This window comes from Bremerella cremea (assembly GCF_039541315.1).
Classification (GTDB): domain Bacteria; phylum Planctomycetota; class Planctomycetia; order Pirellulales; family Pirellulaceae; genus Bremerella; species Bremerella cremea.
Window position 1 is genome coordinate 805,655 of the sequence record NZ_BAABFZ010000003.1, and the last position, 57,671, is coordinate 863,325.

The following is a 57,671-nucleotide window of genomic DNA, read 5'->3' on the forward strand; positions in this document are numbered from 1 at the left end:
CTGATCGGTCTGCCCCTTCTTGGTCATCACGGCGATACCCACGCAGCCGGCACCAATGATCAGCAGCGGTAATGTCGGCAGCCCCGAGAACACTAGCAGTCCCAGGAAACAGCCTGCGACGCTTAAGGCTTCGGGGCGCGAGAACAGCTGACGGATGAATTCGACAGGCAGGTTCGATTCTTCCGTGCTACGAGTCACCAGCAAACCGGCAGCCAACGAGATCAGAAACGCAGGCACCTGGCTTACCAGACCGTCACCGATCGTCAGCTTGGTGTAGACCTGCGCCGCCTCGAAGACTTCCATGCCGGAAGTTACGCCGATGATCAGACCACCGATGATATTGATCAGCGTGATCACGATACCAGCGATGGCATCACCACGGACGAACTTACTAGCACCGTCCATTGCCCCGAAGAAGTCGGCCTGCTGCGTGATTTCGGCTCGACGCTGCTGGGCCTCGATTTCGTCGATGATGCCCGCGTTGAGATCGGCATCGATCGCCATCTGACGACCCGGCATACCATCCAACGCAAAGCGGGCGGCGACTTCACTAATACGGGTCGCACCTTTCGTGATCACCAGAAACTGGATGAGCACGATGATAATAAAGATGATGATCCCGACTTCGACCCGGTCGCCGGCGACAAACTCGCCAAAGCTTTGGATCACCCCGCCGGCGGCATCCATCCCTTCGGAAGCGGCCCCGGTCAAAATCAAACGGGTGGTCGCAACGTTCAAAACGAGCCGAGCCAACGTGGTGGCCAGCAGTAGCGACGGGAAAATATTGAACTCAAGCGGGGTCTTCACGTAGATCGTCGTGAGCAGAATGATGACCCCCGCCGTGATGTTGGCGGTCAGCAATAAGTTCATCAACCATGCCGGCAATGGCATCAAAATCACCAGCACGCTGGTGATGATACCAATCGGTAAGATGAGGTCCTTGAGTCTGCTGAGACTTAAATCCACGACGATTTGCGATTATTTTTGAGGATTGTGTCAAGTTTTCTGCGGCCCGATCCGACATCGAGCGTGGCGAAGATTACTGAAACCCACTTTGGGTGTCTAGATCGATCAATTGAGTGGAAGTCGTTGCTCTCAGACGAGTTATCCACGGGCTCACCTGCTAGCAATTCCGTGCCTACCTAGCGGCGGTTAGCCCGTGGATGCTGCCCCGTCGACGAAGATCGCCCGGGCAAGCCGGCTACTGGCAGCGGCATTCACCGTGATTTCCGGGCGCAATCGTGATGCTCGCCAGCACTCCCCATGAGGGGAGCTTCGCTAGTCGATCCGGCGATTTTGACGTAAACTTCGGTTCCTAAAGACTTAATTCACGCCGCCATCAGGATAACGAGCGACTTGAACGCTACATCTTCCGCTGCCGATTCCAAGGGCCGATCCGACGCTACCGCCGGTGGCAAGAAGCCCAAAGCCAATAGCTATCCCTGGTACAGTCCACGGGTTTGGCATGGTATGCGGTTTGGTACCTGGTCGAAGCTGGTACTCCAGAATCAATGCAAGATCCATCCGTTCAAGCTTGGCCTGGCAGCCACAGCGACGCTGTTTTCGATCAATAACAGCCTCAGCTATCAGCTTCAGAACCTGATCTTCGGCAAGAAGATCCGCGAGGCGAAGATTGAAGCCCCGATCTTTATCCTGGGACATTGGCGAAGCGGCACCACGCTGCTGCACGAATTGATGTCTTCCGACGATCGCTACGCGACCCCGAGCACCATCCAGTGCTTCGCTCCTTGCTTGTTCCTGAATTACGGGCCGATCATTCAGAAGTACTTCAGCTTCTTCATGCCCCGTAATCGCCCGATGGACAACATGACCATGGGGTGGGACAAACCGCAGGAAGATGAATTCGCCGTGCTGAACCTGGGTAAGATGTCGCCTTACATTCGCATGGCCTTCCCCAACAACGCGAAGCCTGACCCGGACTTCCTCGATCTGGCCGCAGTGCCAGAGAAGGACCGCGAAGAATGGCTCGACACGCTCGACTTGTTCATGCGGATGGTGATCGTTCAGGAAAAGAAGCCTTTGATCCTGAAGTCTCCTACCCATACCGGCCGTATTGGCGAGCTTGCCCAGCGTTACCCAGACGCCAAGTTTATCCATATTGCCCGCGATCCGTACGACGTCTTCGCGTCGACGGTCCGTTTGTGGAACACGATGGACGAAGTTCAATCGTTCCAGTTCTCCAAAGATGACTACCGCGAGTATGTCTTCGATTGCTTCGAGCGGATGTATGCCGCCTACGATCGGGGCCTGGCAACCGTCCCGCAGGATCGTGTCTGCCAGATTCGTTACGAAGATCTGGTCGCCGACCCGATGGCCGTGATCGGCAAGATCTATGGCGAACTAGGGCTCGATGGCCTCGACAAGGTCGAACCAGGCGTCCGGGCCTACGCCGAGCGTACCAAAGACTTCCGCCGCAACCGTCACACCATGGACGATGCGACCCGCCAAGAGATCCAGCGACGATGGCGAGGTTACTTCGAAGCGAACGGATATCCGCTCGACGACGCGTAGCGGAAAATCCGACTTGGGGGAAACAGCCTATTTTCGCTAGAATAGCAAGTCACCGATCGATTACGTTTACCCCGCAAACGCCGAGTTGGGACGGGAAAGGACGCCCGGATGCATTTGCTGTTCGATATTCTGTACGCCGCCCATGCCAATGGGACGCACCACAAGCTGGCCATGGATGCTTTGAACCATCTGACCAGCGATCAGGCCGATCGGCGCCGCAATATCTTCTTGAAGCACCACGAGGCTTACCTTCGCGGATCGAAAGATCCGGATAAGAAGTTCAAAGACTTCCGCAATCACGTTTTGCACGTCTCGCAAAACTATTGGGGTGGCGCAGAGAAAGCCGCCCGCAAATGGTACGACACGTTGGTCGAATCGATTCGCAGTGGTAACTGGTGCGAAGTCGCTTATAACGCTGGCGTGCTTTCTCATTATTACTCGGACCCGATCATGCCGTTTCATACCGCGCAGTCGGAAGCGGAGAACAACATTCACCGGGCTGCCGAATGGAGCATTAGTTGCTCTTACGATCGGCTTCGAGCCACGGCCGAGCTACGCGGGTTGCCGGCCGTTCGCGTTCCGAGCGGTTCCGACTGGCTCGAGACGATGGTCCGCGATGGGGCCGAGAAATCGCACAAGCACTACCAGACGCTGATCGACCACTACAACTTCAAACTTGGTCGTCGCAATCCACCGCGCGGGCTCGATGTCGTTTGTCGCGATTTGGTTGCCGAGCTTCTGGGGCATGCGATCGCTGGCATCGCCAAGATTTTGACGCGAGCCTTCGAGGAAGCCGCCACCGAACCGCCTGCCGTTTTTCTAGTCGTGGAAACGGTCTTCGCGACGCTCGAGATGCCGATCCAGTGGGTTACCAACCGCATGGAGAACTCCGAGCAAGCCGAAGAAGTCAAACGGATGTTCCGCGAGTACCAGAAGTGCGGCAAAGTCGAAAAGTATCTGCCAGAAGATGTCCGAACCGTTCGAGACGAACTGTTTGAAGACATGAATCCCGATAAGGTCGCCGAGCAAGCAGGCACACCGCTATACGAAGTGCCGCAGCTCCCGGAAGTCAGCCTTTCGAGCTTGCGACTGGCTGGGACGCCGAAGGCCGCATCGATTAAACCTGCGGTTCCCAAGCCAAAGCCCAAACCAAAGGTCGAAGAAGAACCTGCCCCGCCACGCATTTCGATTCCTTTGCCCTCGGTGGAAGAAGAACCGCCTAAGGTCGAGCCGAAATCGGTCGCTGCCGAGAAGAAGCCAGCCGCTGAAAAGCCTCGCCACGCGCCGCCTCACGAAGAGACCGCAGAGCGAAAAGATGAGTTTCACCCAACGAAGGGCGTAACTATTCGCCCGAAGCTAAAGAGCGACGAACCGGACGAAGAAGAGTTGCCGGTCCACTCCGATCCTCGGCCCGCCAAACGCAACCGAATCAATCTCCGCGTGTCGGAACCCGAGCTCGACGAAGACGAATCGGCGGAAGCTCCTCAGCCGGAACCATCGCGGCCAATTCCGAAACCTGCCGCCAAGCCAACGCCCCAAGCATCGGAGACAGTTCGAGCTGATCGAGCGGTTCAAGAGAAGAAGCCGGTCGAAGATTCGACGCTGAAGTTTTACCTCAACTGGGAAGACGACGTCGTCGATGCCCCTTCCATCGGCAACAAGACCGCCAAGCGTTTGACTGCGGTTGGCATCCGCACGGTGGCTCAACTGATTGCCGCCGACCCTAAAGCGGTCGCTCCCAAGCTGAAGGCCAAACACATCACGCCGAAGTTGTTCGCCCAGTGGCAAGCCCAAGCCGAGCTGGCCTATCGCATCCCGATGCTTCGCGGACACGACGCTCAACTTCTGACTGCGTGCGGTTACGAAACGCCGGAAGATGTCGCCAGGGCTTCGGCGAAACAGTTGCTGAACGAAGTCACGCAGTTCGCCGAAACGAACGAAGGACAGCGGATCATCCGCAGTAGCGATCCGCCTGACCTGGCCGAGGTTACGAATTGGATTGCGTGGGCGAAGAAAGCTCGTCGCTCGCAAGCAGCGTAAAGAAGCAGGCTGTTCGCTTACGCTGCCCTGCCCCGATCTCGGTCGGCTTGTTCCAGATCGGCCATCGTCGGCAGTTGCTTGCCTTGCAGTTCATAGACATAACGCAACACTTCCGCGACGGCCGCGTAGCGATCGGCCGGCACCGGATGCCCAATCTCGGCTTCTTGATAAAGTGCTCGGGCAAGTTCTTTGCGTTCCACGACCGGAATGTTGTTTTCGAGAGCAAGACGTCGGATTCGCTGAGCGACACTCCCTGCCCCTTTGGCCACGACCACGGGCGCCGACATTTCATAAGGGTCGTACTTCAGTGCGATCGCCAACTCCGTGGGATTGGTCACCACGACATCCGCTTTCGGGATATCGCTTGCCATGCGGCTCATGGCCAACTGACGGGCTACCTGGCGACGGCGAGCGACCACTTGTGGATCCCCCTGCATCGATTTGATTTCTTCGCGAATCTCTTCCTTGGTCATCATCAAGTCTTGTTCTTGCTTCCAGACCTGGTAGCCGTAGTCGAGAATCGCCAGAATCACTAGCGCAATCGCAATCTTCATCGAGGTCCATAGCGCAGTATCCAGCAGGTAGCTGGCCACCTCAATCGTGCTCATCGCCGACAGACCAAGGATCGTTTCCATCTCGAAGTACAGCGTCACGCAGGCCACTACCGAAACAATGATCACCTTGCCGATGCCGAAGAGCAGCTTCATCAGGTTCGTTAGCGAGAACATTCGCTGGACACCGGACGCCGGATTGATGCGGCTCCAGTCGAAGCCGAGTTTATTTGGCAGAAACAACACGCCTGATTGCATCATGTTGATCGCGATGGCCGCGATGAACAAAATGACCAGCATCGGCACCATAACCATCGACATCCGCCAGATTGCGGTCGCCATGTGGTTGGTCGCCCACAACTCGGAAGGATTCAAGGGTGGGACGGTTCCCAGTTCGTCGCGGGTAAACTGCCCCAGGAAGTCGACGATATCGCGTCCGAGATACATGAGCGATCCCAGGGCAACCGCCAGCATTACCGCCGAGATCAGATCCTGACTCTTCGGTATTTGCCCCTTCTCGCGCGCTTGATCGCGCCGGTGCTGGGTTGCTTCTTCTGTTTTTTCCTGGTCCGACATGGCCTAGTTTTTCGCTGCCTCGACGGACCTATGAAACATCGATCGAATATTATCGACCGTCGGCTCGACTGAACCCTGGAAGACCCACACGACGCTACCAATAGTCAGCATGACGAATGCCATTAGCAGCATAGTGTTCATGCTGAAACCAACCGCCATCAGATTCAATTGCGGAAGTGTTCGACTGATCACGCCCATCACCAACACACCGACCAGCAGCGCGACAGTTCCCGGGGCCGCAGCTTGAACGCCCAGCATTAGTGAGTTCGCCAATGTTTCGCGGATGACATGCACCAGCTGTACATCAACGGCGGCAATCCCTGGGGGAATTTCGGTGAAGGTGCCCAGCAGCGCGGACATCAAAAAGCGATGTCCACCGATCACCAGGAACACGGCCAAAACGACCAGGTCGAAAATAATCGCCAGCATCGGCACGTTGTCGTCGAACGCTGGATTGAAGACATCGGCAATCGATAAACCACCGATCTGTCCCAACAATTGGCCGGTCATCTGCACGCCGGCAAACAGAATTTTGATTCCCAGTCCGAGCGACAAACCGATCAACAGTTCGCCGACCATAATTAGAAGCAGGTTCGCCGCGTTGCCTGGCTCGGGGAAGTCATAGTCCCAGAAGACTGGCGTCAGCATCAGCGAGATGGCGACCGCCAGGAACGATTTGATTTGGATCGGAGCATAGCTCGCTCCCAGCACCGGCGCCGTTGCCACCAGGCCACCAACTCGCGTCACGATTGCCGCGAAGATCAGCAGTTGTTCCAGGCTCGGTTCCAGATACCGGAGCAATTCCATGTCACGCCCCCTTCAGCCTGCGACTAACCACCCGCGATTCGATCGGGGATGTGACTGAACAATTCAATGCTGTAGCTCGCCAACTTCTGAAAGAGCCAGGGCAAGGTGAATGCCAGGGTGACCGCCATCGCCAGGATCTTCGGGACGAACGAAACCGTTTGGTCCTGGACCTGGGTCAAGGCCTGCAGAAAGCCGATCAGCAGACCAACCACCATGCCGACAATCAGCACCGGGGCACCAATGATCAGGCACATGGTCATTGCCTGACGGGTAAGATCGATTGTCGTTTGCGCATCCATGCGGCGAGGCTTTCGTTAAAGGGTGGGGGCAAAGCTTTGCATTAACATGCCGACAATCAGCGTCCAGCCATCGACCAGCACGAACAGCAAGATTTTGAACGGCAACGAGATCATCACCGGCGGCAACATCATCATCCCCATCGAGATCGTCACGCTGGCGATCACAATGTCGAGAATCAAAAATGGCAGGTAGATCTGAAAGCCAATCAGGAAGGCAGTCTTCAATTCACTCAGCATGAAGGCAGGCACAAGCGCCTGCAGCGGAACGTCGTCGTACGACTTTGGTTCGCCGATTTCTTCGCGAGTTTTCTTCGGCAGGAACTCGAAGAACATCCAGACATCGTCGCTGTTACCGGCGATATCGATCTGCTTCGACATGAAGCGGCGAATCGGCAGGACACCCCGTTCCCAAGCTTCGTCAGGCCCTGGGGCACCGGTCACCGGGTCGTCCTCCGCGAACAGTTTGAATGGCTGTCCGGTGGCAGGATTAATTTCCTGACGCGTGTAAGGACCGATCGCTTCGTGGTAAACCTCTTGCCAGTACGGATGCATGACCATGAACGTCATGAACATTGCCAGCGCCGTAATCACCTGGCTTGGCGGCAACTGCTGCGTGCCGATTGCTTGTCGCAAAAGCCCCAGCACGATCGTGATGCGAATGAAGCTGGTCGTCATGATCAGCAGCGCCGGAGCGATACTGATCACGGTCAACAGCACCATGATTTGAATCGTGCTGGAAAGTCCTTCAGGACTGGTCCAATGCTCTGGTCCCGCTTTGACGAAGTCGCTCAGGTCTTCGACTTCTTTCTGCACCGGACGATCGAGCGGCGACTCGATCAGCATGTCGGGGATCGACGTGCCATTCTGAGCCAGCGCGATCGAGTCGAGCGAAAGTGTTCCCAGCAGAGCAATGGCGATCAGCAGCAAGGTTCGCATCGTTAAGCCTCCAGGAATCCGCGAGTTGGCTTGTGTCCCATCTGCGTCAACACTTCCTGAAAGGTCGCCGTCATGCTGCCCGGCGAGTCTTGACGAATGATCGTCAACAGGCGTTCGACTTCGGTTGGGTCGGTGATCTCGGTCAGCGTTTCGACACTGCTGGAAGTGACACACAGCAGCAGCAGTTTCTGACCCACGCGAACGAGTTCAAGCTGCTGCTTGCCGCTGAGCTGGCTCTTACCGAGGACTTGCAGAATCTCTTTGGAAAGCCGGGTTGAGCCGGGCTTCATGTTCTTCTTACCAACCCAGGCAAACACCAGAAACAAGCCAACCACCACGAACAAACTGGCCGCGATGCTGGCGGTTTGATTGCCTTTGAAATTGAATGATGGCAACGACATCGATTCCGCAGGTGTGTCGTTTCGCTTTGGCAATGGCAACGGCTCGCCGGGCTGAGGGAGTTCTGCCGCCACTGGTTGAGCATTGCCGGCCTGCTCGGGAGGAAGCTGCTCGACATGCAGGGCCTGAGCCAAAGGAGGAAACTCGGCCGGCATCTGTTGCTGCTGCTCGCGAATCTGAAGAGGTCGATTCGGCGGTACCTGCGAGCCGGCATAGTCGTTCCCCACGACCATGTTCGACCAGGTCAACGACACCAACAAAGCCAGACACCCGCCCAGGATTCCGTTCCGCATGAAAATCTTCCCGATATTCCTCAAGTCGCCGCAGCGATCAGGCCGAAAAAGATAGTGGGGAGTTAGCTTCCTGCCGCCTCCCATCACCCGCTCGAAAACGAGGGGTGTGGCATCTTAGGAACTGGGGCGACTTGGCTCAAGACGAATCCGAGAGACTGGCTGGCCGATCCTGCTAGCAAATTGCGGTCGTCACTTAGACCACCGCGTCTCCGACAATCAGTTCGGTAATACGAACACAGAAGTTGTCGTTGAGAATCAACACTTCGCCACGGGCAATCAGACGCCCATTCACGAAGACATCGACCGGGTCGCCTGCCAGCTTATCGAGCGGCACGACCGAGCCCTTTTTCATCTGCAGCACTTCCTGCAGGTGCATTTCAGCCTGGCCCAGTTCGATCTTCACTTCCAGTTCGACGTCGCGAACCAGATCGAGGGTGGCCTTATCGGTGCTCGCAGGAGAGCCGCCAAAGTCTCGTAATGTAAACGGAGCGATTCCGGCTGGCAGGTTTTCGTTGGGAGAGCTGAGAGAAGCCAGGGCAGCTTCGGCCTGGTTCAGCAGGTATTCCATATCGGAAGGACCATCGCCACTAGCCGCGGAAGCTGCCGGTGCAGCCGGACGCGCGGCGGCAGGCGCCGCCTGGGGCGATGCTGCTGGCTTCGGAGGTCCGGAAGATCCTGGCTGCTGGAACAAGGCTTCGATCTCGCTTTGATCAAGAGATTCGAGCTCTTCCTTGGGCTGGGGCGGAGGAGCACTGGCACTCGATTCAGCCCCTTGGGCCTGACGAAGCAGTTCTTCAATCTCGTCCTGTCCCATTTGATCGTCAGTCATCGGATTCCATTCCAGATGATAATGTCGCGGTCGGCGTCTTATTGCTCGACGAAAGAAAACTCACTGAAAACAATGGAATGAACCATTGGTTTTCCGAGGATGTTGTTGGTTTTCTCTAAAATCTTACGCTTGAGCAACCCCAAACTTGGATCGGTCAATTCGCCTTCGTCGCTACTGCGGACGGTGACGATCACCTGTTCGCGGAAGCGGTTCTTGTTCTTTTCCATCGCAGCCTCGAAGTCGGACTGGTCGCTGGCACGGATGGTAGCATACAGATGGAAGTCGATTCGCATGGTCGACTCGCTCAACGGACGATAGGCCGTAATGCCAAACGGATCGCCCAGATCGATCTCGACGGTCTCTTCATTCGGAGCCAATGGCTTCGGTTCGTCGACGTTCTCTTCCCCTTCCGCCTCGGCTACCTGGGCTTGCATTTCTGCGGCCCGAATCACGTCCTGCGGACTAGGGATTACGATGTACGCGACGGCACATTCAAGGATCACCAGAACCAGGATGCCCCCCAGAATTTGCAATTTCGCTTTCATGGGTGGGCCCTTTTTTGCATCCTGAGGTACCGGACTTGTCGCTGAATCGGACATGATTTCCGCTTATTGGAAGGTCACTTCTTACTACGCTTCCTAAACGTAGCATGCGAAAATGTGCGCGTCCGACGCTATTTTCCAGTTGCCTCGATTGGCGGAGCCCGGCGATTGGCCTGCTCTTGGGCGGTGCCGACCAGGTCGTCAATGACCTCGTCCAACAGGAAGACCTCGACCCGTGGATTCTGCTTGAGCAGCAGCGGATCGGTCCCGATGTGGAAGGGTTCGTTTTTGCCCGAAACCGCGACACGAATACGTCGTTCGTCGATCCCTAACGAGATCAGGAACTCCTTTACCTTCACGCAGCGTGCGTAAGCCAGGTCCCAATGCGATTTGAAGGGACTGTCTTTCGGCAATGGCTTGAGCGAGGTATGGCCGCGGATTTCGATCTTCTGCGGTTTCCCACCAAACTCGAGACCTTGGGCCTGAAGCGCTTCTTTGGCGGCGTCGGTCAGCTTGTCGCTGTCTTCATCGAAGTAGACAACCGTTCCAATCGCGGTTTTCGATCCGGGCCGGATAATCCGAACCTGCGGACTATCCCCAACTGGAGCTTTCACTTTGTCGCCACCAGCGTGCGTTGAGAATCGCTTGGCACGTCCCATGGTGGCCAGCTTGGCAAGATTCGAGTTACGTGGCTTCGCGTTGCCGGCGATCACGCTTTCCATCGAACTATCATGCCCGAACTGACGTCGAAACGATTCGACGAGGGCCTGGTATTGTTCGTCCTTTTTAATCTCGCTCATCGAGACGAGCATGATAAAGAAGGTCAGCAGCAGCGACATCATATCGCCGAAGGTCACGACCCACTCGGGAATCCCTGCGTCTCCTTCGTCATCATCCACGGCACAGCCCCTTTATTTATCGGCGTCCATCTTGGCGCGAACTGACGGCGGCAGGAACGTGCGTAGCTTCTGTTCGATCACGCGTGGGTTCTCGCCCGACTGAATCGACATGATGCCTCGGATCACGATTTCCATGCCCAGCAGCTCCTGCTTGTTGAGGAAGCCAAGCTTTTCCGAGAATGGCAGAAAGAGCACGTTCGACACGACCGCTCCATATAGCGTCGTGAGCAACGCCACGGCCATACCGGAACCAATCGAGCTCGGATCGCTCATATTACCGAGCATAATGATCAGACCAAGCAGCGTTCCGATCATCCCGTACGCTGGAGCGAAACGTCCCATCTGGTCCGAGACAGCCTTGGCATCACGGTGACGGGTCGACACGGCGTCCATTTCGGTTCGCATGATATCTTCAATAGCATCCGGCCGCGTACCGTCGACTGCCATTTGAATTCCGGTGATGATAAACGGGTTATCAATCTCGCCAATGCGATTTTCCAGGGCCAGAAGACCATCACGACGGGCAGTTTCTGCCAGGCTGACGATCTGCTTGATCAATGCGCCGTAGTCGACCGCTTTGTTCAGAAAGACCACCTTGATGGTCATCGGCATCGCAAGCATCGACTTCAGCGGAAAGGCGATCAGACACGCCGCAAGTGCCCCGCCGCACACCACCAAAAGCGATGGCACGTCGATGAACGCCATGAGCGAAGAACCTGGTGCAATCAAGATCGCGACCAAGATCAGCCCAAAGGCAGCCAGCAGTCCGACGACGGATGCGATATCCATAACGTTTTGTTCTAAGTTTCCCCGGAATTGGGCCTGGTTATACCAGGAGGCAACAGATTTTTGCGTTGGTGGTACTCAATTACACGATCCACCACAACGTCAGTTCCCTCGCGGACAACAATTCGGTCCCCGTTCACCAGGGTGATGAACGTGTCGGGGCTGGCCTCGATGTAGCGGATCAGCTCCGCATTCAAGACGAAAGGTTCGCCCGCAAGGTGGGTCAACTTGATCATCGCAAACCGCTCCCGTTCGAAGCACCGAACACCTAGTGCACCTCTGGTGCGCACTAGGCGTTCAAACTTAGGTCAGATTTAGTGCCGTGCTAGCGTTTTATCGACGCAGGTTCAGAAGTTCGTCAAACAACTGCTGAGCCGTGGTGATAACTCGAGAGCTACCACGATATTGCGTCGACGCCAGGATCAGATCGATCAGGTTACCGCCGATATCGGTGTTGCTCAGTTCGACCGCACCAGCGATCACATCACCCAGGCCATCCGCCCCCGGATCGCCGGTGACTGGCAAACCGGAGTTCACGCCGGTGGCAAACAGGTTTTCACCACGTTGTTCCAAACCGGCCGGGTTACCAAAGCGAGCCAACTGCAACATACCAAGGTCGCGGTCGACACCGTTCGAGAACACACCGCGGATCACACCATCTTCGCCAATGATAAAGCTGTTGAGGGTACCCGTCCCCGAACCATCCTGTCGCGAAGCGTTGAGGGTAGGTTCGTCCTGGGCCAGGCCCGACAACTGCGTGAAGTCGAGGTCGAATTCCAATGGCGACTGCGAAGGAACGTCGCGACGCTGAATGGTAACCGTGTTGTTATCGGTTCCGACGAAGTTACCATCACCGTCGAAGTAGATCAGGCCGGTACCAACCGCAATCTGGGCTTCACCAATGTCGCCGGTGTCCATGGCGGCGTCGTTGTCCGGCGAGTCGGCAAACCAGCGATACACCGTATTGGTACCATCTCGATGCTCCAGCACGGCGGTCACACGAACATTAACGGGGATACCCAGCGTGTCGTAAACCACGAAGTCGGAAACCGTGCTTTGACCGACCGCCTCTTGCACGGTACCGAAGTTGAGGTTCGGGTTCTGAAGCACGCCGCTGTTGTTGTCCAGCGTGAACGATGACAGTTTGATATCAACGCCATTGTCGACACCGTTGTTCGAGACGATTCGGATGCGACCATCCTGGATCGAAAGCCCCTGGGTCAGGGCAGTCGATTCACCAGGGATGTCGTTTTCGGAACCAGGAATCGGATTGGCGTTACCATTGACCGATGGCTGAATACCTGTCGATGCCCGAATGAATTCGAGCAGTTCCTGCACGATCGTCGTGTCGGTGATCGTGAACGTCTGATCATCCAATTTGCGTTCGCCTTTGTAGCCAGTGAAGCTCAGCTCACCCACTTCAAAGACGCTCTCAAAGTTCAAACCATCACGTTTGACGACGTCGACCAGCAAGGTATTGGAGTCGATCTTCGGGCCATCGAGGTCGATCGTCTTGTTGCCGGTGATCGACAAGTCCGAGATTTCAGAGTCGGCCTTGGTGTCGATGTAGTCTTCGCCAGGATCGAGTTCATCGACCAGGTAGAACGACGACGAGTCGGTGGAAAGGTTACGATAGATGCGAACCTTATCGTAAGCCGGAAAACCACCTTCGGCTGGCGGGGTTGGCGGAATCGGCAAGTTGGAAAGCTCGATTCGACCGTTCACCACGTTTTGTGGCCCCAGGGCCAACGATGGTCGGCTTTCTTCTTCACCCGATCGAGCGAAGGTGACCAGGTACGTGTAGTTACCATTGATGGTCTGGGCATCAAGCTGGTTGGTCGACAGCACCGTCGTACCATCGTCGATGTAACCACCGGCAGCGGTCGCCATGTCAACGGTGTCCAACTCGTAAAAGTCCGCTCCACCTGGCTGCGTGCGGTAGATACGAACCGAATCGTAGTCGGCACTGGTTGGAATATTGTCCAGCAGAATCGAGTAACCGTTGCCATCGGCCGGAGCGCCCGACACGGTCACGGTGTGCGAGTTCGACGGAGCAGTTTCGTTGCCGTCGGAATCGAGGTAAGTGTAGCGGTACTGATACACGTCGCCGCCATCGAGCATACCGTCGACACCGGTTCCACCGATCATCGAAGCGGACAACTGCGTAGCGGTCGGAGCGGCGGCCGTATCTTCAACGGCGGCGCCCATGGCGAACGAGTTCGCCAGATAGTAGGTCGCACCGCCGTCATTACTGCGGTACATGTTCAACTGCGAGAAAGAACTCGACTGCGGAGGATCGGTGAAGGTCACCGTATTGTCGTTAGCCGAGGCATTCCCATCTGCCAACGCGACGGCGTAGTCTGCCGAAGCCAACGTTTCACCCGACAGCCCGACGTTCGAGAACGTGAAGCGATAGTTGAAGTTACCATCGGGAACGTTACCACCGGCACCTTCGGTCTGCGCATCAGTCGTAGTCGCAACGCCTGGGGTCACGGCAGATGCCGAGGTGGTCGCGGCAATACTCGGCTGCGCGGAGACACCGACCGACGAGGAGGTCGTATCTGGTCGCGGCACGGCCGAATTACCGAGAATGGCACTTTCAATCACCTGAGCTTGCGTTGCCAGGTCGCCCGTTGCGGTTAACGTACCTTCGAGGTAAACGTTCTCGGTCGCCTTGGCCACACTCTTCGCACCCAGCGGAATGGTCAGAGGCACCAACTGGGTGCGTTGGATTTGGAAGCTTTCATCGATACCGAAACCAAGTACGCGTTGGCCGGTGATCGTCACCAGTTCATTCTGCGAGTTAGTCTTGAAGATACCGTTACGGGTATACAGCGTTTCGCCGTTGCCACCTTCGACAATGAAGAAACCGTCGCCCTGGATCGCCAGGTCGGAAGGGCTGTTACTGACTTCGATCGTACCCTGAGTGAAGTTCGGGGTGATTTCGGCGACCTTCGTACCCAGACCGGTCTGACGTGGGTTGGTACCACCGTTTGAAGAAGTCGGCTTCGACCCCAAGCTTTGGGTCTGCAGGAACTGCGTCGCAAACCGAGCTTCCGACGCCTTGAAGCCGACCGTTTGCGAGTTGGCCAGGTTATTGCCGGTAACGTCGATCTGCGTTTCCGCGGCGGTCATCCCTGTCAAAGCGGTCGATAGTGCCGATGCCAGACCCATGGATAAACTCCTTCAAAGATATTAAGCGTACTCCAGATCCCTGGAGCGCGTGGTTGTTTTAGGAAGTGACTTCTTCTGTTTCGTCGCTACTGGAATCGTCGCTGCTGTCGGTATCGGTTTCATCCGTTCCGGTACCGGTGCCAGTCGAATCGGTTCCGTCAACGTCGGTATCGCTGACGTTCGCCGGAAGAATCGTGAAGATGTCGTCCATGTTCACGTCGACCGTCTGGTCACCGGTGTTCACCTTTAAGGTCAACTGCCGGGTTCCATCATCATTCGGAGCCAGTTGCACGCTTTGTACCACGCCAAACAAAACGTACCCGTCATCGGTCAGGGCTTGGACCTGTTTGCCAATCAGCCCACTAGCCGTCGAGATACCCTGGCTCTGCTGCATCGACTCCAACGACTCGCGAAGTTGATCGGTCGCTCCGATCTCACGAATCTGACTGATTTGCTGCAGCATCTCCGAGTTCTCCATCGGATCGAGCGGATCCTGATTTTGAAGTTCGGTGACCATCAGTTGCAGAAAGTGGTCCATCGACAGCTCACGAAGATCTGTCGGTTGCTTCGCACTGCTGCTCGTAGTATTGGTCGACGTACTGGAATCGACTCTTGACATGATTCACTCACTTCATCGTGAAATGCGGACAATTTGCGATGCGTTTACGTATGTCTTTCTGCCAACGCACATCAAATGGTGATGTTCAAATTTCGACTATCGCGCTCGGCTTCTTTGTTAACCGTTTCGGTCGCTGTCGGAGTCGCTTCTTCGCTATCCGATTGGTTCAGCGACGAACCTGTTTTTGTGCGCTGATTTCCTTGTTCTGACGATTGATCGGCCATGTTTGAGGCGGCTCCATCTTGTGGCGTTTGCTGCCCCATCAGCTCTACCTCGAACTGCTGAACGTTGATGTTCGACTCGGCCAATCGCTCGCGAAGCTGCGGCAGATTGTCGAGTAACACCTGACGCGTCGATGCGTTCTCGGCTTCGATCTTGGCGATCATGTTGCCATCTTCGACCTTGATCTCGACCTTGAGTTGCCCTAGCTCCGAAGGATTCAATCGAATCTTGATCGACTGACCAGGTGGCGTCGATTCGACGGCCCTGGCAACGCGGTTTATCAATCGAATTTGCTGACGTGAATCGAGCTGCGTCAATGGCTTTCCTTCGGTGGTCTTTTGCAGCGTTCCCCGCTGCATCCCGCGTTGCAGCAGCGAGGTTATATTGTTCACGCTGCTAGTAGTATTGGACGTGCTGCCGCCTGGCGTTGTTGTCGTTCCCGCCGCGGCGGAAGCTGCCGCTGCTGCGGCAACCGCTTCGCTTGCTTCGCTGCTGGCGGTTACCGTCGAAGTGGTCTCGGCGGCGACATCTGCGGGTGCCTTCGCTACGTCAACTTTCGCATCCGGCTTGTCGGTTCGGCGTTGTACCGAACGAGACTCGTTGTCTCGGGACGAATCGTGCCCGCTCGCTTCTTCACCCGAAGTGGTTTCGATCTCAGGCGTGCTGGCGTCATCGGTTTGTTCGGCGGTCAGCTCATCGCCGTTCGTTCCATCCGCGCTGGCAACGGTCTCGTGATCAGCCTGTGATTCGTCGGTCGCGTCGACTTCAGGAGTGATCTGCTCAGCTTGCTCGCCTGCTTCAGTCTCTTCCTTGCCATCACCCTTCTGAGCGACAACATCGGCATCGGTTCCCAGGCCCTCCTGGTCCGCGTCCGTCGCTGCCTCCGCAATCGCACTAGTATCGAGCGGTTGATCGGTTTCGATGTTGCCGGCGTTGGCCTGTGATGTCTTCTGCTGGTTCACTTCGACGGCCCCGCCCTGCTCTGCGGCGGTATCCGCTTCGTCTCCCTCAGCAGCGGCCAAGGTATCCGGCGCGGCGAGAATCTGTTCTTGTTGACCGGCAGCAGCCGCCGTTTCAAGCGCGGCTTGATCCGGGTTGTCGGTTTCTTCTTCGGTGGAACCCTTCTCCGAGAATTCCGCTACGGCAGCAACCTTGTCCGCATCGATCGAGTCATCCGCTGGCTGACTGCTGTCGGATACATCGTTCCGGGCTGCTTCAACCGGAACGGCACTCGCTGCTTCTTCGTAGTGATCGTCGTGCAGGCTGGGATCGTCGGTAACCGCCGTGTAGGGTTCGTCGGCGACACCGGCTGAACCGTTGGGAGCCACGGCCGGGTCGAAGATGTTATTGCCCTTCCCCGACAGCGACTGCGAGGTCTTCATGATTAAGTCGAAGAAGGCCATCGGATCGGCAGCCGAAGCTTGCTGATTGCGCGAATTCCCCGCCCAGTTGGAGGTGGAATTGATCGAACTCGATGATGAGGTTTCCATCTGTTTCCTCGTTATTTGGACGGCGGCGCGAACTGCTGAAGCTGATCGCGAGCGTCTCCCAAAATGTCCGTATCCGGCATGCCCCGGCGAATCTCGTCGAGAATATCGGCCAGCTTCTGCTGCTCTTCCTCGCTGCGGAACTCGCCCATAATCTTCTTACGCTTGTCGGTCGACATCGCTTTGACGATCTTCACCACGTCGGTCATCGCCTTGTCGTCCCGCTCGAGCATCATCAGGATTTGTTCTTTCGCCTGGCGAGGATCCAGTGCTTCTAGCGTCCGCTGCACTTCCACGATTGCTTCATCCAGCACACCATCTTCCAGGGCTTTCAGACGCTGATCGAAACCTTGCTTTAACTGGTCGTAACGCCGACGTTCTTCCATCAGGCTCGATTGCATGTTCCGCAGGTTCTCGATCCCGGTATCCAGTGCTTGCAGGCGAAAGTCGAGTGCCAGATGTCGCTGGGCTCGCTCGTCGATAATCTGCTGCATGTCCGGCTCTTCGTTATCTTCTTCCGGCTCGTCCTCTTTCTGGATTTCTTCCCGGATCGCATCTTCGTCGATGCCATAGACGAGCGCCATCAGCGAGTAGAAACGCTCTTTGGTGAACGTCCCGGAGTTGGCGAACATCGCCACGCAGATCACCTGCGCCAGGACGGTCGCTACGCAGAGGTAGGCAATAAATGCTCCTGCCATACGTACCAAAGCCACGTCTAGTCTCCTTTACGCCGAAAACCGCCCAAGGCGATTTCGTCCATTTGTTTTGCTTCCAGAGCGAGCTCCCACTGTTGGTGCTGCTGGTGCTTCTGTTCCTTCAATCGTTCCAAGGTGCGGACTTCGTGGTCGGCATCGATCAGTGCCTGACGACGTTGTTGAATATGCGGCTGCAACTGCTGCATCAAATTCAACTTCTCTTGCCGCAGGGCTTTCAAAAATACGAACTCGTTCTGCGATGCCGCGATCAGGTCGACGTTCAAGGTTCCCTTTTGTGAAACCGATCGAACGTATGTGTTGTGCTCTTCCATCTCGCGTTCGATGTCGACCTGATGCTGTTTCAGTTGATCTTCCGCTCGCAGCACCTCGGCCAGGTCGGCACGACATTGATCGCGCGCAGCCATCTTCAGCCGAAGGTAGGTCTCGAGTCGGAAGCGAAACTTGGCCATTCAGGTTCTCTGAGCTACTTGGAGTTAACTCGGGCGCCGCCCAGGTTGGGCTGCGGTGCGCTGCATTTACGAACCAGGGCCAACAACTGCTGCTGGGCTGATTCGACACTGGCTTGTTCGTCCACGCGTTGTCGCAGGAAACGATCGATCTCGTCTTTCAATCGAATTGCCATATCGATCCGAGGATTCGCTCCCTGGCGATAGGCGCCGATGTTGATCAGGTCTTCATTTTCGGCATAAGTCGCCATCAAATCGCGAATCACCAGCGCCCCGGTGCGAACTTCGTCGCTTACCAGGTCGTTCATCAAACGGCTGATGCTCTGCATGATGTCGATCGCCGGGTAATGCCCTTTGCCGGCCAACTTTCGCGAAAGCACAATGTGCCCATCCAGAAGGCCTCGCACCGTATCGGCGACCGGTTCGTTGGTGTCGTCCCCTTCGACCAGCACGGTATAAAAGGCAGTGATACTCCCCTGAGCCGTGCGTCCGGTTCGTTCGACCAGACGCGGCAGCAAGGCGAACATCGACGGTGGATAGCCCTTCGTGGTTGGTGGCTCGCCAGCGGCTAAACCGATCTCTCGTTGAGCCATCGCGAAGCGGGTCACACTGTCCATTAGGAACAGCACATTCTTGCCACACGAGCGGAAGTATTCGGCAATGGTCGTCGCCGTTAAAGCGGCCTGCATACGCTGGATGGCAGGCTGATCGCTGGTCGCCACAACGACCACGCTACGAGCCATCCCTTCAGGACCGAGATCGCGTTCGATAAAGTCGTTCACTTCACGACCACGTTCACCGATCAAAGCAATCACGTTCACATCGGCCGACGTGTAACGGGCCATCATCCCCAGCGTGACGCTCTTACCAACGCCACTTCCGGCGAAGATCCCGACGCGTTGGCCAAGACCACAGGTCAACATGCCATCGATGGCACGCACGCCCGTCGAGATCGTCTGATCAATTCGCGGACGATTGACCGCATTCGGTGGATCGCGATCGAGTCCCAACCGGTCGACGGCGATCGGCGGTGGAAGGTGATCGACGCACTTGCCGTGGGCATCGACAATTCGCCCCAGGAGTTGATCCCCCACGCCCACCGTGCGGAACGATTTTCGCAGACGCACGATGTTGCCGCGGCGAATCCCCTGCACTCCGGTCAACGGATAGACCAGGGTGTGTTCTCCCTTAAACCCGATCACTTCGGCAGGAATCGCTGGCCCGACCTGGCGTTCGATTTCGACGACCGCACCAATCGGCACCGGAAAACCGGCTACGGCGGTGGTAGTCCCGAAAGTCTCGACAACACTTCCGGTCACCGATGTCGGCATAACCTGGGCGAGGCGATTTTTCAGGGAAGCAATCACGCGGCACCTCCCAGTTCTTCGGCAATGCGACTGAGTTGCGTTTCAATGCGATTGTCGATCGAACCAAACTTGGTTTCGACGATGCAGCCACCACGGGTGATTGAGCTGTCGGCGATGATTTGTGCCGGAGCCAGCTTCTTCAGTTCATCGCACAGCATCGCTTCACCACTTTGCATGCTGCTGAGATCTTGTGGGTTGAGTCGCACATGGATCTCGCCACAGCCAGAGGCGAGTTGCAGCGATTCGCGAACGAGCGTGGCCGAGACTTGCGGATCGGCAGCAACCTCGCGGCGGATGATCTTTTCCGCGATCGCTACAGCAACCTGTAAGCCGACTTGTTCCCATTGGTTGAGCCAGGCCTGGCGGGCGGTCGTCAACTCCTGGACTAGCGTTCGCAAGGCTGGAAGCAGTGTCGCAGCTTGTTGATCGACTTCGACCTTCATCGACTGGCGAGCCTTTTCTTCGGCTGCCTGACGACCTTGTTGTTCGGCCTGGGCTCGGATCTGTTTGGCTTGTTCCTGGGCTTGCTTGACCAGCTCGGCCGCTTTCAGCTTGACGCTGTTCAGGTCGTTTTGAGCCTTGTTGGTGACATCGTCGAGATTGAACGCGACGGTCGCCATCAGGTTGGGTTCGTTTTGCAGGTTGCCAGATTTGATCACTGCCATGGGTGCTTCTCCTTATGCGGCGGCCTGAAGTTGACCAGCCGCGCGGGCCAGCGTGGGCGTCAGGGTCGAATCTGCCGCGAGGCACATCTGTCGCTTGGCATGATCGATGTCCGAGAGCAACACCGGTTGCATCTCGCGAATCTTACGTTCCAGCAACTTCACATCGCCAGCACCAAGACCACGCGAGATTCGTTTCATCACCGCTGGCGAGGCACCGCAAAGCGCGAGCAAAACGACCTTCGGTCCGGTCTGATGCAGCACGCGAGCCAGCGAAGCATCGTCGAGCGTTGCGAACTTCTCGAACGGGAACTTCGGCTGCGGAAGCTCGCGAGTCGTTGCTTCAATCTTGGCGACGGGGGCCTTCTTCGGTTCCGGCGTCTTCGGCTCGGGCTTCCTCACTTCGATCGGTGCCGTGGCGGCAAATGGCTGTGTCTTCGGTTCAACTTTGGGCTGCGGCATTGGCACGACGGCGGGCGTTGGCGGGGCAATAGCAGAGGCTGCGTTGGCAGTCTGCTGGAAAGTTTCCAGGTCGCCAGGAATCTGCGAGCCGCGACTTCTTAGTTCGGCGAGAAGCTGCTCGGCCTGGTCGTTGGAAGATGCCTTCAAAATTGCCTGGGCGGCGGCCATTCCAAGTCGACGACGTTCAAATGCGAGGGTTTGACGCGAAACAATCTGCTTGATGCGGGCTTCGATATCGGCCACGATCTCTTGCGAGGGCTCGTCGAGCATGGTGATGCGGTGGACCACTTCGGCCTGGAGGCGAGCTGGCAGTTGTCGCAAGATTTCCGAGGCTCGCTCTGGCTGGAGGTAGCTCATCACCATGGCGGTCACTTGCGGATGTTCTTGCTCGAAGAACGGGGCCAGCATTTCGCTGGGGGCATCGTTCAAGAAGGCGAACGGCGGAGGCGTTGGCACCGACGAAGGCTGTGGTGCGGCGACCGGTGCTTCAGGCTGCTGGTAAGTGAATTCCATCTCCACGCCAGGATCGTCTATGGCAACCTGTCGACCGGAGTTCCGCAGAAACTCGTCAAGGACGTTTTGGCGTTCTTCGTCCGAAACGTTTTCGAGTTCGATCGACATCCAGCGAATTTGCGAGGCCACCTCTTCCGGCATACTGTCAAGCAGCTTGTCGGCCGAGACTTCATCGAGACTGGCGATCACGATGGCGGCTTTGCGGATGGTTTCAGGCGATGTGTTCATGGTTTGTTGATCTGTTGTGGCTTAACCGCTAGTTGGTGCTTCCGATCCAGTTCTGCAGAATTCCCAGGGCCGTGTCGGGATCTTCGCGAACCATTTCGGCCAGTTCGTTCTTCAGGTTAGGACCACCACCCTGATTGAATCGTTTCTTGAGCAGCCCCTGCATTGAATTCTCGGACTCTTCGCTTGGCTTCGCCTCTTTTGCCTGAGCGGCGGCGGGATCTTCCAGCTTGAAGGCCTGAGCCGACTCAGGCGAAGGAGCACCACCGGCGAGCATGCTGCGAAGCATCATCAAACCGAAGACGGCAAACCCAATGGTCGCCAGCGTCTGCCAGTTGGTTGCCAACCAGGCCATCGCCGTATCGGCAATCGCAGGCTCTTCCGTCGCGGTCTCGGGAAGCTGCGGAGCGGTCATTACGTAGACCTGTGGATAAGGGTCTTCCCCCTGGGCTTGTTCCGGCAGCAAAGTCACGACGGTGGTTTCGACCGCCTTCTTGGTTTCGTCTTCGATCTTTTTAAGGTCGCCTGGATCGGGGGTTTTGGCCGGCTGACCAGCAGGCGTTGGATTGCGCGAGTGCCAGACATCGGCGTAGTACTGGCTCGGGATGCTCACCGAAACGGTCACCCGTTTGGGTGTCAGCGAAGCGAGCTGCTTTTGCATGTAATCCTGGTTAGTCACAGCCAGCGTTTCTTCGCGATTCGATTCGGAAGTTTGCTCTGACATGGGCGTCTGGCTGACGGCCGCTTGCTGATTGGGCTGCTGGGCTTCGAGCCCAGGACGTCCAGCATTGATTGGCGTCCGTTTAATGTCCGACGTTTTCTCAGCCTTCGAGGCGAGCGGGGTCGGACGTGGATCGTACTTGATTCCCTTTTCGATGCGGTTCATCTCGGGATCGAGTTCAACGTTAACCGTCACGTTGTTACCGTTGATGAAACGCAAGGCGTTTTGGATGGTGTCGGTCCAGTGCTGCTCGAACCATTGCTTACGAGCCGCGTAGGGATCGTCGTTGACCGAGGCCAGATCGTTGTCCAAGCCGCTGTAAGTCCGACGGGAATTCAGATCGGTCACCGAAACATGCTCTGCTTTGAGCCCAGCGATCGAGTGAGCCACGTAGTTTTGAATGCTTTTAACGGTCTTAGGATCGATGTCATCGGAACCGGAAGGACGCACGACGACGGAAGCGGTGTAAACCTTCACACGTGGAAAGCCTCCTTTGTCTTCGATGTCGTACTGAACCGAAGCGTACTCGATGCCGCGCATGTTACGTAGAACGAGAGCCATCTCCTTTTCGCGAGCAACCTTCTGCCGATCCGAGCGATGCTTTTCCGATTCAAATGGGCTCGCTTCTCCAATCGCCTTTTCGACACTGTCGTGAAAGTCTGGCGGGATGGCGTTGTTCTTGACCAGCGCAGCGATGTAGTCGACACGGCGGCTGCGGGGAACGTAGATCTGGCTACCGATCACTTCGTAATCGTCGAGTGTCTCGGCAGCGAAGGCGGCCAGAATGGCTTTTTGATCGGCCGGGGCGATCGGGGCGCCAGACAGGATTGGGACATCCTTCTGGAACATCTCGCTTTGAAACAGAAAGGCGACGCTCGTAACAATAGCCACGACCAACAGGCCTGCGATGATCCGGGAACCGGGTGTCATCGAGACGAAGAGGTCTTTAACTTGCTCGAACGCTTTGTTCAAAAAGTCCATCCTTGGACCCTTCAAGCTGCGAAAATGTTCGTTAGTTCGTAAGGTTTGCCATCATCGACTCCTTCGATGGATGGCCGGTGGCGGTCGCTCGATCCGTGAGCTTAACCGTTTTGTCGCTAAACGCGAATGTCTTTCACTTCCGCATAGGCCTGCATCATTTTGTTGCGGACCTGCATCATCAACTTGAACGACATGTCGGCTTTCTGCACGGCGGTCAAAACTTCGGCCGGATTGACATCGCCGCCGGTGAACAAGGACTCGACCGCTCGGTCGGCGTCCTGTTGCATCTGGTTGACTTCCTGAATTCCTTCGAGAAGGAACTTACCGAACGATCCCGACGCTTCGTCCGCTTTGCCAGGCAAAACATTCGGCGTGGTGGGGATGTTCAGTTGCTGTTGGATTGCGTTAATGGATGCCATCGGGGGAGATCACCATTGTTACGCCAAAATGCGAAGTGTTTGATTCGTCATGTTCTTGGTCATTTCGAGCACGCCGACGTTCGATTCGTAGGCCCGGGTCGCTTCCAGGGCATCGACAAACTGTTCGGTCATATCGACGTTCGGATACTCGACGTATCCCTTCCACTTGCCATCCTTGATTGCCAGAGGATGGTCTGGCTGCCAACGTCGCTTCGGGTCGACGTTGTCTTCACGCACTTCGGCAACCTTCACGCCGGCGGCACCACTGGTGGTGGCCAACTCGTGATCGGTTTCCAAAATGACGTGCTTCGCTTTGTAAGGACCAATGCGTCCATTGGCATCACGCAGCGACGACATATTGGCAATGTTTTGCGAAATCGTGGTCAGGCGTTCTCGTTGGGCGACCAGGCCACTCGTGCTGATATCCAAGGCGGAGATCATCGATAGGTCCTTTCCTGACTAAATAAAATCCGGGGGGGATTAAAGTCGTTCGCTGATGGCAACATTCAACAGACGAAACTGGTTTTCCATGATGGAAAGAGCCATGTTGTGCATCTGCTGGTTCTTCGTCAGCTCGGCAACCTGCTTTTCGATGTCGAGATTGCTCTCGTCATGAAAAAGGATTCCGTTCAGTGATTCTCGCACTTCTCGCATTGGGTCACCTTGCTTGGTGCTGACCAATCCTGACGGAAGTGAGTCGTTCGGCTGATTCTTCTGCTGGATCGCCTCGGCCAAAACTTCGTGGAAGCGATCGACGTTCAAGTCGCGGCCCTTGTAACCAGGCACACGTTGATTGGCGATATTCGTGGCCAGAATGGAATGTCGCTTCTGCGCGAAGTTCACGACCTGTTCGAGAACAGGGACGGTGTTCGCATTGAGAATCGAAGATTCCATCGTGGGCTTCCTTAAGTTAGGCGACCGACGTATTGCAAAGGGTGTGCCGAGGTTGATGCTTGCATGAAATTCGTTTACCAGCGACCCGCAAACTTTGCCTTGTCCGGCAAATCTTGCGGCAAGCCACTTTTCCGGCAACTTTTACCCTTCCGGCAACCGGCAAATGTTGCCGATACGTTTCCGGAAAGTCTTGCCGATAGCAGCTCATGCATGCCACCTCGACTAAACGTGAGCAAAGGTACGAGCCCGAGGAGCCAGGCCGTAACTTCGCAGTTTGTTACTTAATGTTCGTACGCTGATGCCCAACGCGGCCGCCGTCTTTTCTCGGTGACCTTCGTAGTGCTCCAGCGTTTGTTCGATCAACTGGCGTTCGACTTCCTCCAGTCGCATTCCGACCACCGACACGTTGCCGGATGGCTGAAGCGAAATGGCTTCTTGATTGCCTTCCAGCAGCCAAGGGCGAATCTGATCGGCGGTCAGGTCGTGACCAATCGTCAGCAGGGCGGCTCGCGTGACAATGTTTTCCAGTTCGCGAACGTTGCCGGGCCAGGTATGACTTTGCAGGATATCCATTGCCGAGTCCGCGACGGTCAACATCTCGCGACCAACTCGCTGAACGGCCGCACCCAGGAAGTGGTCGACCAGCAGCGGAATGTCTTCCGTTCGATTGCGGAGCGGTGGCAATTCGATCGGCACGACATTCAAGCGATAGTATAGGTCCTGTCGAAAACGATTCGCGGTGACTTCCGCCAGCAGATCTCGGTTCGAGGTCGCCAGCACACGCACGTCCGCTTCGATCGTGGTGCTGCTGCCCACTTTCTCGAAACGTCGCTCCTGCAGCACTCGCAGCAACTTGGCTTGCAGCGGCAGGTCGATCTCGGTGATTTCGTCGAGCAGGATCGTTCCCTTGTCCGCCAACTCGAAACGACCGACCCGGGCATGATCGGCGCTAGTGAACGCGCCCCGTTCGTGACCGAACAGTTCGCTTTCCATCAAGTGAGCCGACAGCACAGGGCAGTTCAAACTGATCATCGCCTCGCGGCAACGGCGACTGGCCAGGTGAATCGAACGCGCGACCAGCTCTTTACCGGTGCCGCTTTCGCCGGTCACCAACACAGTTTCGTCGGTCGGAGCAACCAAAGCGATGCGTTGCCGTAGCGCTTGCATGGCGGGACTATCACCGATCATCACGACACTGTCGCTGGTGCCGCCTGGAGGAATCGCCGTGGCACGGTCGCCACGCGTCGTCGATTCGATCGCCCGGCGGATGGCCGCTTCGAGCGGTTCCAACTGAACTGGCTTTTCCAGGTAGTCGAGAGCGCCAAATCGCATCGCTTCGACAGCCGTATGAATGCTGGCATGCGCGGTGACCATGACCAGTTGTGTCTTCTCGTGCTGGGCACGAACTTGACGAACTAGTTCCAGGCCATCCATGCCGGGCATCTGCAGGTCGGTCACCACGACGTCGAACGACTGCTTGGCCAGCAGATCCAACGCTTCGCGACCGCTGCCGCAGCTCACCGCTTGATAGCCAATGATCGACGCGGCATCGCACAAGCTTTCGCGCGAGTGCGGGTTGTCGTCGACCACCAGGACCGAGTGGTTGTTCGAGTGATTTTTGGTCGTATCAATCATGCGGCTGCCTTCGCTGCTTTCATGGGGAACATAAGCATGAATGCGGCCCCGAAGTCGGGGCAGTTTATCGCGGAAACCTGGCCTTGGTGCACTTCCATCACCCGCTGCACGATCGCCAGGCCAAGGCCGGTCCCGGTGCTTTTGGTGCTGAAGAACGGATCGAAGATACGTCGAACATCGCCAGCCGCGATTCCACAGCCGGTGTCGGCGAATTCGACTTCCAGGTGGCCAAAGTTGACCTGCGAGGTAATCGTCAGGATGCCGCCGTTGGGCATCACATCCAAAGCGTTGAGCGTCAAGTTGAGGAACGCTCGCTTGAGCATGTCCTTGTCGGCCAGCAGCATTTCCTGCTCGGTCAGATCGAGACGCAACTGAACGTTCTGAGCCTGAAACTGCGGAGCAAGGTCTTCGCAGATTTCAAGGATCATTTTCGAGGTTGGCACATACGTTTGATTCGGCTGACGATCGGCGGTGAAGTGCAACAGGTCGTCGACTGTCGTGTTGAGCACGGTCAGGCCAGACTCGATCTTGTCGACGATTCGATTCGTTTCGGGATCGGTGCCGATCTTTCGCTTGAGCAACCCGGTATACAGCGTTAACGGCATCAGGCCATTGCGAACTTCGTGGGCGATATGCGACGCGACGAGCCCCAAGTCGGCCAGGCGATTCTTGCGAGCCAGCTCACGATTCTTGACTTCCAACTCGTCGGTCAGCCGGGTCACTTCTTTGCGAAGCGATTCGTGAGTTTCCTGCAGGCGAGCGGTTGCCTTGTCCCAGCATTGCAGCAGGTCACGCAGATCGATCGACTCGTCGTCGGGCGACATATTGAACAGTCGGTTCGTTTCAGGCATTTGTGGTTGCTCTTGAGGAGAGGTCATATGGGCCGTCCCTTTCTCACTCGGCGGTCAAATCGAAACCGCGGCTCGTGGGGGTATTCATATCGGTGTAGGCGGAAGCAGAGTCGACGGAACTCGTGGTGTCCCGCAGCATCTTGGCGATCTCGTCCCGGTGGGCCGAAACCACGTCGGTGCTCTTCTGTTCCATATGCTTCAGTTCGCTCAGCAGTACTTCGCACTGCTTGGCCTTCTGCGAGCATTGGGTTCGCTCGCTGGCACTTCGCCAGACCCGCGATTCCGGATCTTGCTGGCGAAATGGATCCATCGTGCGATCGATTCGCGTCAAGCGTTCGATCAAGGTTTGCTTGGCTCCCAGAACTCGCATCAGGTCGCCAATGTATTGCTCGTGGCCCGCCAAACGCAGTTGATACTGCGACAGCGTCAAGAGCTGTGTCAGCACTTCGTGTTTCTGGTCGATCAGTTGGACCAGTTGGTCGGTTTCCTCCAGGCAAGGCATGCTTTTGGCTTTCCTCTTAAAGGGTTGTCCCTAACCAGTCGAGGTAGTTCTTCCAGTCGTCGCGAGAACCATGGGTCGTGTCGGAAAAGTCGACGGTGTCGTCCAATCGCGACAAGACAATCTTGGCCTGCTCGACCGTTCCGCGAGCCTCGTTCGATTGATTCATGTACCGGTAGCAGTGAGCGATCTGCACGAACGCTTCCAGCGAAACCGGTTCGGTCTGATAGCGGTTCGAGGCGGTCGAGTAAGCCTCGATCGCCTCCTTGTAACGGGCCAGTTCAAACATCGCCGCGCCCTGAGCGAAGTAGCAGTTTCGCAAGATCTTCGACTCGACCGGATCAAGCTCGGCCTGCGTTTCCAACTTGGTGGTCAGTTCATATTCAAGTTGGTTGTAGATCTCGATCGCCGTTTCCAGGTGATCCTTCACTTCTTTGTCGAACTTGATTCGCTGGGTTTCGATATTGACCAGGCGAAACTTCTTCTTCGGCAGCATCGACGAGCGACGATGGCACTCGGCGATCAGGTAACGAGCACTCGCCGAGCGAGGATCGTCTGGGTATCGTCGCACGGCGGCATGCAGGTACTTGATGGCACCCTGGTAGCTTTCGTTGGACTGTTCCAGGAACTGAAACGCTTCACGAGGAATCGCTTCGGGTGACTCCAAAGCACCTTTGACGCGTGCCTGGGCTTCAAACATTTCCCCTTCCAACTGCAGCACCTGGCCGAGTGAGAAGAGTGAGTCTTGCCATTCGCGGCTGCTTGGTTCGAGGCGACCATCGTCGAGGTTGGCCCGCAGAACATTCTTGGCTTCCGCCAGCTTGCCCAACTCCATGTAGGCTTCGCCGGCCAGCACACGTGCTTCGTACACCGAAGGATCTTTCGGATAGAAGTCGAGGCACTCGTTCAACGGAGCCAATGCATCTTCGGCACGATCGAGGGCAATGAGTGCTCGTCCCGTGGCGACCAGGGCTCGCGGTTGATGTTCGCGAGTTTCGTAGCGTTGATACTCCGCCAGGATCTCGACCGCCTTGCTGAAGTCTTGACCTTGCAGATAGGCGGAAGCGCTCTTCCACAGATCGTTGGTATATTCGGCCGTGGCGAAGCGATTTTCAGCCAGGTCGAAATAAACCTTGCCGGCACTGCGAAAGCGGAAGCGAGCTTTGGCTCGCAGATCGAGCGATTCGTTGAAGGGAACTTTTTCGGCCTGGGCGGCGAGGTATTCACCCCATTCGTACTGCACATCCGCCAGAATCTGCAAAGCTTGATCGGCTGGGAACAGAGGCCGCAAGACCTGGGCAACTTCGACAGCCGGCTTGAACTTTTGAACCGACTTCCAGGCATCGATCGCCGAGGTGATCCGTTGACGGAAAGTAACTTCGTCGACCCAAGGGTTTTCGTAGCGACCGGTCAGGGTCGATTCCCGAAGAGCACGGCGATAGATTTCCACCGCCTCTTCATCTTTGCCGGCGGCTCGGAGCAATTCTGCTTCTTCGAGACCTGCGGCAACACTTTCATGCGTTCGGTAATAGATCTTTCGGGTTCGTGAAGCTTGCTCCATTGCCTCTTCGGTTTGGCCGTTGGCTCGCAGCATGACCGACAACAAGTACGAAGCCTTTCGCGTCGAATCGGCCGCAACCAACTGGTTGCTGGCAGCTTTGCGAAACAAACGAATGGCAGCTTCAAGAGCGCTTTGAGCTTTGTCTTTTTCGCCTGCGGCCAGCAGGTTCAAATAACGGCGACGACTGGCAAGACCTTGAACGATGATCGCATCAACATAGCGCTGCGATGTTGGAGGTATTTTCTGGATCGTTTGTTCGGCTTTTTCAAGGTCACCCAGTTCATATTCGATCTTGGCCAACCGCAGCAAGGCACCCGACTGATCGTCTGGCGAAAGCCCTGGATGCGAGCCGTACTGCGTGCTCCACTTGCGAGACTGTTCGAGGTTATCCGGCGTGGTAGGTTCCAGCTTCAGGTAACAGTCGGCCAAAGCGTCTTCGATTTCCAGTTGCTGAACTGGATATTGAGGATAAACGGCCTTCAGGGTTTCGATCGCTTTCTCGTACTGCTTCGATTCCATCTGGCTGATGCCCAGCAGGAAATCACCTCGGACTTCGTAAGCAGGCGGATAGCCTCGTTCTTTGGCCTTTTCCAGGTATTGAGCCGCGACACGATAGACCGTCTCGCGATCTTTCGGATTGAGATAGTCCTTCGCTTCGTCGAACAGGGTCATCCCCAGCAGAAACGGAGCGGCCCCCTGATATGGCTCTTCGACGCGAAGGTCGTCGATATGGGCCCGAGCGATCTCGCGAGCTTTCGTGACTTCTCCCTCTTCGTAAAGGGCAATGCCGTGAGCCAACGATTGCTCGTCAGTCTCGCCGCTTCCCATCAAGACCCAGGCCGTCCCCGTGCCGACACCTGCCAGAACGATCACGCCGACAATCAGAAAGATCCGATTGCCCAAAAGGCCCATGAATCCGCCGCGAGGTGCTTCACCTTCGGCTGCTTCAGGAGCTTCGTTTTGTTCGGCGTCGGTCGACATGAAAAAAAGTTCTCAAGTTCCTTAGGGGCTCAAGCCGATATCGATAAAAGGGAGAGTCTGGCCTGAGTTTGACGGTCAATTGCTCGAAAAACATTCGCGAGTCCGAAGTGCGCACGCAACCGCGCATGGATTCGCGGGGCAATATGTACAGAAATCTGCCGAAAGGGGTCAAGACAAGATCGGAAAGATCGCGTTGGGGGTCTCGCTAGCAATCCCCTCTTAGGAACGCCTCTTTTTTAAAGCCGCCAGGCAGCCCCAACCGCGCACGAAAAAAGGCCTCGTAGATCGAGGCCTTTTTCTTTGGATTGTGCGTCTGCATGCCAAGCAGGGGCATTAGCGAAGAATTTGCCCCATGACCCAGCCGTTCATGTCTTCTAGCATGTCGGTCATGATGCCATCGCCGCAAAGATACTCGCGAACGTCCATTTTCAGCCCGGCACTGTGCCCCAGGCGAATGTCGTCACAGAGATTGTCTTCGGTGTAATAGGTGCTTTCGTGGCAGTGCATCAGCAAGATTGGCATCTTCTCGCACATGCCCAGGTTCCGCAGCGGAGCATGCCCTTCCGGGAATGGACCGTTAATCGAAATCACACCGGCGTAATCCTCAGGATGCTGCAATGCCAGGCGAAGAGCCATGGTAGCACCATCTTGATAGCCAGCCAGAAAAATGCGACGGCCATGAATATTGAACTGTTCCGACGCCGATTCGATCGCCATCTCGACGCGACGCGAGGCGGCTTCGATGCTCATTTCATCTTGAGCCCAGTAATAGCTGCTCATCCCGGCACCACTGCCGCGCGAATGACGGCTGGTCCCTCGCGGCCCGACGGCGACGAAGTTGCGGGTACTGGTCAGCGGCATAATGCGGCGAAGCTGCGACTCGTTATCGAACGCTCCATGCAGCCACACGATCAGCGGATAGGCATAGCCTGGCTCGTAGTGCAGCGGAGTGAAAAGTTCGAGTGGGCAACTTTGCGACGAATCTCGCCGAATGCGAAACTCGTAGATTTTGCTCTGCTGGACGCTAAGGTTCGAGGAATGCGTCGCAGGTGGCGCTGGCGTGTCTAAGCGTTTCATGAAAACGTTCTGAGAACTCTCGGTGTTGGTTGTTCGGAGAGCGAAGCCCAAATGTGGCTTGGTTCGCCAAATGGGTCAAGATCAGCCTCTCCATCTTTTTGACTGATCTGCTTCGCCTGAGTAGTGCCAACGCTGAGAAATCGTACTCGAGCGTCCTGCGCGACATCCTTGCCGCCACGTTGGAACAAGCATTGAATCACGAATGAAGAAGGGAAACAATCTTGCTAGCGACGTCGGTTGCTCTGAATTTCTGCCCAATTTTCCACGGTACAAACCGTTATTGCTGTACCGCGGATTTCCGACGACTTGCGATTCCCAAAGAAAGACTGTCGGTACTTAAGCCAACAGCTTGTCCATCGCTTCGACCAGGCCCTTCACGGCGTCGACGCTCTTCTGGAAGTCGGTCTTTTCTTGCTCGGTCAGTTCGAGCTCGATGACCTTTTCGACACCGTTGGAACCCAGGATCACTGGCACACCAACGTAGTAACCACCGACGCCATATTCCTTATCGCAGTAAGCAGCGACCGGGATCAGACGCTTCTTGTCACGGACGATCGCTTCAACCATCTGAGCAGTCGCAGCGGCTGGTGCGTAGTAAGCACTGCCGGTCTTCAACAGACCGACGATTTCAGCACCACCCTTACGAGCGCGGTCGACGATTTCTTCCAGACGCTTTTCGTCCATCAGACGCGTAACCGGGATACCACCAACCGAGGTGCACGATGGCATTGGAACCATCGTATCGCCGTGGCCACCCATCAGCATGGCGGTGACGTCTTCGACGCTGACGCCCAGTTCCATGGCGATGAAGGTACGGTAACGAGCGGTGTCGAGAACACCGGCCTGACCCATGACGCGGTTTGGTGGAAAACCACTGACCTTCTGAGCCTGCTGCACCATGGCGTCGAGCGGGTTGCTGACGACGATGATCGTGCAGTTCGGGCTGGTGGCTTTGATCTGTTCAGTAACGGCAGTGACGATCTTGGCGTTGGTTGCCAACAAGTCATCACGGCTCATGCCTGGCTTACGAGGAATACCAGCGGTGATCACGACAACGTCGCTGTCCTTGGTGTCGGCGTAATCGGTGGTACCAACGACATTGCTGTCGAAACCAACGATTGGCGAGGCCTGCATCAAATCGAGAGCCTTGCCCTTTGGCATGTCTTCAGTCTGCGGAATGTCCAGCAACACGACATCGCCCAGCTCGGCGGCTGCACACCAGTGAGCGCAGGTGGCTCCCACATTACCGGCACCGACGATCGTGATCTTGGCTCGTTTCATGAGAGAGTTCTCCTCGAAAGCCCAGCTACGGCTGGGAAAAATGGTTGAAGACGTGTCCGCAAGATGAATCGTTTGAAGCTGTTAAGCCCAACAATCCGGCTCTGCTGCTGAATATGGGCCAGCCGCCAGCGATTATCAAGAGGGCTTGACGCGTCGCGTAAAATCTTCGCCGCTTGGCCGTGCATGTTAACGACGTCGCGACGACGACTTGCGTCCCAGGATCAGGCCAAAAGCGACCCCCATCCCAATCACGACCCCCAAAATAATCAGCACCGCGAGCACAAAATTATTCGTTTCCAGATTAACCTTTTGCTCACTCAAGCGAACATTCGACGCAATGAACAAGGGACTAATCTGTCGACGGGTAAAATCTTCGCGAGACATAAACGGAGTCCGATAGGCCCACAACTTAAAGAATGGCCCCACCACTTCAATCGGCTGATGCAATTGCTCGCCTACCTTCAAGCCGGCCGGCAACTCAGGCACACACACCAGCACCGGATAATCGTTGGCAAACTCTTTGCGTGTTGACTCATCACCAGGCCGTTGCGAGACGATCGGAGCCGGGATCGGCACAAAGACCGACAACTCGTAATAGTGATCGAGTCCCAGTCGCTCGCGAACATCGTCGTCATCGATTTCGATGCGCGTGATGCGGCGACACAGGCCATAGAGTGGAATAAACTCGCCCCGATAGGTTTCTGGCGAGACCATCAAGCCATTCTTGGGCAACGTTAAAAGCTGCGAAACATCCTTGTCGCTCGTTGCCATCTGCTGATCGATTGGCAGTCGCGTCACCGCCGCCATCATTTGATAAAACGGTTCGCGCTCAAGCCCCTCAAACTTGGCTCGGTCGACTACATGCGACAGCTCACCAATGTCCATCCCCTGCTCGGCCAGCCGCACCAATGCTGGTGTCACGCCTAAGGCAGGATTGGGCTTTTCAGGATGCCACGAAAGCTTTGGCGAAACAAAGACGTAGCCGCGTTGGCCATCTTCTCGTTCGTACGATTTCAGAAAGATGCCAGGGCAACTGAAGCGTTCGCCAACAACGTTTTTCTCGGGGTTTAACGCGACTCGCCAGGCCTGAGGGATCTGCTCGACGATGATCGTTCCCTGCGCGTTGCCTTCGGTTTCATCGAACCGCACGTCCACTTCGTAATAGGTGGCCAGGCCGACATTCTCGATTGCTTCGGCCGGGACCGAAACCTCACGCACCGCTTGCACCGTGCCGGTCAGCAGAAAGAAGTCGAGGCGATGCTGCTTGGGGTTATCAAGCAACTCTTGCCAAGGCGTTTCCAGGCTCAGCCAACGCGTGATGCGATGCGGTTGCAATCGACGCAAGCGAGTGACCGCGCGAATAACGGCCTCTTGTTCGCCCTGGGCCAGCGGTTCGCCATCGATCAACATTTCCAAATAGCTAGGACCGAAGTCAATCATCGCGAAGAACTCGCGAGACGACATGTTGGCGAAGTCTGGCGTGGCCGGCTTACTCGGCTCGGGTTCGGCCATCGGCGTTTCGGCTTCGGCTGGCTCTTCTGACATAGGAGATGGCTCGCCGCCATCTTGAGCGAAGAGAGGCGAGGCAAAGAACAGCAGCCAAAAAACTGCCACGCCGCGCATCGATCGACTGAAACTATGAAGGGGACTGTTCATCCGTTTCCACTGTCGAGGAGGTCTTTTTCATCTGAGCTGAAAGCTCTCCGAGTTGATCGCGAACCGATGCCCCAACGTTGATCTCGTCGGCGCGTTGCTCGAACTGTTGACGATTGCGTTGTCGCATCATCTGTTCGACCTGGGTGTCACGGTTGCGACTATTCCACCAGACAAAGCCGACAATTCCAATGGCCACCACAAAAGTTCCAGCGATGCCGGCGTAGATTTCCGCCGAAGTAATTTCCCGCTGAAGCGAAGGCGCGGCCTGCCAATTGACGTTCCGGGCCAGAAGCAGCGGCGCTGTCATCGTGCCCCCCTTCGCGGCATAGACCCACTTCTTAAAGTAGACCGCCTGAAACGAAACCTTCTGGTGGACTTCGTTCCCCACCGGGAAGCCTTCCGGCAAGTTCATGCAATAGACCACCATCGGCGAAGAGTCCGCACCGGAGAACAACCACATCTGCCACAAATTGCCTGCACGTTCATCCAACGGATTCGGCGGCAATTTCACGCAGCGTCTTACGGTTCCGCTGACCGTGACCAGCTTTCCTCGATAGAGACTCGATTGTTGGAATAACTGGCTGAACTGCGCTGGCGGAGCGTTTTCGGTCGAGAGATCTTTCGCGTTCGCTTCCGTCAGACGATCGAAGATCTGAGCCCACGCATCGAAGTCGACCGAACGGAACGGACTGCTGTCCTCGACATTGGCCAAGGCCTCGTCACTCGCCCAGCGTTCCGACTTGTCTTCCTTCTTCGCTTCATCTTTCTTCGAGCCCAGCGTGTAGGGAGTCGCCGGCCGTCGATCGGCCACCATGCGGAACTCACCCTCGGTGCCGTTATCGGCGGCGACGGCCCGGCGTGGCACACGTATCTGCTCGGCAGGCACCGGTGTCAGTCCATCCCCAGCTTGCTCGGAAACCCCGGCATCGTCTGGGGCAATCCACTTCCAGGTTTGCGGGTCGGCCGCACGTGCCATTAGCATGATCACCAGCCCCAACGAGCCGACCAGCATCAGCAGACGAAGCTGCTCGCCCCGTGCAAAGTAATTCCGGGCCGGCTTACGAGGTGGCTTCGACGATGGTGGGTTGGAAGAGGACATGCGGGAATTATAGCGGACACCCAAACGGTTGCTTGATTTGGGCAAACGGAGTGACTTTAGCACCCTACCAGCCACAAGGTGGGATACGGTTTAAACAACGGATCAACGATCGTTTTTCTTAAATCTAGAGATCATCAAGAGATACAGCAACGACCAAGCCAGAAAATTAGCCTCCTACCAATCTCGCGGCCGTTTCCTGAACTCTATGGTATCATGGGTTTTATCTCGAAATACGCTCCTCTTAACGGGAATAATCCTGGCGACAGGCCACGAAGCGTTAGATAGGAGGAGTTGTTCGACGGGCTCTGCCTGGCTCCGGTCTCGCAGATTTACCTCTTTCAGTTCTTCCCTCGGAGGGTGCGTTGGCTCTTTCTGCCGAGCAGTTTCACCGATTGGTTGACCAGCATGGTCCCACGCTCTACCGCGTGGCGTTCCGCTTGATGGGCAACCGGCACGATGCTGAAGACGTCGTTCAAGACGCCTTTCGATCGGTATGGGACAGCCGAGATCGATTCGACGCCACCAAAGGAGAGCGGGCCTGGCTGATCGCCATCTTACGTCGACGTGTTGTTGACCGATGGCGGCGAAAGAAGCAGCCGATGCCTCTTTCCGATCACGACGAGACCACGCCTGAGTTGGAAGCACCGCAAGAGCCCGAACAAGGCTTCAGCGACGAGATGCAGGCCGCCCTGCAAAGCCTGTCGAACGAACTTCGAGAGGCCATTTTGTTGGTGGTCGTGGGTGAACTAACCCACCAGGAGGCAGCCGACCTGCTAGAAGTCCCTCTCGGTACGATCCTTTCCCGCGTGAGTCGTGCCCGAAAAAAACTACACCACGAGTTATCAACCCGATCCCCCTCCTGAAGCGACGACCGCTTCAGCTTGATCGGGTTTCCCTTGAATAACGTATCGAACGATATCCTGACACTGTGAATCCATCCGACCACGAATTCGAACTCGAGCGACAACTACGAGAGGTGCCTGTCCCAGGCGATCTCGTAGCTCGGCTCCAGTGCATCCCCGAAGCTGCGGAAATCGACGCAGCGCTGGATTCCCAACTTTCGGCGGTCGAAATCCCCGATAACCTGGTGCCTCAGTTGCATCAGATCGCCGGCACTCCCGTCCTGGTCACACGCAGTATTCGCGAACGCAGCGGTGCTCAGCGTCAGCCAAGTATTTCCTGGGCGGTTGCCATGTGGGCTTCTGCGGCCGCAATTCTCGTTGCCTTTGGTATTGGCTGGACGCTGCAGATGCAGCAGAACCGGGGCCTCGCCAGTAATGATGTTACGACCGATCCGGTTGCCAACCACCTGGCTCCTGCGACTCCGACAGAATCGCAACTGGAATTGGAATGGCTCGGGCTCACCAACGATGAAGTTGCCCAAAGCGTATCGGCCCCGAACCTGACCGAACTGGCGGAAGCGAATCTGCTTGCTCCGTCGCTCTCGCAAGTCAGCTTGCCGGCATCGCTCGCTTCGCCACCACAACCGGTGAACATCCATTCGCTTTCGGAAGAGCTTCCGCACGACCTTCTCGCCAACACCTTCTTAATGCGTTGGCAGCCCCTTGGTGCGAATCCTGCTGTGGCCTCGTCGTTTGGCATGCCGCAGATGATCATGCCGAGCAGTTCGCCGGTCACGTTTCTTCCAGAAACCAAGCAGTACGATCGCGACTTCCTCCTTCGCGAGGCCAGCCACCCCTTCACTTCCCCGCAAGATCCGGCCGTGCGGGCGACCAAAGTTGCCGTGACGACCTCGCAGGAAAGCTTCGAGAACGTTGTCTTCTCGGAACGTCCCTGGTCGCCAGAACTGCTCGAGAATGCCCGCACCGAAGAATGGCTGTCGGCTACCGGCAAGTTCTATGTCCCTGGCCAGCCAGGTAAAGTGGAACTTCGTACCGCTGCCGGTCCCGCCGTGTTCGCTCGTGCCGGCACGCAGCTTCTGCAAGTAGGTGTCGTGGCAGGTTCGGCCGATCCGAAAGATCGCTCGCCAGTCCATCTGACCATAGCGATCACACCGCCTGAGAACGAAGAGCATGCCTTGCGGACCTGGATGCCGGTCAAGATCGCCCTTCGCGAAACGATCGAAAACCTGCAACCGCACGACACGCTGACACTGGTGGTGATGTCGGAGTTTCCTTACGCCTTAATTGAAGACGCGACGCTCGACCATCGCGATCAATGGTTTGCCGCTCTCGATCAGATCGAGCCAGGTCAGGCCTCGAATCTCGCTGAAGGGATTCGCTTCGCCGCGGCAACTTCGCTGACGAAGCCAGGCTTCGGTGACATCCGTCGCCCGCTGATTGTGCTTTCCGATCGCTTCCCATCGCTCGATCAGGCCACCAATCGTCAATTGCGACCACTGATCGAGAACGCCTCGCAGCAAGGCATCGACTTCGCCTGGATTCAACTCGAAAACGAGAACTATTCGTCGATCCTTCCTCCCCCGGCAGCGCTAGATGGAATGGGCCGATGGCTGGTGACCAACTCGCTACGACGCTTGAATCGCTTCCTGGATCAACAAGTGCATGGGGCTTCGACCTTGCTCGGAACCGATGCCGAAGTCACCGTCAAATGGAACGCGAAATCGGTCGGGCAGTATCGTCTGATCGGATATCAGCCAGTTGGTGGCGATTTTGTGGCCACATCGCATACGCGTGAAATCCACGCGGGCGAGAGTGCGACCTTGTTGTTTGAACTAGTCTTACCCGAAGACGGCCCGAACGATGTCGCAACGATCGATTTGACCTGGCACGACACCGAGGGAAAGCTTCAAAAGGCAAGCCAGAAGGTCAGCCGGCTGCAATTCGCCTCGTCGTGGCAAGCTACCCCTATGTCGCTGCAAGCCGCACAACTGACCGAGCAATGCCTGGCATTGCACCAGAATTCGTACTTTTCGCGTCGCCGTGGCAACACGACCGACGAGTTAGAAAATTGGACTTCATCGCTGAATCCCGCTTTTAAGCAACATGCGAGCTATCCTCGTCTGGAACTCCTGTTGCCTGGGCTGCCTGATTAGATCACGATAAAAGTTCGCCCTTGAACGGCCAGTCTTGAAGCGTCAACGCTGAGCCGATAATTTGAAACAAAGGAACATCACCTCTTCCCCCATCTCTTCTTCAAGGTGTTTGTGCCGGCCTGATCTCATTTGTCAGCCCATGCACAAACATGGACAATCAACCTTTTCGCCCCAAAATTCCAGCGTGCCCCACAGGTACCGGTTTATACCGAGAAGTCCTTGTCCAGGTGGAGGATTCGCCTTGTCTCAGAGGATGAAATCGATGCGGATGATTAAGCAGCTTTTTCTCACTTCCGGCCTACTGATGGCCATGGCCCCGGTCGTTCACGCGGCCGAACCGTTCGACGAGTTCTTCAACGGATTGTTGGATCGCGGTTTTCAGGAGCAGGCCATTTGGTACATCGATTCGATGGCCAAGTCGCCGAGCCTGCCGGAAGAGGTCCGCAAGACGCTCGACTATCGCAAGGCAATCGCCGAGATCGAAGCCGCGCGTCAAAGTCCGAACCTTGATGCTCGTGAAGCGATGCTCAGTTCGGCGGCCGCCAACCTGGCGAAGTTCCTGAAAGACAATCCCGAAAGCGATCGCGTCATCGACGCCACGATCCAGCGTGGTAACGTTCTTTCCGATCAGGCTCGTCTGGCCGAAGCGCGTGCTCGTCGCCAAGAGAAGCCAGAAGATAAAGAGCCTTACCTTGTCTCGGCTCGCAAGAATTACGACGAAGCTCGCAAGGTATACGAAGCGGCCAACACCAAGATCCGCGACACGCTGAACTCGTTGGGCAAAGTGCTCGATCCCTCCAAGGATGCCAAGAAGATCGAGTTCCGCGATGAGATGCGGGCCTCGTATATTCAAACTCAGTTGCTTGCGTCGAACTGCCTCTTCGAGATGGCTAAGACGCTGCCGGAGAAAGATCCGAATCGTAAGAAGCAACTCGAGCAAGCCGCCAAAGAATTCGGCGAGACCTACAGCAAGTACAAGACCCGCCTGGCTGGTCTGTATGCTCGTCTCTACGAAGGTCAGGCTCAGCAAGCCTTGGGCAAGAACAAAGAAGCCATTGCGATCTACAAAGACGACTTGTTCCTGCTGGGTGATCAGCCGGAACAGTTCCGTCAGGTGAAGCTGAAAGGTGCCATTGGCCTAGCTGAAATCTGGATGGGGCAAGACGAACCTGGCAAGGTTATCAGCGATCTGGCTCCTTGGTTGAGCCAACAACAACTTCGTCCGAACCAACAGCGTGCCGACGACTGGCTGCAGATGAAGTTGATTGTGGCCAAGGCCTATAAGAAGGACGCGGATGGCCGCGACAACAAAGACAAGGCGCGTGGCGACAACCGCCGCGAAGCACTGAAACTGGCAGTCGACGTTTCCAAGTTCCCAAGCGACTACCAGAAGGAAGCCTTGGAACTGCGAACTGCCCTCCAAGGCGAAGACGCGGTCGTTCAAGAGATTCCGGAACCAAAGACTTTCCAGGAAGCGGTCACCGCCGGTCGCGATCTGATCACAGAAGCCAACGCTCAAAGCTTCGCCGTGAACAAGATGAAAGAAGACCTGGCCAAGACGAACGACAAGGCTGCCAAGGACGAACTGACTTCGCAGATCGAATCGGAAGAACAAACGATTCAACAGTCATTCGGCAAAGCCAATGCCTACTTCCAGAAAGCATTGCTGCTGGCGGACCGCGATATTCCTTCGGACGAAGTGAACGGGGTCCACTACTTCCTGTCGTTCCTCGGTTTCCAGGATGCCGAATACTGGGACACTTACACCCGGGCAACCTTCGTCGCGAAGCGTTTCCCAAACAGCCCGAGTGCCAAACCATGCTCGAAGATGGCGTTGGCCTGTGCTCTGCGATTGTTTGAATCGGCCCCTGCCGACAACCGAGCGTTCGAGTTGGGTCTGGTTGAAGACACCACCGACTTCATGGTGAAGACCTGGCCCGATTCGGAAGAAGCAGGGCAAGCTCTCCTGGCACTCATCGGTTTCCAACTACAACAAGCGGGTTCGAAAGAGCTGAGCTGGGAACAGCAAAAAGCAATGTTGGCCGCCGCGGAAGAATCGGTCTCCAAGATCGGTGACGGAACCGCTGCCAAGGCAGATGCCCAGTTGAAGGTCGGTCAGACTTACTGGAACTTGTTCCTCAACGGTAATGCTCTGCGTCGTCAGGCCAAGGCCGATCCACAGATGATGGGTGTGCCCACCGAAGAGCAGTTGGCTGAGATCAAGAAGAAGACGGAAGACATCCTGTCGTCCGGTGTGAACAGCTACCAGGGTGGCGAGGCCGATTATGCCTATGTGCTGGGTGCGTTGTCGTTAGCTCAGGTCTACACCGACGTCGGCCAATCGGACAAGGCGATCGAACTGCTTGAAAAGCCGAAGGTTGGCTTGATGACGCTGATCGAATCAAAGAGCCCAGCGGTCGCCAAGCCTGGGATCGATCAGCTAATCTACAAAGCCGCCGTGCGAGCTTACATCTCGGCCCTGCCAACCACCAAAGATCCGGCCAAGACCGAGTCGTTGATGGCCAGTGCCGAGAAAGCAATGGCACAGCTCAAGACGCTGGCTGGCAACGATGCCAACAGCCAAAAGCAGTTGGTCGCCATCTACATCTCGCTGGCGAATGACCTGAAGAGCCAACTCGATAACGCGGACCCTGCCACCAAGCTTTCGCTGGCGAAGGCCTTTGAACAGTTCCTGACGCGGGTCGGCGATTCCAGCACTGAACCTAACGTGCTGAACTGGGTTGGTGAAACGTTCTACAATCTCGGCCAAAGCTTCTCGGAAGATCCAAGCTTTACGGGGGACACCAAGCCGTTCTATACCCAAGCAATTACCGCCTATAACAAGATCATCGCTCAGTCCGCCAAGGGCTCGATCAATCCTGCGATGATCCAACAGGTGCGTGTCCGCGTTGCGATGGCTCAGCGTGAAATCGGCGAATATGACAAAGCGATCGCCACTTTCACCGACGTGCTGAAGGAAAGCAACATGATGGTCAACGTTCAGGTCGAAGCGGCCAAGACGTTCTATCTGTGGGGCCTTAACGGCGGTGACTCGAAGGCGTTCTATCAGTCGTTGATGGGTGCCGAACAAGATCCGGAAACCAAGCGGAATGTCATCTGGGGTTGGGGACGCCTGCAATCGCTGCTGGCTCGCTACGCCCAGGCCGGTGCCGATCCATCGCCATTCCGCGATACCTTCTTCGAGTCGCGATACTACCTGGCCGAGTGCCGTTATCAGTTCGCCTTGGCTCAAACGAGCGACGACAAGAAGAAGCAGTACCTGGCCGCGGCTGCCAAAGACATCTATTCGACCCAGTCGTTCGACAAGTCATTAGGTGGTGAAGTGTGGTTCAAGAAGTTCGATACGCTGATGCGTAAGATCCAGAAAGACCTGACCGGCGAAACCAAGGGACTTGAAAAATAGTCTCATAGAGCCGCCGTTTCACCCCAACCTTTTCCCGATCAAAATCGATCTATTCGAGGAGCAATAAACATGCGTCAGATTCTTTTCCAGGCAGTCGCCATGGCCCTTGTCGCCGGCAGCCCGGTACTGGCCGACTCGGTTCGTACGGAAAGCGGTTCGCAGACCGGCACGATCGTCAGCTCGACCAAAGATGCCGTCCAACTGAACAAGGGTGGATCTCCGGTCGAGATTCCGACGAACGAGATCATCGAGATCTCGATCGATGCGGAACCGTTCGACGTGAAGACCGCTCGCAAAATGGTTCAGAACGGCCAGTTCGCCGACGCCATCGAAAAGCTACAGAACGTTCAAAGTGGTAACAACGAGCTGGTGAATCAGGAAATCGCTTTCCTGCGGGCCTTTTCCATGGGCAAGCTGGCCCTGGCCGGTTCCGGCGATCGCGCTGCAGCCTCGAAGGCTTTGCTCGGCTTCGCCAGTGGTGCCACCAACAGCTTCCACTTCTACGACGTGGCTCGCATGCTGGGCGACATCGCCGTCAGCAGTGGCGACTACGCTTCGGCTGCCAAGTACTACGGTGGTTTGGCCAACGCTCCTTGGCCAGATTACAAGATGTCAGCCCTCGTCCTGGAAGGTCGCGCGTTGTTGGCTCAGGACAAAGCTGCCGACGCCGTGAAGCGATTCGATCAGGTTCTCAGCACCAACGCATCGGTCGCCGGTGCCGCTCGCCAGAAGAACTTTGCAGCCGTCGGTAAGGCGAAGGCTCTGGCTTCTTCCGGCGATGCCAAGCAAGGCATCGAACTGGCTCAGAAGGTCGTCGACAACGCCGATCCTCAAGATAAAGAACTATTCGGCCGTGCTTACAATGCTTTGGGTCTGTGCTACTTGAAGTCGAACCAGCCGAAGGATGCCTTGCTGGCTTACCTGCACACCGACATCTTGTTCTACACCGATCCTGAAATTCACGCGGAAGCGCTGTATTACCTGACCAATCTCTGGAAGCAGATCAACGATCCCGATCGTGCGACCGATGCCCGAAACCTGCTGAATGACCGATATCCGGGCAGCACTTGGGCCAACAAGCAATAATTCTCGTTGGTGAGAACGATTAAATGGGTGAGTTTGACCGGAAACGCCGGCAAACTCACCGTGCGGATGCTTTTCGGGGTGAAATTACCCAATTAGAATACGAGTCATTCTAGTCGATTCACCTCTTTTCCTCGGCCTTCTCTGCCCTTTCTTTCCAGGGGAGGGCCAAGTGCGCATTCTTACACCAACTTCCAAAATCACAAACCTAGCTCAGCTATTCGCCAAAGTTTGGAGAACCCAATGTTGCGTCGACCTCATGCCTATTCCCTTTCCTTCTGCGTGGCCACCGTCGCATTGATGCTGGGTGTTTTTCTTTCCACGCAGTCGGTTACCGCCCAGGACGCAGGCGGAGACGCTGCTCCAGCAGCCGAGGCCCCTGCGGCGGACGCTCCTGCTGCTGCTCCGGCCGCCGGTAACGATCCTGCCCCACCAGAAGCCAAGAGTTTGTTCGCTTGGGTCTTCGAGGCCTTGAGCTATTACTTCTGGATCTTCATGTGCATCTCGATCATCTTCGTCGCCCTGTTGGTGATGAACATCATGAATGCCCGCCGTGAAAACGTCGTGCCGCTGGCATTGGTCGAGAGCTTTGAAGCCTGCCTGGAAGAAAACCAGGTCCAGGAAGCCTACGACATGGCCAAGGAAGACGAATCGTTCCTCGGCAAGGTGCTGTCGGCTGGCCTCGAAAAGGTTTCGCTCGGCTATGACAAGGCGATCGAAGCCATGCAGGAAGTGGGCGAAGAAGAGAACATGAAGCTCGACCACCGTTTGAGCTACCTCGCCCTGATCGGCACGCTGAGCCCCATGATCGGCCTGTTCGGCACGGTCGACGGTATGATTCGCTCGTTTAGCGTGATCGCCCAAAGTGGTTCGACTCCAGAAGCCTCGAAGCTGGCCAATGGTATTTCGACCGCTTTGTTCACCACGCTGGTCGGTCTGGCTTTGGCCATTCCCGCGATCGCCGCTTACAACATCCTTCGCAACCGAGTTGACCGTCTGGCCCTGGAAGTCGGTATCACCAGCGAAGGCCTGATGAGCCGTTTCCAAAACGTCGGCAAGTAAGTCCCGTTGTTTCCGTCCGATCTCTTCAGCGATAAGACATAGCGAATGAAGATCCATAAGAAAAAGCGGGAGATGCTCGAGGGGGACCTGACCCCAATGATCGACATGACGTTCCAGTTGATCGCCTTCTTTATGGTGCTGATCAACTTTACGCAGGCCGATCAAAACAAAGAGATTAAGCTCCCCGAAAGCGAACTGGCCAAGCCGCCGGAAGTGCCGTTCGAGAACGCGATCACGTTGCAGATCTATAAGAATGGCAACGTGTATTTCGACGGCAACGACTTCACGCTCGATAGCCTGCGTCCCCGTTTGGTGGTCGAAAAGCAGATTGCGGATGAGTTCAAAGGGAAAGATGGCGGTGCCCAAAATGTGACCGTCATCATTCGTGGCGACTCGTTCGTCGAGACTGGCAAAGTGCAAGAGACCATCAAGCTTTGTCAGGATGTAGGCTTCGAGAAGTTCGCTTTGCGTGCCAAGGAAAAAGTCCCCTACTAAGGTGAACGGTTAGGTTCATGAAACTTCGCAAGAACGAAGTCCACGGACGAGAAAAGATCGATGTGCCGATGACACCGATGATCGACATCGTGTTTCAGCTCCTCGTCTTTTTCATCATGACGTTCAAAATCGTCGCGATGGAAGGTGACTTCAACATCAACATGCCGCAAGCGGCCCAAGGGGCGCCTAGCACCAGTTTGCAGGTCCCTTTGAAACTGAAACTTCGAGCTGGCCCGAATGGTGCGTTGCAATCGGTGGCGTTGAACAACACCACTTTCGATGGCAACGTGCAGGAAAAGTTCGCCCAGTTGCAGGATGCGATCGTCCAGCAAATCGGCGTTTCCGACGGCCCTAGTTCGGCCCAGGAAGAATCGGAAATCGAAATCGATGCCGACTTCCAGTTGCACTATCACTACGTCATTCGTGCCATCACCGCGGTGACCGGCCGAGTCGACCCCAAGACGGGCGAAGTCCAGAAACTGGTCGAGAAGATCAAGTTCGCTCCCGGTGCCGGTGCTTAGTCACGGCGACCTGGTTAGCCCAGCGATTCCAACCTGAAGTTCACGCTCGCGGATGAAACGCGGCGTGAACTTTTTTTAGGCGCGTCTGGTCGACGTGCGTGTAAATCTGCGTGGTCGCGATACTGGCATGCCCCAGCAGCTCTTGGACCTGCCGAAGATCGGCTCCTCCCGCCAGCAGATGCGTGGCGAAGCTATGCCTCAAGGTATGCGGGCTGACATTCGGATCGATTCCGGCTCGCAGCGCGTACTTTTTGACCATCTCCCAAATCGCCTCGCGGCGAAGAGGTCGTCCAGTGCGAGTCAGAAAGAACGCCGGCGAACCAAAGCCTCGTTTGGCCAGCTTGGGACGCTCTTCTCTTAAATACAGTTCGCACGCGGCAACCGCTTTCTCGCCGAGGGGAACCAGCCGTTGCTTGTTCCCTTTCCCATGTAGACGGCAGAACTGATCTTCCAGATGCATGTCGCTGGCATTCAGCCCAGCGATCTCCGACGCACGGCAGCCGCACGCATACAACACTTCCAGAATCGCTCGATCACGTCGCCAGTAGGGATCTTCACTCCACGGAGCGGTCAGGAAATCGTCGATCTGGTACGGCGGGATGACGGAAGGAATCTTCTGCCATAGCTTCTGGCAACCTAGCAGTTCGGCCAGGTTGTCTTGCATCACCCCTTCCAACTGCAGATAGCGGAAGAAGACCTTCAGCGAGATGATATGCCGGGCCACCGAAGCGGGGGCCAGGTTTTGATCGTGCAGCCAGGCAACATAGTCCGAGAGTTCCGCGATGGTCAGCGTTGTCGGATTTTTGGGGCCGACCCATGTCCGAAATCGTCGGAGATCTCGCGTGTAAGCCTGGATGGTGTTATTCGACAGGTGACATTCGGTCGTCAAATAAGTGACCATCGACGCAATCAACCGCTCGGTTCGCTCGCCCTGAGGCTGAGGGAGCGGTCGCTTGAGTTTGAGCTTTAATTTTCGTTTCATCGAGAACCCAAGCTACTTTTGAATCAAAGGACAGAACCTGGCTTATTCTTGTTGTCGGCCTTAAATGCGGCCGAGCCGAGCTGGCAAACGAAGATTCCGGTCGTATTGATCGTAGGGGTTCGATTCGGCAGAATCGTGGCACAGCCGTGGTGTAGCGGACCTGCCACAACGTCAACGATTGAATTCAGCAAAACATCGAGGAAGTGAAGATGCGAGTGCTAGTGGTTGGTGGAGCGGGCTACATTGGATCCCACACGGCCCGAAAATTGGCCGCAACCGGGCACGACGTCGTCGTCTACGACAATCTCTCGGCAGGCCATCGCGATGCTGTCGCGAAGCTTCCCTTGGTCGAAGGTGACTTACTAGAGACCGATCGACTGACCGCTTCCATGCAGCAGCATAAGATCGAAGCGGTCATCCACTTCGCCGCGTTTGCCCTGGTCGGTGAATCGGTTACCAATCCGGCCAAATACTATCAGAACAATATCACCGGAACGCTCAGTTTGCTGGATGCCATGCGAGCGGCCGATGTGCCGCGGATTGTCTTTTCCAGCACCTGCGCGACGTATGGCATTCCCGCTTCCTCCCCGATCGACGAATCGTTCCCTCAGAGCCCGGTCAATCCGTATGGCTTCACGAAGCTGGCGATCGAACACGCCCTGCAAGACTACGCCCATGCCTATGGAATGTCGTTCGCTGCCTTGCGATACTTCAACGCCGCCGGGGCTTCCCCGGATGGCGATATTGGCGAAGACCACTCGCCCGAGTCGCACTTGATTCCGCTGGTGCTGCAGGTTGCCTTAGGCCAGCGAAAATCGATCAGCATCTTCGGCGATGATTACCCCACCCCCGATAAGACCTGTATCCGCGACTACATTCATGTCGACGATCTGGCCGATGCGCACCTGGCGGCAATGGAGCAGATCACCCCAGAGAATTGCCTGAAACTGAACCTCGGCACCGGGCGTGGCGTGAGCGTGCTGGAGATCATTGAAGCGTGTCGCGATGTCACAGGGCACGAAATTCCAACCGAAATGGCGCCTCGACGCGAGGGGGATCCCCCTGCCCTGGTAGCCAATCCTACGCAAGCCCATACAATTCTCGGTTGGCAACCGAAATACTTGGACGTTCGCGAGACGATTGAAACTGCCTGGCGTTGGCATCAGTCTCACCCCCAAGGATACGCAAAATAACAGCCTCAGCGCAGGCCCTAAAGCCTTCGCTCTCCCATGCAGAACATCATCATCGAGAAGCCCTACCAGTTTGTGCCGCCCCATCGGGGCACCTGGTGGCCTGCTATCATTCAGCGATTCAACCTCTACGGAATCTACCTTCGCAAATACGAAGGAGTAGCCTCGTACGAGGTTCGCTATCCAGAACGCTTGAAGGAATCGCTCGATGCGGGGCGTGGGGTTTTGCTGGCTCCTAATCATTCCCGCGTGTCCGATCCGCTGGTGCTCGGTTTCCTGGCCCGCGAAGTCGATTGCAACCTTTACTCGATGGCCAGTTGGCATCTTTTCAACCAAGGTTGGCTGAAGGCTTGGGCGATCCATATCATGGGTGGCTTCAGCGTTTATCGGGAAGGGACCGATCGAAAGTCGATCGCCACGGCCATCGATGTGATGGTCGAAGCCGATCGCCCGCTGGTTCTTTTTCCGGAAGGCTCGACCACCCGCACGAACGATCACCTGCACTCGCTTCTGGACGGGGTTGCATTCATCGCTCGGTCGGCCGCCAAGCGTCGCGAGAAGGAAGGACGCGGGGCAACCGTTATCCATCCCATCGGCATCAAGTATCATTTTCAGGGTGACATTGAAGCGACTCTGAAGCCTGTGCTTCACGAACTCGAGTTTCGCCTGGGTTGGCGGACTCTGGAAGAGCTTCCGTTGCTGGAGCGGATTGAACGCATTGGCGAGGGGCTCTTTTGCCTGGAAGAAATTCGCTACTTCGGGCATCCTCGTAATCCAGTCGACATGGAAGCCCGGACTCGCGAACTGATCGATCAAATCCTGCATCCTCTCGAACGCGAATGGCTGCAGGAGCCAGGTGAAGGCAATGTGTTGCCGCGCATCAAAGCCTTACGCTCGCGAATGCTGCCGGACATGATCGCAGGTAAAGTCTCTCCAGAAGAACGTGCCCGTCGCTGGATGCAGTTGGAAGATATCTACGTTGCCCAGCAGATCTCGTGCTACGTCGCCAACTACGTTCGCGATTACCCCAGCATCGATCGCCTCTTAGAAACGGTCGAACGCTACGAGGAAGACTTGAAAGATGCCACCACGCATCACGGCATGTTGCACGTCGTGATCGAGGTCGATCACCCGATTGCTGTCGGTACCGAGCGTCGCCCCAAAGCGGAGCAAGACCCATTGATGGTCGAACTCCGTAAGCGGCTTCAAACGATGCTCACAGGACTTGGTCAAGAATCGAAGCTGTACGCTCCCGCATAAATTGCTGGCGTTCCGCCATGCCCCCTCTTAAGATGGGATCGCCAATCCATCTCTGGTAAATCGCACTTGGGGGCCGCCATGATTCAGACGATGCCGCTGTCGGAACTTCAGCATGGACAACATGCCGACTTCTTCGCTCAGTTGTTCAAGAAGGAACGTGCTCTTACCCGGCAAGGTCGCCCTTACTACTCGCTCGAATTTCGAGATGCCCGCCGCAACGTGGCAGCCGTGATCTGGGAAGGAACGCCGCACGAACTTCCTTGTCGCGACCAATGGACCGTGGGCCGTTTCTACAAGATTCGTGGCCGCTTCAGCGAAACGACCCTCGGCGGCAAGATCGAGATCTCGATGCTTCGCGAAGTCGGCGACGATGGCCATGAAGCAGGCTTCGATCCCCTCCTCTGCCAGCCTGTTTCAGCCGACGACCCACAAGAGCTGTTTGACGAACTGCTGAACGTCATCGACCAGGAAATCACAATCCCGGATCTGCATCAGCTTGTGACAACCATCTACCAAACGCATCGAGAGCGGCTCGCGGGAATGCCGGGTGCCATGCGACACCATCATGCCTACGCTGGCGGGTTTCTCGAGCATGTTTACAGCGTGACGCGAAATGTTTTGTATCTGCTTAATACGTATCGTGGACTGCATGCCTCGTTGCGGGATACTTTGACGCGCGAACTGGCGATCGCCGGTGCCTTACTCCACGATATCGGCAAGCTGTGGGAACTGGACGAAGAAGTTGCCAACACGGCGTATACGATTCCTGGCGAACTGATCGGGCACATCTTGCTCGGCCGTGATCTGGTGCGCGATACGGCACGCGAATTGGAGGTAGATGGCCCTTGGCTCTTACGGCTTGAACACCTGGTCGTCAGTCATCAAGGCGGCCCTGATCATGGGAGCCCGAAATCGCCGATGACCTGGGAGGCCAACCTGGTTTATTGGGCCGATCAACTCGACGGAAACATGTTTCGGCTCGCCTCGGCGATGGAGCAAGAGGGAGACCATGGTTCCTTTTTGCCACGAAGCAACCCTTTCGGGCGACGTGTCTTTCGGGGGGAATTGCCGACAGAATCGGAAACATCGGCATAATTCGACCAGATTTTCCGCAACCTGATTCGCCAGTCGCAGAACGTGGTCTACGTTTACTTGACCCATCCAATGGATGGTTAGCACTCGAAAGAATTGTGCAGCAAGGCCACGTAGATGTTTCTGCTTCTCATACTGATGATCGCAGCGAATCTGTTAATCGGATTCTGCGCCGCCGTGCGCGTCCGGCAACTGATTCAAAATCAGCCGGCGATCGTCACCATCGAGAATGCCGAGATTTTCTTGAGCGAACTCGACAACGAACCGCCACCCGTGTCACGAACGGACGGAAGCAGTTCGACGCAAAAGCTACCGCCGCCCGAAGAAGTTATTCCTTATGAATATCTCGCAGTGCTGCAAGCAGAATCGGTCGAAGCAAATGGTCTGGTCGAAGCAACCGCCCAGGTCTTGCGTCTGGAAATTGGACGCTACCGCGCCCGCATGATCGAAATTGAAAACAAGCTGCGCGAGACCTGGTATCAGCCAACCGAAGATGCCCTGCACGACATCGCCGACGAAGTGGACATGGTGAATGTCGATTGGCTCGATAAACAGGCCGAAGCGGCTCAGCATCTTGACGGATCGCAAGGAGGACTCGGTTCTTACTCGGATGTCGGTCGCCGCTTGTGCGATACGCTGTTCGAGCAAACGGCTCAGATCGAAACGACCCTCAGCAACCTGCAGCAACTCGATTTCGAGGACAACCTTTCCGATACGTGCCGCAAGCTGATCCTGGAGATCGGACGCCTGATCGACCTGGCTCACGACCTGCGTGACAAGATGACTGAAACCATCGTCACCGTGCTTCGCGCTGAAAAGCGTCTGGCAACGATTGACCATGGCATGAAGGTCGATGCATTGACCGGGCTCTACAACCGCACCGGCATCGAATGCAAACTGTTCGAGTGGTGGCGAGACGATATCCGCCGCGAGCGTGCCTTAAGCATCGCGATTGTCGACATCGACGCGTTCCGCCGATTAAACGAACGGCTCGGAACAGAAGTGGGCGATTTGATCATTGCCTCGGTTGGCAAGTACATTTCTGAACTGATCCGCACCAATCGCGGCTTCGAGTTCGCGATGCGACTGGAAGGTCAACGCTTTCTGCTGTTCTTTGGCGACGTCGGCCCGCGTGGGGCCACAAGTGCCGTCGAACGTGTCCGTCAGACCATTAATGGCACCGCCTTCGAGTTCGACGGCGAAGAGCTCGACCTTCGCTTGAGTGCCGGCGTGACGGAAGCCAAGCCAAACGATACCGTGCCGAAACTGTTCAGCCGAGCCATGACCGCCTTACGTACGGCGAAGAAAAATGGCCGCAACCGCACCTTCATCGACGAAGGCAGCGGACCTCAGCCAATCGATCCGCCTGAGTATTCGGTGCGTGCCAAGGTAGTTCATATCACTCAGCACTAAGCCGTGCGACGAGCGACCAGGTAGCGATCGTGGCGTGCCAGATCTTTCCCGATGGAAATTTGATCGTAGTTGCCGGTCTCTTCCGCGATCTTGGCAACCCGCTGGGCAATCATCGGACTGAACTCCAGCAGCATCCAACCGCCAGACTTCAGATAGTCGGCTCCTTCTTCCAGGATCCGGCGTAACACTGCCGTTCCCTCTTCCGGCGCAAACAGCGCCAGATGCGGTTCGTGAGCGATGACCTGGGCGTCCATCATCGAGCGTTCCGATTCCGCAACATATGGCGGATTACTGACGATGAAATCGAACTTCTCGCCATCCGGCACCGCGGCAAAGAGGTCCCCTTCGGCGAACTCAATGCGATCGTCAACCTTGTGCTTGGAAGCGTTACGCTGGGCGACCTCCAGGGCCTTGCCGCTGATGTCAGTCGCCAGGCACGTTACCTTCGGAGCGTGCTTGGCAATCGAGACGGCAATAATCCCGCTGCCGGTTCCCAGTTCCAACAAACGCAGCGATTCGCCAGAGCGTCCCTTCACGCGATCGAGCGTTTCAATGACGAGGTGCTCGGTCTCGGGACGAGGGATCAAGACATCAGGCGTCACTTCAAACGCCATCGAGTAGAACTCGCTGTCTCCTAACAGGTAAGCAACCGGAATGCCGGCGGCCCGCTGTTTGACCAGTTCGCGGAACTTAGCCCGGTTGTCTTCGTCGACCGTTTCTTCAAACCGGGTATAGAGCTGAATCTTCTGGCACTTGAGCGCATGGCATAAGAGCAACTGCGCTTCGAGGCGAGCCTCTTCACTCCCTTTCGACGTGAGATAGTCTGTCGTCCAGTTTAACAGACGGCCAATCGTCCATGGTTCGGCAGTCGACATTGGGGGCTCTTTCGCCAAAAGGGGAAAGCAAGGGACTGCGCGGCTTAGTCGAGGTCTCCCATCGAGCCACGCAGTTCTTCGCGGTCGTGATCGATCAAAGCGTCGATCACGGGTTGCAACTGACCAGCCATCACCTGATCGAGCTTGTACAGCGTCAGGTTGATGCGATGGTCGGTGATGCGGTTTTCAGGAAAATTGTAGGTGCGGATGCGTTGGCTGCGGTCGCCAGAACCGACCAGGCTCTTGCGATGGTCCGCACGCTCTTTCGCTTCCCGTGCGCGCTGGGCATCGTACAACTTAGTCTTGAGTAGACGCAAAGCACGATCGAAGTTTTTGTGCTGGCTACGTTCTTCACAGCACTGCACGATGATGCCGGTCTCTTGATGGATCAGACGGACGGCCGATGCCGTCTTGTTGACGTGCTGACCGCCAGGACCGCTACTCGCTGCGTAACGCTCGACGGTGAAGTCGGCGTCGTTCAGCTCGAATTCGACTTCTTCTGGTTCAGGCATCACGGCGACGGTTGCGGCCGAAGTGTGAACGCGGCCCTTGGTTTCCGTTTCCGGAACGCGCTGCACGCGGTGACCACCACTTTCGTACTGCATTTCCCGGTAAACACCTTCACCAGAAACCGAGATGATCGCTTCCTTGAACCCGCCCAGTTCGGTCGGATTCGATTCCATGATCTCGTACTTCCAGCCTTTGCTTTCCGCATACCGTTTGTACATTTCGTACAAGTCGCGAGCAAACAAAGCAGCTTCGTCACCACCGGTACCACCACGAATTTCGAGCACGATCTTGTCGCGGTTGGCGTCTTCACCACCGATGGTCATGTCCAGCAGGTCGTGCCAGACTTTCTCACGCTTCGCCTTCAATTCGATCAGGTCGGCTTCGGCCAGTTCGGCCATCTCGGCGTCGTCGCCGTCGATCATCTCTCGCGCGTCTTCGATTTCGCCCACGATGTTCTTGAACGTGCGATAGCGACCGGCAAGACGGGCCAACGAACCATGTTCGCGTGCCACGTTGGCCATCATCGACGAATTGGACAACACGTCGGGGTCGCTCATCTGCTTTTCGAGGAACTCGAACCGAGCGAGCTTTTCTTCCAAGATGTCGCGCATGAGAAGCGTCTTCCTGAGGTTGGCCTGACCAAAGAAGTAAACGCGTCAGGCCGTTGAATGTGAGATTCTACGAAAACACGCGAGCCCTCAGCAGAGGATTCTCGCGTGCAAGTGACATTCAGATTGGAAGAAGCTACTTCTTCTTTTTCTTTGCCAGGCTGGCGTAGTTGCCGGCGAACTTGTTCTTGAACTTTTCGATACGACCACCCGAGTCGACGAAACGTTCCTTACCGGAGTAGAACGGATGGCAAACATTGCAAACGTCGACCACGATTTCCTTGCGGGTACTTCGCGTGGTGAACGAGTTGCCACAGCCGCACTTAATCACGGCTTCCTGATATTTGGGGTGGATTTTTTCTTTCATGACCTTCGCTCCGTGGCAAGTTCGCGGACGAGCCCTTCGCTAGTCCGTTCCCCTGATGTGCTGGAAAACCTACGATTATAGCGCTCGGTGACAAGGGAGACAATCGCAGATAGGCCTCCAGGGAGCGAATCGCCCCCAGATAGCCGCCACCGCCGTGACCACAAAACCACACCGCTGGCCTGCCATAGCCTCAAACCATTGTGATTGCTGCACTTACCTCGCGATCTAGATTGGCTTCCAGCAAAGACTCTCGAGGTTAATTTCTGCGTCAGAGCAGCGAATCGGCCTGCCTCCCCATGCCGTCGAGACGTCACCCGGTCCCGATTGGCCTGCGGGAATTCACTTTTGGGGGCGTGTTACCATGGGTAGCCATTTCCGGTAGATTAAGCAGTTTAGTCCCTTAGATTTAAGACAATTCAGGCCTGACGACGCATGGCGATTGATAAATCGGGTACCCGAGTTCGGCAGATGTTCTCGGAAATTGCGGGCAACTACGACCGCATGAACCACCTGCTTTCGATGAACATCGATAAGTACTGGCGATGGCGAACCGTGAAGATCGTCCCGCCGACCGGCGATAGCCCCATCCTGGATTGCTGCACCGGAACCGGCGACCTGGCACTGGCCTATTGGAAGGCCGCTGGCGGCAAGGTTCAAATCGAAGCCACCGACTTCTGCCCCGAGATGCTGGAAGTAGGCGAGGTGAAGAAGGAAAAACTTGGCATCAACGGCCAAGTTCGTTTTCAGGAAGCCGATACTCAGCAGCTTCCTTTCGAGGACGATACCTTCCAGATCGTGTCGGTCGCCTTCGGTCTACGAAATGTGGCCGACACCGATGCCGGACTCCAAGAGATGACACGCGTTTGCCGCCCTGGCGGAAAGGTCGCAGTGCTCGAGTTCTCGCAGCCGCGTTGGCAGCCATTCCGAGGCATTTACCAGTTCTACTTTAAGAACATCTTGCCACGCGTCGGTCAGGCATTGGCTCAGAACAAGCAAGATGCCTACAAGTATCTGCCCGATAGCGTGGGCGAATTTCCACATGGCGAAGCACTCGCCGAGAAGATGCGTTCGGCCGGGCTGAAAGATGTGTTCTTCAAGCCTTTCACCTTCGGCGTGGCCACACTTTACGTGGGGACAAAATGAGCTTGCCAGTCGTCGTGGCAATCACCGGAGCCAGCGGAGCGGTCTATGCCCGCCGGCTGCTGAACGTGCTGTACCATAGCGGTTACGACGTACAGCTTTCGATCAGCCAATCGGGGCAAACGGTCTTCCAGCAAGAGCTGGGCATTCGGCTTGAACTCGATAGCTTCGATCCGACCACGCTCGTAACCGACAGCATCCCCGCCGACGACCTGCGTCTGACCGAGACCGCCAAACAGAACCAGGCCACGAAACCAGGCACGCTCCGCTATTACCACTTCGGCAACTTCATGTCCCCGATGGCCAGTGGTTCAGCACGCTCGGCGGGCATGGTGGTCTGTCCATGTTCTGGCGGCACCCTGGCAGGCATCGTGCATGGCAACTGCACGAACTTGATCCAACGATCTGCGGAAGTTCACCTGAAGGAACGCCGCAAACTGATTCTGGTCCCGCGGGAAACGCCGATTTCGCTCGGCTACATCGACAACCTCCGCAAAGCGGCTGAAGCGGGGGCGGTCGTCATGCCTGCCATGCCGGGCTGGTATCACGGGGTCGAATCGCTGGACGACTTGATCGACTTCATGGTGGCACGGATCCTGGACCAACTCGAAATTCCACACGCCTTGATGCAACGCTGGGGAGAAGATGCCTGAGCGACTTCGCCACATTTTGGAAATGATCCGCTTCAGCCACACGGTTTTCGCCATGCCCTTCGCCTTGCTGGCGACCATCATGGCCTGGGCGATCCCAGCACCGGAAGGGGAAACGGTTCAGTTGACCTGGCAGGCCCTGTTGGGCATCTTGCTGTGCATGGTCTTTGCCCGCAGCGCGGCGATGGCGTTCAATCGTCTGGTCGATCGCCGAATCGATGCCGAGAACCCGCGAACTGCCGCACGGCATATCCCGGCCGGGCTGCTCTCGGTACAGAGCGTGGTTCTGTTCACGGTGGTCTGCAGCATCGGCTTTGTCGCCTCGACACTGCTGTTCTGGCCGAACTGGCTGCCCCTGGCGTTGTCGGTCCCAGTGCTCGCCTTTTTATGCGGTTATAGCTACACGAAACGCTTCACCGCTTTCGCCCACTATTGGCTGGGAATTTCGTTGATGTTGGCACCCATTTGTGCGTGGGTCGCGATCCGGGGCGAGATTGTCCTGAACCATCCCGCCGACATCCTTCCAGCGGCAGCACTCGGCCTGGGTGTCCTCTTTTGGGTGGCTGGGTTCGACATCATTTATGCCTGCCAGGATGCCGATTTCGATCGCGACGCCAAGCTGCGGAGCGTGCCTGCTAAGTTCGGTGTTCCTGGTGCTTTACGTATCGCTGCGGTCAGTCATCTTCTGGCGGTGCTGGCATTTGCCACCCTGCCGTTGGCGGCACCTCAGCTGGGTTTGATTTATTGGCTGGGGTTGGCGGCCGTTGCCGCGCTGCTGGTGTACGAACACCTGCTGGTTCGCCCGAGCGACCTCTCGAAAGTGAATCTCGCGTTCTTCCATGTGAACACGGTGATTGGTGTTGGCGTGCTTCTTTTCACGAGCATCGACCTGCTTTGGAACTGACCCGCCTTGCAGCGAATGGGGCAAACGGCGACCATAGCAGTTACGAATCACCCGTTTAACGCGGTTAAGAAGCCAGACAAAACGTTCCCTCTCAAATTTGGATCAAGCGACCTGAAATGATTCGAGCTGACAAAATTTCGTTGGATACCATCGGCAAGAAGGTCGAGAACGGCGAACGTTTGAACCTGGACGAAGGCGTCTTCCTCTACCGCGACGACGTTCCACTGAACGAAGTGGGCGAGTTGGCCAACATGGTTCGCGAGCGGAAGAACGGCAACTTCGGCTACTACAATATCAACACCCACCTCAACCCGACCAACATCTGCGTCTATCGCTGCAACTTCTGTGCGTTCCGAGCCGACCTTCGCGATCCGCGTGGGTACGTGATGAGCGACGAACAGATCCTCGCTCGCGGTCAGGAAGCGGTCGACAACGGTTGCACCGAGATGCACATCGTCGGCGGCCTTCATCACCAGAAGAAGTTTGACTGGTACGTCAACATGGTGAAGATCCTGCACGATGCCTACCCGAAGCTGCACCTGAAGGCTTGGACCGCCGTTGAAATTAACTGGTTCGAGTTCCTGACGAAGAAGTCGGTTCGCGAAGTGCTCGAAGTCCTTCGCGACGCAGGCCTCGGCAGCATGCCAGGTGGTGGTGCCGAAATCTTCCATCGTGAAGTCCGCGATCAGATCTGCGAACACAAGGCCGATACCGGCAAGTGGCACGAGATCCATCGCACCGCTCACGAAATGGGAATCAAGACGAACGCGACGATGCTGTACGGGCACATCGAAAACGCCTATCACCGCATTGACCACCTGATTCGTCTGCGGGAAACCCAAGACGTCTCAGGCGGCTTCCAGACGTTCATTCCACTCGCCTTCCATCCTGACAACACCGAACTGGCCGAACTCAAGAAGTTGAAGAAGCCTTCGGTCATGATGGACCTCCGAACAATGGCGGTCTCGCGTTTGATGCTGGACAACTTCCCGCACATTAAGGCTTACTGGATCATGCTCGGCATCGGCACCGCTCAAACGGCGTTGTCGTACGGTGCGGACGATATCGACGGTACCGTTCGCCACGAGCTGATCTACCACGATGCAGGTGCGACGACGCCTGAAGTGATGTCGGTCGAAGACATCAAGCGTTTGATCACCGAAGCAGGCCGCGAACCGGTCGAACGCGACACGGTTTACAATCGCGTCGAACGTAATCCCGACAACATGTCGGAGTGGACCACCGGCGAAGCAGTCGAAGTTCACTAAGCCGCGAAAGGCCCGGTTGCTATGTCGGATCACGATCCATTCAACGAGCCTGAAACGGCTCATGTTCGTGCCCGAAAGTTGATGACCGAAGAGTTCTTCTGGGACTGCGTCGATGAACAAGCCCCCTTCGGCAGCGACGAAGGGTCGGACGCCTATTACGAGTGGCGTGATTGGCGTGAAGAGAATCCAGACCAGCCCCTGATGGTTTGTCTGGACTGGATATTGGATGGTCAGTCCGAGCAGTACAACGCGTCACTTTACACTGACGAGCGAATCGCTCAGGACCTGGCCGATCCCTCTTCGGCATTTCTGGCCGATCACTGGGACATCGATACGCTCGACATCACGATCCTCGCCACCGCACTCGGGCAATTGCTCGACGAAGGGACCATCGATGCGGATGCCAAACCATTGGCAATCGTTGCCATCGAACGTCAACTGCGACGATCTTCTGATCCGCGCCGGCAACAAATCTTGAACGCAGCCCGGCGCGTCGTTGACAACGCCTAGGACTACCGCGTCTTTCGCTGGCAAACGGAAATAAGCCCACGCAGACTTGCAAGGTTGACTTCCTCGCTCGCGGGAAGTGACAATACCCCGTGTATCGCAATCGATCGAACCTCTTCGTGAATTGTCATGGGCCTGGTACTGCAACTGCTCTTCTGGCTGGCGATGATTTTCTTCCTGCTCGCTTTCAAAGTGGGCGAGGCCTTCGTTCGCGCAGCGCTGGCCACGGCGATGTTCCTGAAAGAGATCGGTTCGCTTGGTTTCTCG

54 protein-coding genes (2 of these 54 running past the window's edge) are annotated in these 57,671 nt (G+C 56.3%); 19 read left to right on the forward strand and 35 right to left on the reverse strand.

Annotated elements, in window-relative coordinates; translation table 11 throughout:
- Positions 1–966: the 5' portion of a flagellar biosynthesis protein FlhA gene (gene flhA, locus ABD890_RS05505; protein WP_345086677.1), read on the reverse strand. 1,146 nt of this gene lie to the left of the window's left edge; the window shows 966 of its 2,112 coding nt (coding positions 1–966); its start codon is at positions 964–966; its stop codon lies beyond the left edge, outside the window.
- Positions 967–1,356: 390 nt separating this feature from the next.
- Here flhA and ABD890_RS05510 point away from each other — a divergent pair, with 390 nt between their 5' ends.
- On the forward strand, positions 1,357–2,532 hold the full coding sequence (locus tag ABD890_RS05510; protein ID WP_345086679.1) for a sulfotransferase family protein: 1,176 nt from the start codon (positions 1,357–1,359) through the stop codon (positions 2,530–2,532).
- A gap of 108 nt (positions 2,533–2,640) precedes the next feature.
- Positions 2,641–4,572, forward strand: a complete 1,932-nt coding sequence (locus ABD890_RS05515; RefSeq protein WP_345086681.1) for a DUF4332 domain-containing protein — start codon at positions 2,641–2,643, stop codon at positions 4,570–4,572.
- A 17-nt stretch (positions 4,573–4,589) separates the two neighbouring features.
- Here ABD890_RS05515 and flhB read toward each other — a convergent pair whose 3' ends face one another.
- The 30 genes from flhB to ABD890_RS05665 all read right to left on the reverse strand — a co-directional run bounded on the left by flhB (position 4,590) and on the right by ABD890_RS05665 (position 35,037).
- Positions 4,590–5,699, reverse strand: a complete 1,110-nt coding sequence (gene flhB / locus ABD890_RS05520; RefSeq protein WP_345086683.1) for a flagellar biosynthesis protein FlhB — start codon at positions 5,697–5,699, stop codon at positions 4,590–4,592.
- Between the two features lie 3 nt (positions 5,700–5,702).
- Positions 5,703–6,506 (reverse strand): flagellar biosynthetic protein FliR, encoded by an 804-nt coding sequence (locus ABD890_RS05525; RefSeq protein WP_345086685.1) that lies wholly within the window; start codon positions 6,504–6,506, stop codon positions 5,703–5,705.
- Between the two features lie 23 nt (positions 6,507–6,529).
- A complete protein-coding gene (gene fliQ / locus ABD890_RS05530) occupies positions 6,530–6,805 on the reverse strand; it encodes a flagellar biosynthesis protein FliQ (RefSeq protein ID WP_345086687.1) in 276 nt (91 codons plus the stop codon).
- Positions 6,806–6,820: 15 nt separating this feature from the next.
- Complete coding sequence (locus tag ABD890_RS05535; protein WP_345090840.1) at positions 6,821–7,648, reverse strand: flagellar type III secretion system pore protein FliP; 828 nt, start codon at positions 7,646–7,648, stop codon at positions 6,821–6,823.
- A gap of 95 nt (positions 7,649–7,743) precedes the next feature.
- Positions 7,744–8,433 (reverse strand): FliO/MopB family protein, encoded by a 690-nt coding sequence (locus tag ABD890_RS05540; protein WP_345086689.1) that lies wholly within the window; start codon positions 8,431–8,433, stop codon positions 7,744–7,746.
- 193 nt (positions 8,434–8,626) lie between these two features.
- The gene (gene fliN, locus ABD890_RS05545) at positions 8,627–9,262 is read right to left on the reverse strand and encodes a flagellar motor switch protein FliN (protein WP_345086691.1); all 636 of its coding nucleotides are present in this window, start codon (positions 9,260–9,262) and stop codon (positions 8,627–8,629) included.
- 38 nt (positions 9,263–9,300) lie between these two features.
- The gene (locus tag ABD890_RS05550; protein ID WP_345086692.1) at positions 9,301–9,807 is read right to left on the reverse strand and encodes a hypothetical protein; all 507 of its coding nucleotides are present in this window, start codon (positions 9,805–9,807) and stop codon (positions 9,301–9,303) included.
- 128 nt (positions 9,808–9,935) lie between these two features.
- Complete coding sequence (locus ABD890_RS05555) at positions 9,936–10,703, reverse strand: OmpA/MotB family protein (protein ID WP_345086694.1); 768 nt, start codon at positions 10,701–10,703, stop codon at positions 9,936–9,938.
- Positions 10,704–10,715: 12 nt separating this feature from the next.
- Positions 10,716–11,492, reverse strand: coding sequence for a motility protein A (locus tag ABD890_RS05560; RefSeq protein WP_345086696.1), 777 nt, complete (start codon positions 11,490–11,492; stop codon positions 10,716–10,718).
- Between the two features lie 11 nt (positions 11,493–11,503).
- A complete protein-coding gene (locus ABD890_RS05565; protein WP_345086698.1) occupies positions 11,504–11,725 on the reverse strand; it encodes a flagellar FlbD family protein in 222 nt (73 codons plus the stop codon).
- 97 nt (positions 11,726–11,822) lie between these two features.
- Positions 11,823–14,663, reverse strand: a complete 2,841-nt coding sequence (locus tag ABD890_RS05570) for a flagellar hook-basal body complex protein (protein WP_345086700.1) — start codon at positions 14,661–14,663, stop codon at positions 11,823–11,825.
- Between the two features lie 58 nt (positions 14,664–14,721).
- A complete protein-coding gene (locus tag ABD890_RS05575) occupies positions 14,722–15,282 on the reverse strand; it encodes a flagellar hook assembly protein FlgD (protein ID WP_345086702.1) in 561 nt (186 codons plus the stop codon).
- 71 nt (positions 15,283–15,353) lie between these two features.
- Positions 15,354–16,994 carry a flagellar hook-length control protein FliK gene (locus ABD890_RS05580; RefSeq protein WP_345086704.1) on the reverse strand — a complete coding sequence of 547 codons (1,641 nt, stop codon included), beginning with the start codon at positions 16,992–16,994 and terminating at the stop codon, positions 15,354–15,356.
- A gap of 11 nt (positions 16,995–17,005) precedes the next feature.
- Positions 17,006–17,704 (reverse strand): hypothetical protein, encoded by a 699-nt coding sequence (locus ABD890_RS05585; protein WP_345086706.1) that lies wholly within the window; start codon positions 17,702–17,704, stop codon positions 17,006–17,008.
- A gap of 2 nt (positions 17,705–17,706) precedes the next feature.
- Positions 17,707–18,156 carry a flagellar FliJ family protein gene (locus tag ABD890_RS05590; protein WP_345086707.1) on the reverse strand — a complete coding sequence of 150 codons (450 nt, stop codon included), beginning with the start codon at positions 18,154–18,156 and terminating at the stop codon, positions 17,707–17,709.
- Between the two features lie 14 nt (positions 18,157–18,170).
- A complete protein-coding gene (locus ABD890_RS05595) occupies positions 18,171–19,520 on the reverse strand; it encodes a FliI/YscN family ATPase (RefSeq protein ID WP_345086708.1) in 1,350 nt (449 codons plus the stop codon).
- A complete protein-coding gene (locus ABD890_RS05600; RefSeq protein WP_345086709.1) occupies positions 19,517–20,185 on the reverse strand; it encodes a FliH/SctL family protein in 669 nt (222 codons plus the stop codon). Before ABD890_RS05600 ends, ABD890_RS05595 begins: the two co-directional genes overlap by 4 nt.
- A 12-nt stretch (positions 20,186–20,197) precedes the next feature.
- Positions 20,198–21,385: a FliG C-terminal domain-containing protein gene (locus ABD890_RS05605; RefSeq protein ID WP_345086710.1), complete on the reverse strand. Its 1,188-nt coding sequence runs from the start codon at positions 21,383–21,385 to the stop codon at positions 20,198–20,200.
- A gap of 28 nt (positions 21,386–21,413) precedes the next feature.
- Positions 21,414–23,084 carry a hypothetical protein gene (locus ABD890_RS05610; RefSeq protein ID WP_345086711.1) on the reverse strand — a complete coding sequence of 557 codons (1,671 nt, stop codon included), beginning with the start codon at positions 23,082–23,084 and terminating at the stop codon, positions 21,414–21,416.
- A gap of 116 nt (positions 23,085–23,200) precedes the next feature.
- Positions 23,201–23,503: a flagellar hook-basal body complex protein FliE gene (fliE, locus tag ABD890_RS05615; RefSeq protein ID WP_345086712.1), complete on the reverse strand. Its 303-nt coding sequence runs from the start codon at positions 23,501–23,503 to the stop codon at positions 23,201–23,203.
- An 18-nt stretch (positions 23,504–23,521) separates the two neighbouring features.
- Entirely contained in the window at positions 23,522–23,944 is a 423-nt protein-coding gene (gene flgC / locus ABD890_RS05620; protein WP_345086713.1) for a flagellar basal body rod protein FlgC, read from the reverse strand.
- 39 nt (positions 23,945–23,983) lie between these two features.
- The gene (gene flgB / locus ABD890_RS05625) at positions 23,984–24,397 is read right to left on the reverse strand and encodes a flagellar basal body rod protein FlgB (RefSeq protein WP_345086715.1); all 414 of its coding nucleotides are present in this window, start codon (positions 24,395–24,397) and stop codon (positions 23,984–23,986) included.
- A gap of 222 nt (positions 24,398–24,619) precedes the next feature.
- The gene (locus tag ABD890_RS05630) at positions 24,620–26,032 is read right to left on the reverse strand and encodes a sigma-54-dependent transcriptional regulator (RefSeq protein ID WP_345086717.1); all 1,413 of its coding nucleotides are present in this window, start codon (positions 26,030–26,032) and stop codon (positions 24,620–24,622) included.
- The gene (locus ABD890_RS05635; RefSeq protein WP_345086718.1) at positions 26,029–26,910 is read right to left on the reverse strand and encodes a sensor histidine kinase; all 882 of its coding nucleotides are present in this window, start codon (positions 26,908–26,910) and stop codon (positions 26,029–26,031) included. Before ABD890_RS05635 ends, ABD890_RS05630 begins: the two co-directional genes overlap by 4 nt.
- A 16-nt stretch (positions 26,911–26,926) precedes the next feature.
- On the reverse strand, positions 26,927–27,385 hold the full coding sequence (locus ABD890_RS05640; RefSeq protein ID WP_345086720.1) for a hypothetical protein: 459 nt from the start codon (positions 27,383–27,385) through the stop codon (positions 26,927–26,929).
- 16 nt (positions 27,386–27,401) lie between these two features.
- The gene (locus ABD890_RS05645; protein ID WP_345086722.1) at positions 27,402–29,924 is read right to left on the reverse strand and encodes a tetratricopeptide repeat protein; all 2,523 of its coding nucleotides are present in this window, start codon (positions 29,922–29,924) and stop codon (positions 27,402–27,404) included.
- Between the two features lie 333 nt (positions 29,925–30,257).
- On the reverse strand, positions 30,258–31,001 hold the full coding sequence (locus tag ABD890_RS05650) for an alpha/beta hydrolase (protein ID WP_345086724.1): 744 nt from the start codon (positions 30,999–31,001) through the stop codon (positions 30,258–30,260).
- A gap of 336 nt (positions 31,002–31,337) precedes the next feature.
- Positions 31,338–32,282 (reverse strand): malate dehydrogenase, encoded by a 945-nt coding sequence (gene mdh / locus ABD890_RS05655; protein ID WP_345086726.1) that lies wholly within the window; start codon positions 32,280–32,282, stop codon positions 31,338–31,340.
- Between the two features lie 186 nt (positions 32,283–32,468).
- Positions 32,469–33,896 (reverse strand): hypothetical protein, encoded by a 1,428-nt coding sequence (locus tag ABD890_RS05660; RefSeq protein WP_345086728.1) that lies wholly within the window; start codon positions 33,894–33,896, stop codon positions 32,469–32,471.
- 22 nt (positions 33,897–33,918) lie between these two features.
- A complete protein-coding gene (locus tag ABD890_RS05665) occupies positions 33,919–35,037 on the reverse strand; it encodes a hypothetical protein (RefSeq protein WP_345086730.1) in 1,119 nt (372 codons plus the stop codon).
- Between the two features lie 362 nt (positions 35,038–35,399).
- Between ABD890_RS05665 and ABD890_RS05670 the strand changes: the two genes are divergently transcribed.
- The 7 genes from ABD890_RS05670 (at position 35,400) to ABD890_RS05700 (ending at position 44,638) form a co-directional block, all read left to right on the forward strand.
- Positions 35,400–35,900 (forward strand): RNA polymerase sigma factor, encoded by a 501-nt coding sequence (locus ABD890_RS05670; RefSeq protein ID WP_345086732.1) that lies wholly within the window; start codon positions 35,400–35,402, stop codon positions 35,898–35,900.
- 65 nt (positions 35,901–35,965) lie between these two features.
- Positions 35,966–38,053 carry a vWA domain-containing protein gene (locus ABD890_RS05675; RefSeq protein WP_345086734.1) on the forward strand — a complete coding sequence of 696 codons (2,088 nt, stop codon included), beginning with the start codon at positions 35,966–35,968 and terminating at the stop codon, positions 38,051–38,053.
- 262 nt (positions 38,054–38,315) lie between these two features.
- Positions 38,316–41,477: a tetratricopeptide repeat protein gene (locus ABD890_RS05680; protein WP_345086736.1), complete on the forward strand. Its 3,162-nt coding sequence runs from the start codon at positions 38,316–38,318 to the stop codon at positions 41,475–41,477.
- 69 nt (positions 41,478–41,546) lie between these two features.
- Positions 41,547–42,563 carry a tetratricopeptide repeat protein gene (locus ABD890_RS05685; protein WP_345086738.1) on the forward strand — a complete coding sequence of 339 codons (1,017 nt, stop codon included), beginning with the start codon at positions 41,547–41,549 and terminating at the stop codon, positions 42,561–42,563.
- Between the two features lie 240 nt (positions 42,564–42,803).
- Positions 42,804–43,622 carry a MotA/TolQ/ExbB proton channel family protein gene (locus ABD890_RS05690; RefSeq protein WP_345086740.1) on the forward strand — a complete coding sequence of 273 codons (819 nt, stop codon included), beginning with the start codon at positions 42,804–42,806 and terminating at the stop codon, positions 43,620–43,622.
- 45 nt (positions 43,623–43,667) lie between these two features.
- Entirely contained in the window at positions 43,668–44,117 is a 450-nt protein-coding gene (locus ABD890_RS05695; RefSeq protein ID WP_345086742.1) for an ExbD/TolR family protein, read from the forward strand.
- A gap of 17 nt (positions 44,118–44,134) precedes the next feature.
- Positions 44,135–44,638, forward strand: a complete 504-nt coding sequence (locus tag ABD890_RS05700) for an ExbD/TolR family protein (RefSeq protein WP_345086744.1) — start codon at positions 44,135–44,137, stop codon at positions 44,636–44,638.
- Positions 44,639–44,678: 40 nt separating this feature from the next.
- Here ABD890_RS05700 and xerD read toward each other — a convergent pair whose 3' ends face one another.
- Positions 44,679–45,620 carry a site-specific tyrosine recombinase XerD gene (xerD, locus tag ABD890_RS05705; protein ID WP_345086746.1) on the reverse strand — a complete coding sequence of 314 codons (942 nt, stop codon included), beginning with the start codon at positions 45,618–45,620 and terminating at the stop codon, positions 44,679–44,681.
- Between the two features lie 209 nt (positions 45,621–45,829).
- Between xerD and galE the strand changes: the two genes are divergently transcribed.
- From galE to ABD890_RS05725, 4 genes are all read left to right on the forward strand, one after another.
- Entirely contained in the window at positions 45,830–46,813 is a 984-nt protein-coding gene (galE, locus tag ABD890_RS05710) for a UDP-glucose 4-epimerase GalE (RefSeq protein WP_345086748.1), read from the forward strand.
- 36 nt (positions 46,814–46,849) lie between these two features.
- The gene (locus ABD890_RS05715; protein WP_345086750.1) at positions 46,850–48,070 is read left to right on the forward strand and encodes a 1-acyl-sn-glycerol-3-phosphate acyltransferase; all 1,221 of its coding nucleotides are present in this window, start codon (positions 46,850–46,852) and stop codon (positions 48,068–48,070) included.
- A 78-nt stretch (positions 48,071–48,148) separates the two neighbouring features.
- Entirely contained in the window at positions 48,149–49,165 is a 1,017-nt protein-coding gene (locus ABD890_RS05720) for a 3'-5' exoribonuclease YhaM family protein (protein ID WP_345086752.1), read from the forward strand.
- Positions 49,166–49,279: 114 nt separating this feature from the next.
- Positions 49,280–50,575: a sensor domain-containing diguanylate cyclase gene (locus tag ABD890_RS05725; RefSeq protein WP_345086754.1), complete on the forward strand. Its 1,296-nt coding sequence runs from the start codon at positions 49,280–49,282 to the stop codon at positions 50,573–50,575.
- Here the strand turns inward: ABD890_RS05725 and prmC are convergent.
- From prmC to rpmE, 3 genes are all read right to left on the reverse strand, one after another.
- A complete protein-coding gene (gene prmC / locus ABD890_RS05730; protein ID WP_345086756.1) occupies positions 50,572–51,450 on the reverse strand; it encodes a peptide chain release factor N(5)-glutamine methyltransferase in 879 nt (292 codons plus the stop codon). The genes ABD890_RS05725 and prmC overlap by 4 nt on opposite strands.
- A 44-nt stretch (positions 51,451–51,494) precedes the next feature.
- On the reverse strand, positions 51,495–52,571 hold the full coding sequence (gene prfA / locus ABD890_RS05735) for a peptide chain release factor 1 (RefSeq protein ID WP_345086758.1): 1,077 nt from the start codon (positions 52,569–52,571) through the stop codon (positions 51,495–51,497).
- 133 nt (positions 52,572–52,704) lie between these two features.
- Positions 52,705–52,935, reverse strand: a complete 231-nt coding sequence (rpmE, locus tag ABD890_RS05740) for a 50S ribosomal protein L31 (RefSeq protein WP_345086761.1) — start codon at positions 52,933–52,935, stop codon at positions 52,705–52,707.
- A gap of 432 nt (positions 52,936–53,367) precedes the next feature.
- On the opposite strand from rpmE, the gene ubiE reads away from it, so the two are divergent.
- From ubiE to ABD890_RS05770, 6 genes are all read left to right on the forward strand, one after another.
- Positions 53,368–54,078, forward strand: coding sequence for a bifunctional demethylmenaquinone methyltransferase/2-methoxy-6-polyprenyl-1,4-benzoquinol methylase UbiE (gene ubiE, locus ABD890_RS05745; protein WP_345086763.1), 711 nt, complete (start codon positions 53,368–53,370; stop codon positions 54,076–54,078).
- A complete protein-coding gene (locus tag ABD890_RS05750) occupies positions 54,075–54,728 on the forward strand; it encodes a UbiX family flavin prenyltransferase (protein ID WP_345086765.1) in 654 nt (217 codons plus the stop codon). Before ubiE ends, ABD890_RS05750 begins: the two co-directional genes overlap by 4 nt.
- A complete protein-coding gene (locus ABD890_RS05755) occupies positions 54,721–55,629 on the forward strand; it encodes a UbiA-like polyprenyltransferase (RefSeq protein ID WP_345086767.1) in 909 nt (302 codons plus the stop codon). The genes ABD890_RS05750 and ABD890_RS05755 overlap by 8 nt, the downstream gene beginning before the upstream one ends.
- 116 nt (positions 55,630–55,745) lie before the next feature.
- Positions 55,746–56,897, forward strand: coding sequence for an aminofutalosine synthase MqnE (mqnE, locus tag ABD890_RS05760; RefSeq protein ID WP_345086769.1), 1,152 nt, complete (start codon positions 55,746–55,748; stop codon positions 56,895–56,897).
- A 21-nt stretch (positions 56,898–56,918) separates the two neighbouring features.
- Positions 56,919–57,407 (forward strand): molybdate metabolism regulator, encoded by a 489-nt coding sequence (locus ABD890_RS05765; RefSeq protein ID WP_345086771.1) that lies wholly within the window; start codon positions 56,919–56,921, stop codon positions 57,405–57,407.
- A 126-nt stretch (positions 57,408–57,533) separates the two neighbouring features.
- Positions 57,534–57,671 carry the 5' end (the start) of a hypothetical protein gene (locus ABD890_RS05770; protein ID WP_345086773.1) on the forward strand. It continues 627 nt past the right edge of the window, so the window shows 138 of its 765 coding nt (coding positions 1–138); the start codon lies at positions 57,534–57,536; its stop codon lies off the right edge, out of view.

Coding starts and splice junctions, on each gene's coding strand:
- fliN (WP_345086691.1), bottom strand. CDS start 9,262: ATGACTGACGATCAAATGGGACAGGACGAGATTGAAGAACTGCTTCGT.
- ABD890_RS05690 (WP_345086740.1), top strand. CDS start 42,804: ATGTTGCGTCGACCTCATGCCTATTCCCTTTCCTTCTGCGTGGCCACC.
- ABD890_RS05590 (WP_345086707.1), bottom strand. CDS start 18,156: ATGGCCAAGTTTCGCTTCCGACTCGAGACCTACCTTCGGCTGAAGATG.
- flgB (WP_345086715.1), bottom strand. CDS start 24,397: ATGGAATCTTCGATTCTCAATGCGAACACCGTCCCTGTTCTCGAACAG.
- ABD890_RS05525 (WP_345086685.1), bottom strand. CDS start 6,506: ATGGAATTGCTCCGGTATCTGGAACCGAGCCTGGAACAACTGCTGATC.
- ABD890_RS05665 (WP_345086730.1), bottom strand. CDS start 35,037: ATGTCCTCTTCCAACCCACCATCGTCGAAGCCACCTCGTAAGCCGGCC.
- ABD890_RS05580 (WP_345086704.1), bottom strand. CDS start 16,994: ATGGAAACCTCATCATCGAGTTCGATCAATTCCACCTCCAACTGGGCG.
- ABD890_RS05550 (WP_345086692.1), bottom strand. CDS start 9,807: ATGAAAGCGAAATTGCAAATTCTGGGGGGCATCCTGGTTCTGGTGATC.
- galE (WP_345086748.1), top strand. CDS start 45,830: ATGCGAGTGCTAGTGGTTGGTGGAGCGGGCTACATTGGATCCCACACG.
- ABD890_RS05750 (WP_345086765.1), top strand. CDS start 54,075: ATGAGCTTGCCAGTCGTCGTGGCAATCACCGGAGCCAGCGGAGCGGTC.
- ABD890_RS05720 (WP_345086752.1), top strand. CDS start 48,149: ATGATTCAGACGATGCCGCTGTCGGAACTTCAGCATGGACAACATGCC.
- ABD890_RS05645 (WP_345086722.1), bottom strand. CDS start 29,924: ATGTCGACCGACGCCGAACAAAACGAAGCTCCTGAAGCAGCCGAAGGT.
- xerD (WP_345086746.1), bottom strand. CDS start 45,620: ATGAAACGAAAATTAAAGCTCAAACTCAAGCGACCGCTCCCTCAGCCT.
- flgC (WP_345086713.1), bottom strand. CDS start 23,944: ATGATCTCCGCCTTGGATATCAGCACGAGTGGCCTGGTCGCCCAACGA.
- flhB (WP_345086683.1), bottom strand. CDS start 5,699: ATGTCGGACCAGGAAAAAACAGAAGAAGCAACCCAGCACCGGCGCGAT.
- ABD890_RS05630 (WP_345086717.1), bottom strand. CDS start 26,032: ATGATTGATACGACCAAAAATCACTCGAACAACCACTCGGTCCTGGTG.
- ABD890_RS05755 (WP_345086767.1), top strand. CDS start 54,721: ATGCCTGAGCGACTTCGCCACATTTTGGAAATGATCCGCTTCAGCCAC.
- ABD890_RS05600 (WP_345086709.1), bottom strand. CDS start 20,185: ATGGCAGTGATCAAATCTGGCAACCTGCAAAACGAACCCAACCTGATG.
- ABD890_RS05570 (WP_345086700.1), bottom strand. CDS start 14,663: ATGGGTCTGGCATCGGCACTATCGACCGCTTTGACAGGGATGACCGCC.
- ABD890_RS05680 (WP_345086736.1), top strand. CDS start 38,316: ATGCGGATGATTAAGCAGCTTTTTCTCACTTCCGGCCTACTGATGGCC.
- ABD890_RS05715 (WP_345086750.1), top strand. CDS start 46,850: ATGCAGAACATCATCATCGAGAAGCCCTACCAGTTTGTGCCGCCCCAT.
- ABD890_RS05560 (WP_345086696.1), bottom strand. CDS start 11,492: ATGGATATCGCATCCGTCGTCGGACTGCTGGCTGCCTTTGGGCTGATC.
- mdh (WP_345086726.1), bottom strand. CDS start 32,282: ATGAAACGAGCCAAGATCACGATCGTCGGTGCCGGTAATGTGGGAGCC.
- ABD890_RS05640 (WP_345086720.1), bottom strand. CDS start 27,385: ATGCCTTGCCTGGAGGAAACCGACCAACTGGTCCAACTGATCGACCAG.
- ABD890_RS05605 (WP_345086710.1), bottom strand. CDS start 21,385: ATGAACACATCGCCTGAAACCATCCGCAAAGCCGCCATCGTGATCGCC.
- prmC (WP_345086756.1), bottom strand. CDS start 51,450: ATGTCGACTGCCGAACCATGGACGATTGGCCGTCTGTTAAACTGGACG.
- ubiE (WP_345086763.1), top strand. CDS start 53,368: ATGGCGATTGATAAATCGGGTACCCGAGTTCGGCAGATGTTCTCGGAA.
- mqnE (WP_345086769.1), top strand. CDS start 55,746: ATGATTCGAGCTGACAAAATTTCGTTGGATACCATCGGCAAGAAGGTC.
- ABD890_RS05535 (WP_345090840.1), bottom strand. CDS start 7,648: ATGCTGATCGAGTCGCCGCTCGATCGTCCGGTGCAGAAAGAAGTCGAA.
- fliE (WP_345086712.1), bottom strand. CDS start 23,503: ATGGCATCCATTAACGCAATCCAACAGCAACTGAACATCCCCACCACG.
- ABD890_RS05700 (WP_345086744.1), top strand. CDS start 44,135: ATGAAACTTCGCAAGAACGAAGTCCACGGACGAGAAAAGATCGATGTG.
- rpmE (WP_345086761.1), bottom strand. CDS start 52,935: ATGAAAGAAAAAATCCACCCCAAATATCAGGAAGCCGTGATTAAGTGC.
- ABD890_RS05540 (WP_345086689.1), bottom strand. CDS start 8,433: ATGCGGAACGGAATCCTGGGCGGGTGTCTGGCTTTGTTGGTGTCGTTG.
- ABD890_RS05610 (WP_345086711.1), bottom strand. CDS start 23,084: ATGGACTTTTTGAACAAAGCGTTCGAGCAAGTTAAAGACCTCTTCGTC.
- ABD890_RS05685 (WP_345086738.1), top strand. CDS start 41,547: ATGCGTCAGATTCTTTTCCAGGCAGTCGCCATGGCCCTTGTCGCCGGC.
- ABD890_RS05695 (WP_345086742.1), top strand. CDS start 43,668: ATGAAGATCCATAAGAAAAAGCGGGAGATGCTCGAGGGGGACCTGACC.
- ABD890_RS05765 (WP_345086771.1), top strand. CDS start 56,919: ATGTCGGATCACGATCCATTCAACGAGCCTGAAACGGCTCATGTTCGT.
- ABD890_RS05575 (WP_345086702.1), bottom strand. CDS start 15,282: ATGTCAAGAGTCGATTCCAGTACGTCGACCAATACTACGAGCAGCAGT.
- ABD890_RS05565 (WP_345086698.1), bottom strand. CDS start 11,725: ATGATCAAGTTGACCCACCTTGCGGGCGAACCTTTCGTCTTGAATGCG.
- ABD890_RS05635 (WP_345086718.1), bottom strand. CDS start 26,910: ATGACCTCTCCTCAAGAGCAACCACAAATGCCTGAAACGAACCGACTG.
- prfA (WP_345086758.1), bottom strand. CDS start 52,571: ATGCGCGACATCTTGGAAGAAAAGCTCGCTCGGTTCGAGTTCCTCGAA.
- ABD890_RS05650 (WP_345086724.1), bottom strand. CDS start 31,001: ATGAAACGCTTAGACACGCCAGCGCCACCTGCGACGCATTCCTCGAAC.
- fliQ (WP_345086687.1), bottom strand. CDS start 6,805: ATGGATGCGCAAACGACAATCGATCTTACCCGTCAGGCAATGACCATG.
- ABD890_RS05515 (WP_345086681.1), top strand. CDS start 2,641: ATGCATTTGCTGTTCGATATTCTGTACGCCGCCCATGCCAATGGGACG.
- ABD890_RS05725 (WP_345086754.1), top strand. CDS start 49,280: ATGTTTCTGCTTCTCATACTGATGATCGCAGCGAATCTGTTAATCGGA.